At 36.1% G+C, this 57,671-nt stretch carries 53 protein-coding genes and 1 tRNA gene (2 of these 54 running past the window's edge); 45 read left to right on the plus strand and 9 right to left on the minus strand.

The window, feature by feature from the left end; genetic code table 11:
* The 7 genes from DW721_RS10980 to DW721_RS11010 all read left to right on the plus strand — a co-directional run.
* Positions 1-992, plus strand: the 3' portion of a protein-coding gene (locus DW721_RS10980; RefSeq protein ID WP_118745782.1) for a baseplate J/gp47 family protein. Its footprint begins 172 nt before the window's first position; the window shows 992 of its 1,164 coding nt (coding positions 173-1,164); the start codon falls outside the window, past its left edge; it ends in the stop codon at positions 990-992.
* 3 nt (positions 993-995) lie between these two features.
* Positions 996-1,556, plus strand: a complete 561-nt coding sequence (locus tag DW721_RS10985) for a phage tail protein (protein ID WP_118745783.1) — start codon at positions 996-998, stop codon at positions 1,554-1,556.
* Positions 1,556-2,902 carry a hypothetical protein gene (locus tag DW721_RS10990; protein ID WP_118745784.1) on the plus strand — a complete coding sequence of 449 codons (1,347 nt, stop codon included), beginning with the start codon at positions 1,556-1,558 and terminating at the stop codon, positions 2,900-2,902. Before DW721_RS10985 ends, DW721_RS10990 begins: the two co-directional genes overlap by 1 nt.
* Positions 2,903-2,930: 28 nt before the next feature.
* Entirely contained in the window at positions 2,931-3,293 is a 363-nt protein-coding gene (locus DW721_RS10995) for a hypothetical protein (RefSeq protein WP_118745785.1), read from the plus strand.
* Between the two features lie 171 nt (positions 3,294-3,464).
* On the plus strand, positions 3,465-3,710 hold the full coding sequence (locus DW721_RS11000) for a hypothetical protein (RefSeq protein WP_118745786.1): 246 nt from the start codon (positions 3,465-3,467) through the stop codon (positions 3,708-3,710).
* Between the two features lie 14 nt (positions 3,711-3,724).
* Positions 3,725-3,955 (plus strand): holin, encoded by a 231-nt coding sequence (locus tag DW721_RS11005; protein ID WP_118745787.1) that lies wholly within the window; start codon positions 3,725-3,727, stop codon positions 3,953-3,955.
* Positions 3,956-4,000: 45 nt separating this feature from the next.
* Positions 4,001-4,570 carry an N-acetylmuramoyl-L-alanine amidase gene (locus tag DW721_RS11010; RefSeq protein ID WP_118745788.1) on the plus strand — a complete coding sequence of 190 codons (570 nt, stop codon included), beginning with the start codon at positions 4,001-4,003 and terminating at the stop codon, positions 4,568-4,570.
* Between the two features lie 424 nt (positions 4,571-4,994).
* Here DW721_RS11010 and DW721_RS11015 read toward each other — a convergent pair whose 3' ends face one another.
* From DW721_RS11015 to DW721_RS16415, 3 genes are all read right to left on the minus strand, one after another.
* A complete protein-coding gene (locus DW721_RS11015) occupies positions 4,995-5,093 on the minus strand; it encodes a manganese catalase family protein (protein ID WP_118667761.1) in 99 nt (32 codons plus the stop codon).
* Between the two features lie 97 nt (positions 5,094-5,190).
* A complete protein-coding gene (locus tag DW721_RS11020) occupies positions 5,191-5,436 on the minus strand; it encodes a spore coat protein CotJB (protein WP_118498816.1) in 246 nt (81 codons plus the stop codon).
* Positions 5,433-5,966, minus strand: a complete 534-nt coding sequence (locus DW721_RS16415) for a spore coat associated protein CotJA (protein WP_243035998.1) — start codon at positions 5,964-5,966, stop codon at positions 5,433-5,435. The genes DW721_RS11020 and DW721_RS16415 overlap by 4 nt, the downstream gene beginning before the upstream one ends.
* Positions 5,967-6,716: 750 nt before the next feature.
* On the opposite strand from DW721_RS16415, the gene DW721_RS11040 reads away from it, so the two are divergent.
* The gene (locus DW721_RS11040) at positions 6,717-8,519 is read left to right on the plus strand and encodes a DUF885 domain-containing protein (protein WP_182436303.1); all 1,803 of its coding nucleotides are present in this window, start codon (positions 6,717-6,719) and stop codon (positions 8,517-8,519) included.
* Positions 8,520-8,739: 220 nt separating this feature from the next.
* Here DW721_RS11040 and clpX read toward each other — a convergent pair whose 3' ends face one another.
* Positions 8,740-10,194 (minus strand): ATP-dependent Clp protease ATP-binding subunit ClpX, encoded by a 1,455-nt coding sequence (clpX, locus tag DW721_RS11045; protein ID WP_055945286.1) that lies wholly within the window; start codon positions 10,192-10,194, stop codon positions 8,740-8,742.
* Positions 10,195-10,250: 56 nt separating this feature from the next.
* On the opposite strand from clpX, the gene DW721_RS11050 reads away from it, so the two are divergent.
* The 8 genes from DW721_RS11050 to DW721_RS11085 all read left to right on the plus strand — a co-directional run bounded on the left by DW721_RS11050 (position 10,251) and on the right by DW721_RS11085 (position 19,437).
* Positions 10,251-10,322 (plus strand) — tRNA-Arg (locus DW721_RS11050).
* A gap of 261 nt (positions 10,323-10,583) precedes the next feature.
* Positions 10,584-12,248, plus strand: coding sequence for a D-alanyl-D-alanine carboxypeptidase family protein (locus DW721_RS11055; protein WP_022014522.1), 1,665 nt, complete (start codon positions 10,584-10,586; stop codon positions 12,246-12,248).
* 170 nt (positions 12,249-12,418) lie between these two features.
* Positions 12,419-12,757, plus strand: coding sequence for a hypothetical protein (locus tag DW721_RS11060; RefSeq protein WP_022014523.1), 339 nt, complete (start codon positions 12,419-12,421; stop codon positions 12,755-12,757).
* Between the two features lie 22 nt (positions 12,758-12,779).
* On the plus strand, positions 12,780-13,745 hold the full coding sequence (locus tag DW721_RS11065) for a MoxR family ATPase (RefSeq protein ID WP_022014524.1): 966 nt from the start codon (positions 12,780-12,782) through the stop codon (positions 13,743-13,745).
* Positions 13,746-13,752: 7 nt separating this feature from the next.
* The gene (locus DW721_RS11070; protein ID WP_118745793.1) at positions 13,753-14,736 is read left to right on the plus strand and encodes a DUF58 domain-containing protein; all 984 of its coding nucleotides are present in this window, start codon (positions 13,753-13,755) and stop codon (positions 14,734-14,736) included.
* 4 nt (positions 14,737-14,740) lie between these two features.
* Positions 14,741-17,227, plus strand: a complete 2,487-nt coding sequence (locus DW721_RS11075) for a transglutaminase-like domain-containing protein (protein WP_118745794.1) — start codon at positions 14,741-14,743, stop codon at positions 17,225-17,227.
* Between the two features lie 55 nt (positions 17,228-17,282).
* Positions 17,283-17,981 carry an L-ribulose-5-phosphate 4-epimerase gene (locus DW721_RS11080; protein ID WP_022014527.1) on the plus strand — a complete coding sequence of 233 codons (699 nt, stop codon included), beginning with the start codon at positions 17,283-17,285 and terminating at the stop codon, positions 17,979-17,981.
* Positions 17,950-19,437, plus strand: coding sequence for a S8 family peptidase (locus tag DW721_RS11085; protein WP_182436304.1), 1,488 nt, complete (start codon positions 17,950-17,952; stop codon positions 19,435-19,437). The genes DW721_RS11080 and DW721_RS11085 overlap by 32 nt, the downstream gene beginning before the upstream one ends.
* A gap of 96 nt (positions 19,438-19,533) precedes the next feature.
* On the opposite strand, the gene DW721_RS11090 is transcribed toward DW721_RS11085, so the two are convergent.
* Positions 19,534-19,755: a DUF2508 family protein gene (locus DW721_RS11090; protein WP_022014529.1), complete on the minus strand. Its 222-nt coding sequence runs from the start codon at positions 19,753-19,755 to the stop codon at positions 19,534-19,536.
* 403 nt (positions 19,756-20,158) lie between these two features.
* Between DW721_RS11090 and DW721_RS11095 the strand changes: the two genes are divergently transcribed.
* The 11 genes from DW721_RS11095 to DW721_RS11145 all read left to right on the plus strand — a co-directional run bounded on the left by DW721_RS11095 (position 20,159) and on the right by DW721_RS11145 (position 30,833).
* Complete coding sequence (locus DW721_RS11095) at positions 20,159-20,668, plus strand: A24 family peptidase (RefSeq protein WP_182436305.1); 510 nt, start codon at positions 20,159-20,161, stop codon at positions 20,666-20,668.
* A 58-nt stretch (positions 20,669-20,726) separates the two neighbouring features.
* Positions 20,727-21,719 (plus strand): hypothetical protein, encoded by a 993-nt coding sequence (locus tag DW721_RS11100; protein ID WP_118745797.1) that lies wholly within the window; start codon positions 20,727-20,729, stop codon positions 21,717-21,719.
* Positions 21,720-21,886: 167 nt separating this feature from the next.
* On the plus strand, positions 21,887-23,113 hold the full coding sequence (locus DW721_RS11105) for a CpaF family protein (protein WP_118745798.1): 1,227 nt from the start codon (positions 21,887-21,889) through the stop codon (positions 23,111-23,113).
* Positions 23,050-23,841 carry a type II secretion system F family protein gene (locus DW721_RS11110; RefSeq protein ID WP_118745799.1) on the plus strand — a complete coding sequence of 264 codons (792 nt, stop codon included), beginning with the start codon at positions 23,050-23,052 and terminating at the stop codon, positions 23,839-23,841. The genes DW721_RS11105 and DW721_RS11110 overlap by 64 nt, the downstream gene beginning before the upstream one ends.
* A 112-nt stretch (positions 23,842-23,953) precedes the next feature.
* A complete protein-coding gene (locus tag DW721_RS11115) occupies positions 23,954-25,456 on the plus strand; it encodes an immunoglobulin-like domain-containing protein (protein WP_118745800.1) in 1,503 nt (500 codons plus the stop codon).
* Positions 25,457-25,657: 201 nt separating this feature from the next.
* Complete coding sequence (locus DW721_RS11120) at positions 25,658-25,858, plus strand: Flp1 family type IVb pilin (protein ID WP_022014535.1); 201 nt, start codon at positions 25,658-25,660, stop codon at positions 25,856-25,858.
* Entirely contained in the window at positions 25,833-27,725 is a 1,893-nt protein-coding gene (locus DW721_RS11125; RefSeq protein ID WP_147355403.1) for a DUF5702 domain-containing protein, read from the plus strand. The genes DW721_RS11120 and DW721_RS11125 overlap by 26 nt, the downstream gene beginning before the upstream one ends.
* Entirely contained in the window at positions 27,718-28,458 is a 741-nt protein-coding gene (locus tag DW721_RS11130; protein ID WP_118745802.1) for a hypothetical protein, read from the plus strand. Before DW721_RS11125 ends, DW721_RS11130 begins: the two co-directional genes overlap by 8 nt.
* Before the next feature lie 4 nt (positions 28,459-28,462).
* Positions 28,463-28,879, plus strand: coding sequence for a prepilin peptidase (locus DW721_RS11135; protein ID WP_022014539.1), 417 nt, complete (start codon positions 28,463-28,465; stop codon positions 28,877-28,879).
* 14 nt (positions 28,880-28,893) lie between these two features.
* Positions 28,894-29,541, plus strand: coding sequence for a hypothetical protein (locus DW721_RS11140; RefSeq protein WP_118745803.1), 648 nt, complete (start codon positions 28,894-28,896; stop codon positions 29,539-29,541).
* A gap of 38 nt (positions 29,542-29,579) precedes the next feature.
* A complete protein-coding gene (locus tag DW721_RS11145) occupies positions 29,580-30,833 on the plus strand; it encodes a DUF6382 domain-containing protein (protein ID WP_118745804.1) in 1,254 nt (417 codons plus the stop codon).
* A 92-nt stretch (positions 30,834-30,925) separates the two neighbouring features.
* On the opposite strand, the gene DW721_RS11150 is transcribed toward DW721_RS11145, so the two are convergent.
* Positions 30,926-31,363, minus strand: coding sequence for a protease complex subunit PrcB family protein (locus tag DW721_RS11150; RefSeq protein WP_022014542.1), 438 nt, complete (start codon positions 31,361-31,363; stop codon positions 30,926-30,928).
* Positions 31,364-31,594: 231 nt separating this feature from the next.
* Between DW721_RS11150 and DW721_RS11155 the strand changes: the two genes are divergently transcribed.
* The 3 genes from DW721_RS11155 to DW721_RS11165 all read left to right on the plus strand — a co-directional run bounded on the left by DW721_RS11155 (position 31,595) and on the right by DW721_RS11165 (position 36,399).
* Entirely contained in the window at positions 31,595-34,057 is a 2,463-nt protein-coding gene (locus DW721_RS11155) for a glycogen/starch/alpha-glucan phosphorylase (protein WP_118498805.1), read from the plus strand.
* A gap of 457 nt (positions 34,058-34,514) precedes the next feature.
* Positions 34,515-35,537: a signal peptide peptidase SppA gene (gene sppA / locus DW721_RS11160; RefSeq protein WP_118745805.1), complete on the plus strand. Its 1,023-nt coding sequence runs from the start codon at positions 34,515-34,517 to the stop codon at positions 35,535-35,537.
* Positions 35,527-36,399 (plus strand): RDD family protein, encoded by an 873-nt coding sequence (locus DW721_RS11165; protein WP_243035999.1) that lies wholly within the window; start codon positions 35,527-35,529, stop codon positions 36,397-36,399. The genes sppA and DW721_RS11165 overlap by 11 nt, the downstream gene beginning before the upstream one ends.
* Positions 36,400-36,484: 85 nt before the next feature.
* Here the strand turns inward: DW721_RS11165 and DW721_RS11170 are convergent, their stop codons facing one another.
* Complete coding sequence (locus tag DW721_RS11170; RefSeq protein ID WP_243036000.1) at positions 36,485-39,118, minus strand: ATP-binding protein; 2,634 nt, start codon at positions 39,116-39,118, stop codon at positions 36,485-36,487.
* 390 nt (positions 39,119-39,508) lie between these two features.
* On the opposite strand from DW721_RS11170, the gene DW721_RS11175 reads away from it, so the two are divergent.
* The 9 genes from DW721_RS11175 to DW721_RS11215 all read left to right on the plus strand — a co-directional run bounded on the left by DW721_RS11175 (position 39,509) and on the right by DW721_RS11215 (position 51,119).
* Positions 39,509-39,955 (plus strand): MarR family transcriptional regulator, encoded by a 447-nt coding sequence (locus tag DW721_RS11175; protein ID WP_055945257.1) that lies wholly within the window; start codon positions 39,509-39,511, stop codon positions 39,953-39,955.
* Between the two features lie 249 nt (positions 39,956-40,204).
* Positions 40,205-42,526, plus strand: a complete 2,322-nt coding sequence (locus tag DW721_RS11180; protein WP_118745806.1) for an ABC transporter ATP-binding protein — start codon at positions 40,205-40,207, stop codon at positions 42,524-42,526.
* Positions 42,519-44,372 carry an ABC transporter ATP-binding protein gene (locus DW721_RS11185; protein WP_118745807.1) on the plus strand — a complete coding sequence of 618 codons (1,854 nt, stop codon included), beginning with the start codon at positions 42,519-42,521 and terminating at the stop codon, positions 44,370-44,372. Before DW721_RS11180 ends, DW721_RS11185 begins: the two co-directional genes overlap by 8 nt.
* 411 nt (positions 44,373-44,783) lie before the next feature.
* Positions 44,784-45,710, plus strand: a complete 927-nt coding sequence (locus tag DW721_RS11190) for a M23 family metallopeptidase (RefSeq protein ID WP_118745808.1) — start codon at positions 44,784-44,786, stop codon at positions 45,708-45,710.
* 420 nt (positions 45,711-46,130) lie between these two features.
* On the plus strand, positions 46,131-46,811 hold the full coding sequence (locus DW721_RS11195; protein WP_118745809.1) for a TIGR00266 family protein: 681 nt from the start codon (positions 46,131-46,133) through the stop codon (positions 46,809-46,811).
* A gap of 503 nt (positions 46,812-47,314) precedes the next feature.
* Positions 47,315-48,616, plus strand: coding sequence for a Na+/H+ antiporter NhaC family protein (locus DW721_RS11200; protein WP_118745810.1), 1,302 nt, complete (start codon positions 47,315-47,317; stop codon positions 48,614-48,616).
* Positions 48,617-48,626: 10 nt separating this feature from the next.
* The gene (locus tag DW721_RS11205) at positions 48,627-49,151 is read left to right on the plus strand and encodes a YcxB family protein (RefSeq protein WP_118745811.1); all 525 of its coding nucleotides are present in this window, start codon (positions 48,627-48,629) and stop codon (positions 49,149-49,151) included.
* A gap of 179 nt (positions 49,152-49,330) precedes the next feature.
* The gene (locus DW721_RS11210) at positions 49,331-49,780 is read left to right on the plus strand and encodes a MarR family transcriptional regulator (RefSeq protein WP_055945241.1); all 450 of its coding nucleotides are present in this window, start codon (positions 49,331-49,333) and stop codon (positions 49,778-49,780) included.
* A complete protein-coding gene (locus tag DW721_RS11215; protein WP_347560378.1) occupies positions 49,764-51,119 on the plus strand; it encodes an MATE family efflux transporter in 1,356 nt (451 codons plus the stop codon). Before DW721_RS11210 ends, DW721_RS11215 begins: the two co-directional genes overlap by 17 nt.
* A gap of 5 nt (positions 51,120-51,124) precedes the next feature.
* Here DW721_RS11215 and DW721_RS11220 read toward each other — a convergent pair whose 3' ends face one another.
* Positions 51,125-51,574, minus strand: coding sequence for a MerR family transcriptional regulator (locus DW721_RS11220; RefSeq protein WP_055945235.1), 450 nt, complete (start codon positions 51,572-51,574; stop codon positions 51,125-51,127).
* Between the two features lie 423 nt (positions 51,575-51,997).
* Here DW721_RS11220 and DW721_RS11225 point away from each other — a divergent pair, with 423 nt between their 5' ends.
* On the plus strand, positions 51,998-53,359 hold the full coding sequence (locus DW721_RS11225) for an MATE family efflux transporter (protein WP_118745812.1): 1,362 nt from the start codon (positions 51,998-52,000) through the stop codon (positions 53,357-53,359).
* A gap of 152 nt (positions 53,360-53,511) precedes the next feature.
* Here DW721_RS11225 and DW721_RS11230 read toward each other — a convergent pair whose 3' ends face one another.
* Positions 53,512-54,873 carry an MATE family efflux transporter gene (locus tag DW721_RS11230; RefSeq protein ID WP_118745813.1) on the minus strand — a complete coding sequence of 454 codons (1,362 nt, stop codon included), beginning with the start codon at positions 54,871-54,873 and terminating at the stop codon, positions 53,512-53,514.
* Between the two features lie 319 nt (positions 54,874-55,192).
* Here DW721_RS11230 and DW721_RS11235 point away from each other — a divergent pair, with 319 nt between their 5' ends.
* The 5 genes from DW721_RS11235 to DW721_RS11250 form a co-directional block, all read left to right on the plus strand.
* The gene (locus DW721_RS11235) at positions 55,193-56,158 is read left to right on the plus strand and encodes a Gfo/Idh/MocA family oxidoreductase (protein ID WP_118745814.1); all 966 of its coding nucleotides are present in this window, start codon (positions 55,193-55,195) and stop codon (positions 56,156-56,158) included.
* An 18-nt stretch (positions 56,159-56,176) separates the two neighbouring features.
* The gene (locus DW721_RS11240; RefSeq protein WP_118745815.1) at positions 56,177-56,416 is read left to right on the plus strand and encodes a hypothetical protein; all 240 of its coding nucleotides are present in this window, start codon (positions 56,177-56,179) and stop codon (positions 56,414-56,416) included.
* The gene (locus DW721_RS11245; RefSeq protein WP_118745816.1) at positions 56,385-56,921 is read left to right on the plus strand and encodes a TIGR00730 family Rossman fold protein; all 537 of its coding nucleotides are present in this window, start codon (positions 56,385-56,387) and stop codon (positions 56,919-56,921) included. Before DW721_RS11240 ends, DW721_RS11245 begins: the two co-directional genes overlap by 32 nt.
* A 77-nt stretch (positions 56,922-56,998) precedes the next feature.
* Entirely contained in the window at positions 56,999-57,265 is a 267-nt protein-coding gene (locus tag DW721_RS15915; protein ID WP_147355404.1) for a hypothetical protein, read from the plus strand.
* A gap of 112 nt (positions 57,266-57,377) precedes the next feature.
* A protein-coding gene (locus DW721_RS11250; protein WP_118745817.1) for an AAA family ATPase crosses the window boundary here: on the plus strand, positions 57,378-57,671 show its 5' end (the start). 996 nt of this gene lie beyond the right edge of the window; only the first 294 of its 1,290 coding nucleotides appear in the window; the start codon lies at positions 57,378-57,380; the stop codon falls past the right edge of the window.

Consider the following 57,671-nt stretch of genomic DNA (forward strand, 5'->3'; position numbering starts at 1 on the left):
AGATGCAAATTGTAGCTGGAGAAATTTATCAGATATATGAGTATATTTCTTATTTATTTAGTCAGAATTTTATACAGTACATGGATAGGGAAGTGTTGGAAAACTGGGGGGCTACGCTTGGATATGCTGAGACAAACATAAAAGCGGCAACTTGTATATTACAGTTTAGTGTTAATGATGTGCTTGATTTTGATGTTGAAATACCTGCCGGGACAAGGGCCACTGCCGGTGATGATGTTTATTTTGCTACTGATGAAAGCTGCATATTACAAGCGGGAGAGTCCTTTGTAGAAGTGTCTGCGACTTGCACAGAAGAAGGAACGGTCGGAAATGATTATGTGACAGGTCAGATAAATGTACTTGCAGATTTGGTCTTAAATATATCTGGTGTTGTAAATTGTACGAAATCATCGGGCGGTCAGGATGAATATGACGATGAAACGCTGCGTGAAAATATTTTTATGTTTCCATCTACTTATTCAACTGCGGGTCCTAATGCTGCATATGAGTTTTTTGTAAAGGCTTATAGTACAGATATAGTTTCTGTTAATGTGGTTCAAAATAATGAAACAGCAGAGGTTGATATTTATATTATGCTTGCCGATGGAAAAATACCGGATGAGAAATATTGTAAAGCCGTTGCTGATTATATTGCAGGACTTGAGAATACCCCGGCGGATGACAAGATATATGTTAAAGCTCCTGAAGTTATAAGATATAAAATTTTAGGAAAATATTATATATCTGAATCAAATAGGGAAAATGAAACAATCATTAAAGAGTCTGTTATAGAAGCAGCACAGTATTTTGTATCAGAATGTCATGAAAATATAGGAGTAGACATTGTCCCGGATAAACTCATTGAGGTAGCAAGAGTCGCAGGAGCAAAAAGGCTTGAAATAACAAGTCCGGTGTTTACGCAGGTAACGGAAACACAGATTGCCATATGCGATAGTGTAGAGCTTGTTTATGGCGGATTGGAGGATGATTAAAACATGGGAAAACTTGGTGAAACAGGGACTACATTTTTGTCAATGCCTCCTGCTTTTCAAAATATTGAAGATAAGTGTTTCGGTTACGCAGTAGACAGGCAGTTGGCGAAAGTTATGGAAAAAGCAAAAAGCGTAGCAGTCTGGGCGGACATGGATAGCGTGGATGCAAAATATTACGGATATATGGCGGCAATGCTTCGTTCACCATATTTTTTAAGCAGCTTGTCGGAATCCGACAAACTCAAAACAATAAAAACAACATTAAAGTCACATTCATATGCAGGAACGGTAAAGGGAATAAAAGAATTATTGCAAACGGTCTTTCCGGGGGCAGAGTTTGTACCGTGGTATGAATATGAGGAAACAGGAAAACCGTTTCATTTTAAGATAGTAACAGATACATCACCGACGGAGGAGCTTGTGAAAAGATTTGCAGATATTCTTAAGTATGTAAAGCCACAGCGTTCGATAATAGATGGAATGGAAACAAGAACACATATATTTGATTTACAAAGCTTTATATCTACAGGTGAGTGGCATAGTGAGAGATTGGAGGAAATATAGTGACAAATTTTACAAAAACAAGACTGACCGATAAGGGACTTGCACTGCTTGCAAAAACAGGAGTTTCAGTAACAGTCACGAAAGTAAAAACCGGAAATGGTGAATATCAGACAGATGCAGATATAGGTGCTATGACTGAATTAAAATCTGAAAAGCAGGAATTTCAGATAACCAGCACACAGAAGAAAACAGACACAACATATGCAATCAAATTTGTTATGTCTAATAAAGAATTAGCAGAAGATTATCTTTTCACGGAAATTGGTATATATGCGTCAGATCCTGACGAGGGAGAGATATTATATGCTGTTTGTTATGCAGAAAATAAAGACGCAGATATGATAAGAAAATATAGTGGACTGTATGAGTTCAAAGCAATTATTGTATTAAATATTCAGGTGAACGCTGGTGGAGTGGTTAATGTTGTAGAACAAGGACTGTATGCACTTGCGGAAGATTTGGAGGAGTTAAGAGAGGAGGTGGGTGACAAGGTAGATAAAGAGGAAGGAAAGGGACTGTCACATAACGATTTTACGGATGCGGATAAAAAGAAGTTGGATGGGATAGATGAGGGAGCGAATAAAACAGTGATAGACAGTGAACTAAATTCATATAGTTCAAATCCTGTGCAAAATCAAGTAGTTTATGAAGAAATGTTAAAAAGAATGGCACAAAAATGGGTTGGAAGTCATCTTTATACATTGTATGGAATAGTAGCACCGTCAACAGTTAATGGGGCTAATACGGGTTCTCATTATCTTGATGTGAAAACAGGTAACACTTATATTATGACAAGATATACAGATAGAGGTGCACAGGCATGGACTAATACAGGGACTTTACAAAGTGTTGAAGAAATATTGAATTCTAAATTCGATAAATCAAATATAGCAAACAACCTTGTTACGACTGAAGAGGGATATGTGGCAGATGCCAGACAGTTAAATGAAAGTATAAAGGGAAGTTTTGCTGAGAAAATAATTAATAAATTATCTTACATTAGTTCTAGAATTAAAAGTAGTACGATTTATGAAAAATTGACAAAGACTATTTCAAGTACGGAAGAGGTTGCATATGCGTTTAATAATCCGGGAATATACTACTTTAATTGTCATTGTATTGCATATGGTACATCATCAGCTTGTTTATTGTTAGTAAGCGGTTCTGGAAGTGTAGAAGAAGCAGGCATTATTATTTTAGGTAAAATTGAAAAGACGATAACATTTGCTGTTGAGTCTTCTTTTTTAGCAAATGGGACGCAAGTAGTTTATGTGCCTAGATTAAAATTAAACATACCATCAGGAGCCAGGGGAGAATATACGAAATCATTATATCAAATTATATAGAATAATTTTTAGGAGGAATAAAAACATTATGAAAATCAAATTAAAAGATAACACAGAACTTACCGTTACCGAAAGCAGCACAGCAACAAAAATCACAGCAGATTTTTCTTCTGCTGAAGATATTGAAAACTTCCGCAAGAAACTGACTGACGAAAATCTGTCAGCATTTAGGTACATAAAAGACGATACTGGCGAAATCATAGGCGAGTACAAAAATTATACTTTTGAAACAGTGTCATATCTGTATTCGGAGGAAAAGAGTGTTTTTGAAGCGTCATTTAACATCCGTCAGCTCAGCAATATAGAGGTGAGACTTGCGGCAGTCGAAGCAGGGCAGACTACTCAGAATGATGCCATTGCCGAGATGTCAGAGGTTATTTATAGTGAATAGAAAGGGGGTGGACGAGATGGCGAAATTTTGGTCTGAGAGAATTGCATACGATTTAAATCGCATCGACGAAGTTCCGGCAAAGTTAAAGGAAAAAGTAAAAAAATATATCGAACAACATACGGAAGCTTAGGCTTCTTTTTTTAATGCCTAAAGGCAGGAAAGGAGACACAAATGGCAGCATACGCAATAGAAATAATAATAGCAGTTATTTCAATGCTCGGCACAGCGAGTGGAGCATATTTTGCAAATAAAAAATCAACGGTTCTTGTAGCATATCGCTTGGAGCAGTTGGAGAAAAAGCAGGATATACATAACCAGGTAATCGACCGGGTTTATGAGCTTGAAAAATCAGTAGCTTTAAATTCGGAAGATATAAAAGTAGCAAATCACAGAATAGAAGATTTAGAAAAGAAATAAGGAGGTTTTTATTTATGTTTAAAAATTGTGTGTTGAAGGTAAGTGTTGATACTCAGAAATGGGTGAAATCTGCGACAGTCAGAGCGATTAAAACAATGGCTCAGACTGCAGTTTCTGTAATCGCAGTTGGAAGCACGGTGGCAAATGTTGATTGGAAACTGGCAGCATCTTCGGCAGTAGTAGCCGGAGTTGTAAGTGTTCTGACATCAGTTGCAGGACTTCCGGAAGTAAAGTGTGAAGAATAGAATAAATAAGAATGTAAAGTACATGGAAAGTGAGGAAAAAATAATATGGCAAAAATAAAAGCAGTAACAGTACACGGAGGACACAACCCACAGGGTAAAATAGCTTGTGGGGCATCTGACTATATTGACGAGAGCAGAGAGGATAGAATTATTACCAAAAAGGTAATAAGACTTTTGAAAAAGAATCGTATCAAGGCATATAATTGTACCGTGAATAACGGAAAAAGCCAGACGGATGTGCTCAGGAAAATTTGTGCCAAGTGCAATTCAAAGACGAGAGATATTGACATCTCAATTCATTTTAATTCAGCAGTTCATCAGAAAGTAACTGATGGAAAAACAACAGGAACAGAGGTATGGGTGAGAGATACCTCCGGTATTAAAGGAGATTTGTCAAAGAGAATATGCAACCAGCTTTCAAAAGTAGGTTTTAAGAACCGTGGTGTAAAGACAACATCGGGATTATGGGTTTTAAATAAGACTGCAAAACCTGCCTTGCTCATTGAGGTGTGTTTTGTATCGGATCCAGACGATGCAAAACTTTACAAGAAGAACAGAGATGCCGTAGCAAAAGCTATAGTGCAGGCGATTCTTAATTATAATAAGGTGCATTGAGTTTGAATGTAGAAAATTGTCAATTTATATGATAGAATAGATTCGTTGCCATCTCCTATACCGGCAAGGGAAGGAGGTGTTTACTACGGAGTATATAGCAGCTCTTTTTGTCACTGTTATGGGTAGTGTGATTTCTCATTACATTATCAAATGGTTAGATAGTGATAAATGATTGGCAATTAACCTGTGGTATTAAGCCTTCCACGCTAAATAGGAATAAAAATCCCCGATGTTGGCAGCATCGGGGATTTTGTTTTGTGTTCACTACGGAACAATAGCTTCTCTTTGTCTGACGACATTATATCATATGTAAAAGCAGATTTCAATATACATAAATATAATAAAATATGATATAATACGATAAAAGATAATATAATACGATAAAAGATAATATAATACATTTTAATATATTATAGGTTCTCGACTACAGACCACCGTATTGACTCATTATTACCATTGCAGCTTTTGGGTCGCACCTTGTTATATTGACAGGGTATTGCAATCGCTTTTCATAATTAAACATAAACTCCTCATTTCTGCGTCAAACGCAATGATATTTGTTTTTTGTGAAATTTACAGAAACTTTAAAAAATCCATAATAAACAACAATAGTTTGTTTTTTATTCCCATGGCCACGGGTCTTTTACCCATTCCCAGTAACATGAGTCCGGGACATCATATTTAGAAAGTGGACCATATTTCTGTGTATATTCATTTACTGCTTCTTCTCTTTCTTTTTTTAATTTGTTGTAATAACACAGAGCATCTTTGTCACATGGGTGTGTGTCTAAAAAAAGAACTGTATCGTCCATTGCGAAGCTTACCTGGGTGATATATGCCAAGAGGTTATGCTTTTCTCTATTCATCTCGCACCTCCTTTTTGACTGCAAAATCCATTTGGAATACAACCGTAAAACGGATAGTCAAGTTCTTTAAAAATAGTTCCCTGTGAAAGACCTTCGCAGAGGGCATAGACATTTCTCCACTTTTGCCAAGGAACATAGCCTATTCCAATAGGAATATTGTGCATATCAATATGTGATATTGAATCAGCACAATTTTCAGGTGGTCTGTAATGTGGTCGCTCACAACCGGAATCGCATGTTCGTGGTTGATTTTGATGGTGGTTGTTGCAACCTGAAGCCATGTTGTTTTGATTTGAAGAACAACTGTTACAACCGGAAGCCATATTGTTTTGATTTGAAGAACAACTGTTGCAACCGGAAGCCATATTGTTTTGATTTGAAGAACAACTGTTGCAACCGGAAGCCATATTGCTCTGGTTTTGAGAATGACTATTGCATCCCGGAACCGTATTATTTGGTTTTTGAGAGCGGCAGCTGCAGTTACCACAATGCTGACAGCCTGCCTGTAATCTGAAATTCATGTTATTCATAGGAAATTCCTTTCGTTATCGGAATCATATATTTTAAGAATTAGAATATATTTATATATCTAATCTATATATTTTTATGAAGAAATAAGAAAAATGTTACTGAGATAGCATATTACTGACGGGATAGTTAGGTAGATATTAAGAAAACTTATATTATAAGGATTGAAGTTCAGAATAATCCCATAACATAATATCTAAGAGATAATCAGAATTGTTATAGTTGATAAGAAATGGAATATAATCAGGGACAGTTTCATCATGTATATCAATATTGGACATAATATACTGAATTGGATTTATGGTTTTGTCAATTTTAAAGACAGCAAAAAAGGATACCAGCATTTTCTGGTATTTGTTGGTTTGCAGTAATGTATTTTGGTTTTCAGAGTATGTATTCATGAAAATTGAAACCTCATTTCTTTGTGTGGTATAGCAATGTTGTAAGCCGTAGTACCGGTTTAGGGTCAGATACATTTTAAATCCAATAGGGTTATATAAATTGTTATTGGTTACACAGGCTATTTAAAATTAGTTCTATATTTATTTTAACATACTTTTGTAAAATTGTAACATAAATAATTAAAATATTTTATATTTTTGTGCAGAAACATGTCGAAAAATTCACAATAAATCAGGGGAGTAGTGCGAAAAATCCATATATACAAGATTTTTCGCACACAAGATTTGTGTCTGTGCACACTTGACACAAACTTAATATGCAAAAAAATGTGTGCAGAAATGAGGAGTAAAGTGAAAAATAGGATAATAAAAGTAATTATTTCATTATGTTTTATTTTGTTGGCGATAGGAGCAGTCAGGGGAGATTATTTTTCTGTTATTGATGTTTTACAAAAAAGTGTCGGCTATGATAATTCAAGGTCTGTTGAAAAGATGCAGGAGGATTTTGATGCTTTTTTAAATCAGATTTTTATTAACAGCGTTTCGCAGGATACCCTGACAATGAATTATACTTTAAAAAATAAAAAGATATATGGTCTTGATAATATGGAGGTTAGTTTTGGAAATATGGATTTTGATGAACAGAAGGGGACTTATTCGGTTTACGAAAATATGATGGAGACTCTTAGAAGTTTTGATTATGATAAATTGAAAGAGGAACAGAAAATCTGTTATGATCTTGCAGAGTACATGATGAAACTAAATCTGGAATCGTCAAAATATCCGGACTTTGAGGAGTATTTAAGTGAGACTTCGGGTGTCCAGGCACAGCTTCCTGTTTTGCTTGTTGAATATAATTTTTATACGGAAAATGATATTAAAGATTACATAAAGCTGTTAAATCTTATTCCGGAGTATTTTAATAATGTCATTAAATATGAAAAATATAAGACAAGTAAGGGAACTTTTATGAGTGATACTTGTGTGAATCTGGTGATAAAACAGTGTAATGCGTTTGTTAAAAATCCGGATAAAAATTATCTTATTACGACTTTTGAAAAGAGAATATCAGGATTTGCCAATATAAATGATACTGATAAACAAAATTATATTGCTAAAAATAGAGATGCTGTACTTAATAAAGTTATCCCGGCATACAAAAATCTTGTATTTGGATTGGAGTCACTTAAGGGTAATGGAAAGAATAATGGAGGTCTTTGCGGTTTTAAAAATGGTAAAAAGTATTATGAATATCTTGTAAGGCGAAAGACGGGGTCTGACAGAAGCATTAAAGAAATGGAAATACTAATAGATAAGGAATTGAAGCAGGCACAGAAGAAAATTTCGGAGATAATTGCAAAAGATTCAAAGATTTATGATAGTGCCGTAAATGTAAAGTATAAATATACTGAGCCAAGTGAAGTTATAAAACATTTAAAGAGTGCAATGAAAGAGGATTTTCCGTCACTTTCCGATGACATAAAGTGTCAGGTAAAGTATGTTGACCGTTCTCTTGAAGAAAGTCTAAGTCCCGCTTTTTATCTGACACCTGCGATAGATAATTATAATAATAATGTGGTTTATCTTAACGGAAATAAAAAATACGACCTTAGCAAAGCGTTTACAACAATAGCACATGAAAGTTATCCGGGACATTTGTACCAGAACTGCTTTTTCTATTCAAAATCACCGGTTCCTTTCAGAAGTGTTGTTAATATAGGCGGTTATGTTGAAGGATGGGGGACTTATGCAGAGCTTTACAGTTACAAATATGCCGGGTTGGATGAGAAAACGGCAGAGATACTTCGGGAAAACACTATCGCAACGCTTTGTATTTATGCACAGGCTGATATAGGAATAAATTATAACGGCTGGAGTCTTACAAAATTGGCAAAATATCTCACGGCATATGGATTTGATATAGAACAGAGTAAAACAGTGTATAACAGTATGGTTTCAGAGCCGGCAAATTATCTTAAATATACTATGGGTTATTTAGAGATAGAGCAGATGTATAAAAAGGCAGAGAAGAAGCTTGGAAAGAAGTTCACACCGAAGAAATTTCATGAATATATATTGTCGATAGGGGAAGCTCCTTTCTCATTATTAAATGAAAGGCTTGATACTTGGATAAAGGAGCAGAGCCGGGGCTGAAAGAAAAGTATTATCTATATTAGTGCAGATAGGAAAACAGACAGCAATGTTGATGTTTGCAGATGTGAAAAATCTAAAATTGTATTATAATGTGAAAGCAGTTGAGAGATAAATAAAAACAGCACAGCAGTTTTTTTAAATACTGCTGTGCTTGTGGATTAAAAAAGTACAATATTTATATAATTCTGCGTTTATTTATCACGGTCAGGCAAATAGCACTTTATTCAATCAAATCTCTCTGGGTGAGGATTTTTGCTTCGCCACTTTCACGCATTTCAATAACCGGAGAACCTTTGTGGTTTATATAATCATCAGTGATAGTTACCCGTCCTATCATGTCATCCTTAGGAATTTCGTACATTATATCAAGCATAAAGTCTTCAATAATGGCACGAAGAGCTCTTGCCCCGGTGTTTTTCTTTAAGGCTTTTTTTGCTATGCAGTGAACGGCTTCATCGTCAAATTTAAGGTCAACTTCATCAAGTGCGAGAAGCTTTTTGTACTGCTTTAAGATTGCATTTTTGGGCTGTGTGAGTATCTGTGCGAGCATATCCTCAGTCATTGCCTGAAGTGTAAATACTATAGGAAGTCTGCCTAGAAATTCAGGAATCATACCAAATTCTCTGAGATCCTCAGTAGTAACTTTTGAGAGAATATTTTCGTCGTTATCATATTTATCTTTAAGTTCAGCTTCAAATCCAATGGACGACTGTTTTGTAAGTCTGTTTTTAATAACTTTTTCAAGTTCAGGAAAAGCACCGCCACAGATAAATAAAATATTTCTCGTATTAACCGTTGTAAGCGGAACCATCGCATTTTTGCTTGTAGCACCGACCGGAACTTCGACATCACTGCCTTCAAGAAGTTTTAACATTCCCTGCTGAACGGATTCTCCACTTACATCTCTGCTGTTTGTGTTTCTTTTTTTAGCAATCTTGTCAATTTCATCTATAAAGATAATTCCATGTTCGGCTTTTTCAACATCGTTGTCGGCTGCGGCGAGAAGCTTTGATAAAACGCTCTCTACATCATCGCCTATATATCCGGCTTCTGTAAGTGAAGTCGCATCAGTTATGGCAAGAGGAACCTGAAGTATTTTAGCGAGTGTTTTAACAAGATATGTTTTACCGCAGCCTGTTGGACCTACCATAAGCATATTTGACTTTTCGATTTCGATTCCGTCATCTTCTTCAATATCATCTGAGAGTACACGCTTATAATGGTTATAAACTGCGACAGACATTACTTTTTTTGCAAATTCCTGACCGACTACATATTCATCGAGTTTTGATTTAATTATATGAGGTGCAGGAAGATGTTTTATGTCAAAGACACCTGTCTGTATATTATCTTTTTTCTTTTCTTTTGCAGCTTTTTTCTTTTTAATCTTCTGATTTTTAGGGATATTGTCACCGCCCGGCATATTTGGCATACCAAATCCGAACATATCCATATAAGGCATATTTGGAAATGTGCCGTTCAGGTTCATATTGTTCATTGAATCAAAAGTTTTCTGCATACAGTCATTACAGATACATATATTATTTGGAATATGTATCATTTTGCCTGCTTTGCTTTCAGGACGGCGGCATATATAACAGATTTCTTCATAACTATCGTTGTTATTATTGTTATCTGATGCGTTTATATTATCACTATTATTATTATCTGACATAAATTATCTCCTTTTCTTGACTACTATGCTGTAGTGTGTTAAAATATGAATTGTGTGCTCCCATAGTTAAATGGATATAACAGCCCCCTCCTAAGGGGCAGTTGTAGGTTCGATTCCTACTGGGAGTGCTTTTTGTTTATCTGGATGTGTTTATGCGGTGGCAAAATTGTTTACAATTTAGCAAACCGTAACATCATGATAGCTTATATATTTAAAATATGCAATGCAACTTAGTAAAAGATTAGCGTTTTTTTATAAATAGATTAAGATTTTTATAAATTGAATTAAACGATAGATTTAGTGTTATGAGCAAGCAGCACAGCAAATTGCGAATATCCGCTTTACTATCAGATAAGAGGTATGTTATTTACACAGGAAGTGGGGAGATTATGAACAGAAAAAGAGTTTTATCGTCGTTTTTGACTGTAATTATCATGTTTTCCGCAATGTTGTCGGGAGTCAGTGCACAGGCAAAGGGTGGTTCATGGCCGAAAGGACCGTCAACGGACAGTCTTGTCAGTGGTTCGGCAATAGTTATGGAAGTTTCCACGGGTACGGTATTATATGGAAAGAATATTCACAAAAAACGCTATCCGGCAAGTATCACCAAAATTCTTACGGCACTTTTAGCTGCTGAGAACAGTTCACCGAGTGATGTTGTAACATTTTCAAAGACGGCAGCATACGGTATAAGTCCGGGAGATTCGACGGTAAGTTCTGAGCCGGGTGAGAAAATGACGATGGAACAGTGCCTTTATGCCATCATGCTTGAGTCCGCAAATGAGGTTTGTCTTGCGGCAGGAGAACATGTTTCAGGAAGTGTAAAGAACTTTGTTAAGCTGATGAACAGGCGTGTTAAGCAGCTTGGTCTTAAAGATACACATTTCAATAATCCAAACGGTCTGCCTGATCCTAATCATTATACTACGGCATATGATATGGCGATGATAGGAAGAGCAGCTTTACAGAATTCTGTATTTAGAAAGGTCAGCAATACACCGAGATATACTTGTGCAAAGACAAATAAGCATAAGATGAAGAGAATATGGCTCAATCATCATGAGGCTATCAATCCGGACGAGTATCCTCAGTACGGATACAAATATTGTATCGGTGGAAAGACAGGATTTACACACGCAGCAGGAAATACGCTTGTTACATTTGCGGAAAAAGACGGTATGCAGCTTGTCTGCGTTGTCATGAAGTCGACAAGCCAGAAAGCAGGAGAGCCTAATCAGTACACGGATACGATTAAACTTTTAAATTATTGTTTTGGAAAGTACAAAAAGCATAATGTCGGTGGTTCCGATTCAAAGATAAGTGAAGATTTGTTTGACAATTACGGAAGTTTCTTTAACAGTTCAAATTCTCCGGTGAGATTTGAGGGTGAGTCAAGTGTTGTACTTCCAAAGAATGTTAAACTTTCAAAGGCTAAGCAGAAAATAATTTACAATAAAAATGTTAAAATTAAGACTGGAAAGAATATTATAGGAAAAGTAACCTACACTTATGCGGGAAAAACGGTTGGTTCAAGCAATATTATTTATGACAGTACAAAGAAAACATATCTTGATGAAGCATCAAGAAAAGTTGTAAACAAAGAAATAAAATCAATCGAAAAGACAAATTCAAATCCATCATTGTTTCATAAGATATTTACCGGAATAAGAGATGGCATTTCAGGTGGAATTTATGGAGTGATTGATTTTATCGTAAACAACATTGTTCTTTCGATAGTCATACTTTTAGCGATAATAGTTATTGTGATGTTTATAATTTTTGCCATTACAGGTAAGTCCATTGTAATGTCAAGGAGCAGAAAAAGGCATGGTGGCTACCAGAGTAAAATGGGTAGAAGAAATCATGCTAAAAGAGTAAGGCAGAACAGAAAAGATTCTTCTAATAAGAATGTGAGAAGAAATCATAGTAAGCATTATACAAAGAAAACATCTGCTTCAACAAGTGATAAGCCGTCTACAAGAAAAAACACAAATTATTCAAGACGCCGTAAGAAAACGCGTGAGAGTTTTGGAAAGAATTTCTTTGACTTTTAAATATCAGATCGGAGTGGATTGTCACTCCGGTCTTTTTTTCATATTTATATAGTGAGGGTGATTGCGAAACTGATTATAAGTTGTGTTAATTGCACAATTTAATAAAGTATTATGAGAGTTTCGCAATTTGATGTTATTAAAATATGGAAAAAGAAGCGGAGATTATTTGTATGAACAGGTTGTGTATGGAGGCGGCGGTTTCGCAGGAGTATCAGGATTATCTTGTAGAGTATTATGGAGATGAAAAATACCTGACCGATAAATATGGTGAGGGATGTTATCAGATAATCTCTGAGCGGTTTGCGATTGCATATGTAAAGGGAGATGAAGTTAGAAGTGGCATAAACGGCGGAGCATTTTTTGTGCCCGCTTGCTATGGTCTTATGTCATCAGAGCCGGCTCTTGCGTCCGCGGGGATAACAAAAGTCAGAAATCAGCCGAATCTGTCTATGTACGGACAGGGAGTTATGGTTGGGTTTATAGATACGGGGTATGCCGTGCGAAAATAGAAGAAAGGGATATAATAGGAGTATGAAAGAAAAATATTATTCAGATTGTATTAAGGTTTTAGATGAAGTGGGAAAGGTTGTTATAGGAAAAGACGACTGCATAAGAAGTGTTATGGCGGCAGTTTTGGCTGAGGGACATATACTTATTGATGATGTTCCGGGTGTCGGAAAAACATCGCTCGCAACGGCATTTGCGAAAGCAATGGGTCTTGAAAACAAAAGAACACAGTTTACATCTGATGTAATGCCGGCAGATATTACCGGATTTAATATGTATGACAACAAGAGTCAGGAATTTATTTATCAGCCAGGACCTGTAATGTGCAATTTTTTTCTCGCGGATGAAATCAACAGAACCTCACCGAAAACGCAGTCGGCACTTCTTGAAGTGATGGAGGAAAAGAGTGTGACCGTTGACGGTGTGACGAGAAAAGTTCCTGAACCGTTTATAGTCATAGCTACGCAAAATCCGGAGGGAAGTATAGGAACACAGCTTTTGCCGGAATCACAGCTTGACAGATTTATGATATGTATTTCCATGGGTTATCCTTCGCTTGAGGATGAGATAAAGATTGCAAAAAATTGTGAAAAAGATTATGAAAATGTGCGTATGTCAGAAAGTGTTGCGTCTGTTATTGACGGGGAAGAACTCTTAAATATAAGAAAATATGTGAAAGATATTTTTATAGCTGATGAAGTTTATGATTATATATGCAGACTTATCAGGGCTACCAGGGGAAGCGATTATATAAGACTTGGCGTAAGTCCGAGAGGAACAATCGCACTTACGAAGCTTTCAAAAGCATTTGCATTTCTTGATGACAGAGATTATGTGACACCAAAAGATGTCAAGGAGGCATTTGAAAAGATTGCTCCGCACAGGATTGTCATGTCGGGAAGAGCATCAGGAGAAAGGATTTCTTCGCAGATGGCTATCAAAAAAATAAGTAACGGCATAAAAGCACCAGGAATTAAAAAGAAGAAATGAGGAGAAAATGGCAGGTAGGATTTTTACATTTATTTTGAGTGTATTGTTTACTTTATATATGTCAGTTTTATATAACAGCAATGGTTTTTTGTTTGTGTTTTATGCTGAAATTTTAATAGGAAGTATGTTGTTTATCATGAATATGATATTGTTTTTCAAGCTTAAGATAAAGCTTGAAACAAAGCCTGTCATAAACAAATGCGGGCGGATAAATTTTGAACTTGTTCTTGAAAACAGGAGTATTTTGCCAAGTGGAAAAATACTGCTCACATTGAACTGCCTTGACCCATATAATATGAAGCAGAAAAAAGTTGTTGTTAAGCAGTGGTGTTCGGCAAAAAGGACAGAGAGATGTTCGTACAGTTTTAGGGATGATGAAATCTTATCCGGAAATTATATAGTTTCTGTTAAAAAGGCGGGAATATACGACTATCTGGGATTTTTCAAGTTAAACAAACATATGAAAAATAAAAGTGAAGCAGTTTGTATAGTGCCTGTGACAGATGGAAAATATATTGAAACCGCAGAAAAAGATAGTGATGACAACTGTGTTATGATTAGCGAGAATAAGAAAAATAACGGAGATTTCAGCCATGTCAGAGAGTATAGAAATGGCGACAGGCTTAGAAATATACATTGGAAGCTTTCATCAAAAAGTAATACACTCTATGTAAAGGAATTTTTGGATGATAGTAAAAATTATTATTGTTATTATATTGAGACAAGACCGTTAAAAAGAGAAGAGATTGCAAGAGAATTTGATAAATGGAACAAGGTAGGATTTGGGACTATCGAAAATGGTGAAAATATAGTCTATGTCTGGTATGATGCAAGACAGAAGCAGGTGAAAAAAGCATATGTATCAAATGAGGAAGAATTATACCGGGCATTATGTGAGATAAATGTTTATGATGAAATGAATTTGCGGTCAACAGGAAATAATCCTGTTATTGATAAAGATACGCTTATAGAAATGGAGAAAACAGGTTAGAGTTATGGAATTGTATGGAATCAGGCAAAAGAAAAGACAGACAATGCCTTTAGCGGGGATTTTTATGGCGATAACTGCCGTTGGAGTTTACCGCAGTTTTTGTGATGAGTTTAGTTATCCGGCAAATTATAGAGAGGTGTATCTGGCAATCTTCATCTTCTCGTTGATATTTACATTGACGGGGATGTTAAAATCAATTCCCCAAAATATATTATTTGCCGGATATACGATTGCCTTTTTTGGTTTTATGCTATTAAGGCGTGATTATTTGAAAGGGAGTTTAAATATACTTCTTAATTATGTGAACATAAAAAAACAGGAGTATTTACAGTCTGATGAAATGACAGATGTAACTTCCGTTTTGCACGGTTCACGGCTTGGGAATAGTGGAAAAGCAGCCATTATCGTGATAATAGGGATGATGGTTCTTGCCATGGCAATATGTATTTTTAGTCTGAAAAGCAGGGTGTGGAGTTATATTCCGGCGGCGGTAGTGGTTATCATGGGAATGATGTACGGAAAAACACCATCTGTGGAGACTTTTGCGATGCTTGTTGCAGGTGGTGCGGGTATAGCATTTTCTATTACAAACCGTAAAATGAAAAATAAGGCGGTGGGATATGCGGTCATTTCAGTTATAATGGCAGCCTGTATGGCAGTTTCAGTCTGTGTTACAGATCAGACCGAAGAAAAGATTATGTCGAAAAACAATCAGATTTTAAGAAAACAACAGCAATATGAAAAGATTGCAAAAAAGATTGCTGATAATATCGTTGAACAGATACAGGATATGAGTTATCGTGGAAGATTATCAAATGTTTCACCTGTTTACACGGGGAAAAATATGTTTGAAATAGTGCTCGACAAAAAGCCCGGGTCAAAAATTTATTTTAAAGAATTTAGTGCGGACACATACAATAACGGCAAATGGACGAGTGAAGCAGAGGAATCAGGATTTTATTCTTATCGTTTGAAAAGTATTTTTTCTTATGGATACAAGTCTGTTAAGGATATGGCGGACAAAAGTAGTGAAACAAAACTTATAAATATGCGTGTCCAATATGACAATAAGGCAAATCAGAGAGATAAAAAACTGGCTCTGCCTTATTACAGTGATGTAAAAAATATAAATACAAATAAAAAATCTGATGATAAAAATGTAACAACTGTTGATAATGGGATAAAATTAGATGATTTGGAGAGAAGCATAACAAGAAAAGCTGATGATTACAATATAAAGTATTATGATGTGGCGTATTCAGAATATAATTATCTTTTAAACAGTGATAAAAGTTATGTGACAGATACAAAATATAGCGAATATGTCAGAGAAAATTACCTTGGAGTGCCTGATGATGACAAGTTAAAAAAATTTGCAGATGAAATAGAATTGTCTGAACAGTTAAGCCTTAAATGTCAGGAAATAGAGTCTGCATTGCAAGCTGATACGACATATACAAAAAATCCGGGCAGACTTCCTCTGACGAAAGATTATCTTGACTATTTTCTTTTTGAAAATAAAAAGGGCTACTGTGAGCATTATGCAACGGCATCGACGATTCTTTTAAGATTGAAAAATATTCCGGCAAGATATGCCGCAGGTTATATGGTTTTTCCAAGTCAGTTTAAAAAGGTAGTGAGAAAGAGTGCTTTTGGGAAAAATAAAGTGTACTATGTGGCACAGGTACATGATGAGGATGCACACGCATGGTCTGAGATATATAAAGAGGGGGTGGGCTGGCTGCCGGTAGATATGACAAAAACATCTGCAATCTCAAAGGAATATGCCGATGAAGAACCGCCACAAGTTTCTTTTGATACTGTACCGAAAAGCACTAAAGCGGCAGATAAAGCTCAACACAGGGCAAAAAATACGGCAAAGCCAAAGAAAAATAAAGTTAAAAATGATAACGGGAATGTAAAAAAGAAAAAAGACAACAGGAAAAAGTCCGATAACAAGACAGTAAAGAACAAAACAAAAGTTAAGGACAAGATGGAAAGCAATATTAAGAAAAGCCAGTCGGAAAAGACTGCAGCAAAAAACAGAACAGGCTTGCCGTTGTATGTAAGATTACTGCTTGTTTTTGCGGTGGCATTTGTACTTTTTGTGATATATATTTTTTATGGCAGACAAAAAATGTTTTATCTTTTATATAAAAAGAAGATTTCAAGAGCAGAAAACAATTCAGCAAAGCTTTTTGTGGCAAGAAGATTTTTGACCCTGTATATGGGATGTGAAGGCAGGAAAATGGAAAGGCTTTCCGATGATGAATATATCAAAAAACTGTCCGAGGTGTGTGATATAGGAAATCTTAGGGAGATACTTGAAAAGGCTGCTTTTTCGGCGGAGGATATATCAGAGAGCGAACTGTTGTGTTGTCTTTATATAATGAATGAAATTGCATCAAAGATTAGAGCCGAAAGGTCTTTACATTGTCTTTATTTTGAGTTAAACTTGTTACAGAACTTTATTATAGAAAAAACTAAATAAATTTACTTTTTTTTATAACACTTATTAAAAATTTTCACTGAGAAGGAGGAAAAATATGTTAGAGGAATTAAAGAAAAGAGTTTATGAGGCAAATATGCTTTTACCAAAGTACGGTCTTGTAACATTTACCTGGGGAAATGTAAGTGAGATTGACAGAGAGAGTGGAATTTTTGCTATCAAGCCAAGTGGTGTTGAATATGACAAGCTTACACCTGAAGATATGGTGCTTGTTGACCTCAACGGAAACAAAGTTGAAGGAAAATATAATCCGTCATCAGATACGGCAACTCATGTAGAGCTTTACAAAGCATTCAAGGACATCGGAGGAGTCGTACATACTCACTCATCATATGCTACAAGCTGGGCACAGGCAGGAAGATCAATTCCATGCTATGGAACAACACACGCTGATTATATTTATGGTGAAGTTCCATGTGTACGCTGTCTTACAAAGGACGAGATTGAGGATGCATATGAAGAGAATACGGGAAAACTTATCGTTAGCGAGTTCAATGCAAGAAATCTTGATCCTGTAGCTGTTCCTGCTGTTCTTTGCAAAAACCATGGACCATTTGCATGGGGCAAAGATGCTCACGAGGCAGTTCACAATGCAGTAGTTCTTGAGGAAGTCGGAAAGATGGCATATCGTGCTGAGACTATCAATCCTAGAATCCAGCCTGCACCACAGGAGCTTCAGGACAAGCATTACTATCGTAAACACGGTGCTAACGCATATTACGGTCAGGGCAAATAATAATATTTTTATTCGCACACCAGCGGGGATAGACTACGGTCACCCCGCTTTTTTAAATGCTGACGGAACAAGCAGGATATATTCAATATGGGATCAGACAATACCCATTGAAAATATGAAAAGCGGCAGAATTCCCGACGGATTTTTGTTCGGGGCAGAATATTTAAGAAGTAATATTAATGAAGCACTTATGTCTGATAATCCTAAAAACATAGTTCCGAGTGTAGACACAAACGGACATGGAACATTTCTTGCAGGGGTTGCCTGTGGCAATAAGATTGATGAGAGAAATTTTTCGGGGGTTGCCCCGCTTGCCGATATATGCGTCGTTAAGTGCCGTGAAGCAAAAGACGGTCTTAAAAGATATTTCCGCATAGGCGGTGATAAAGTAGTCTTCGGTGAGCAGGATATAATGCTTGGCATAAAATATTTGTGGCAGACTGCAGTAAAAGCCGAAAAACCGCTTATCATATGCTTTGGAATAGGAACAAATATAGGAGGGCATGAGAGAGGAGGATGTCTTGGAGAATATCTCGAAAGTAGAGGAAATTACAGCGGTGTGTGTGCGGTGGCTGCGTGTGGAAATGAAGCTAATGCCGGACATCATTATAGGAGCGGACTGCTCAGGTCGGGGCAGGATGTTGAGGTCGAACTGCGGACGGGAAGTGATGATGGATTTACGATAGAGTTGTGGGGAGATGCACCAAATCTTTATGCGATAGGTATCATATCTCCAAGCGGTGAATATAGCGGAAAGACAACGGCAAAACTCGGTGAGCAGCACAGGATAAGGTTTGTACTTGAAAAAACAGTGGTTGACATAGATTATCTGATAACGGCATATGAGAGTGGTGACGAGTGTGTAAGGCTAAGATTCAGCTCAGTTGAACCGGGGTTATGGAAAATAAGGGTTTTCAATGACAATCGGGGTGATGGTTTCTTTGATATGTGGCTGCCGATAAAAAATTTTATAACTGATGAAACTTATTTTCTTGAAAGTGACCCTGATGTGACGATATGCAATCCGGCAAACAATATAGCTATATTGTCAAATGCCTACTATAATTCATATACGACTAGTGCCGTTGCAGACTCAAGCCGTGGCTACACAAGGTCTGGATATATAAAACCCGATATATGCAGTCCGGGAATAGACATATTTGGACCGATGGCAAGTGTCATTACAGACAGGACACAAAAAGGTGATGTGTCATTGGCAAGATATGGTTATATGAGCGGTTCAAGTGCCGCTACGGCAATAACAGCCGGGGCAGCAGCACTTTTGATGGAATGGGGGATAATAAGAAAAAATGACATAACGATGGACACCGTGTCCGTCAAGAAATATCTTATCCGTGGTACGATAAACACGGGGGTGGAAGTCCCAAACAGGATATGTGGTTACGGCGGCATTGATCTTTATGGTGTGTTTCAGACAATGCGGGGAAGAATATGATTTTAATATATTTTATCATATGACAGGTGTATCCTATTTCAGTTTGACTATGTTGTAATTTTTTGGATAAATTTATGGATTTACTGCACTGATGGTTTATGTGTTGCCAGTGTCAGAGTTTTTTATGTCACGAAGCAGCACTTTGTATCTGAGGTTTGCAGCATTTATTTCATATATAAAAAGGTCTATAAGGTCCGGGTCATCTACACTTTCGAGTCCTTTGTAAGCATTTTCAAAGCTTTTTTGTGTCTCTTTTAGTGCATTTTTAAGGAACTCTTCTCTTTTGGGAGGGTTTCTTTTTTTGTTTGAAAAAATCATAAAAATTCCTTTCTCATTATTTGACTCTAATATCATTTATAAATAAGTATAGACAAGGGTTGGAAAAAATATGCAATTTTATAAAAAAGTTAAAAAAATTTTTTGTCATTTTCCCTTAAAAAACGACAAATTAAAATTTAAGTCTTTAGAAAAGAGAAGATGACGTGATTACAAAATACAGTGAAGTATCATATCAAAAAAATTAAAAAAAGTTTAACGAAATTTTTGCCTTAGGAGTGAGGCAGATGTTGTGCAGAATAAATAACAAACTAAGAAAATTTTTAGTCAGATATTAACAAAAATAAAGATGAAATTTTGGCGATTTTAGATAAAAACAGGGGGTGTTGACATACATTTTGTGTGATGTTAAAGTTAGCCCACGCAAATGGAGGAGGTGAAAGACATGAGAGAAATATTTGTGTGCAGTATGCTTTTAATGGCAGGAATTGATGATATGAAAAGAAACAGAATAAGTAATTGTATAGTGATTCCGGCAATAATTTTGTCGGTTATATACAAAGTGTATTTTGATGGATTTTTGTATGCAATGCGTGGGATAAAAGATATGACTTTAATATGTCTGATATTTCTACCGGTGTTTAAGCTGCGGGGAATAGGGGCAGGAGATATAAAATTATTTTGTATGATTACAGGATTCTACGGATTTATTTTTGGTATAAAAGTAGCTGCACTCACTATTATGTTTGCAGGAGTCGCGGCGGTATATCGTGTTTTAAAGTATCCGTATTTGCTAAACAGATTTTTTGAATTAAAAAATTATCTGTTATATGGTGTTTGTGGTACCGGGCATTATTTTGCAGCGGATAAGTCAGAAAGAGCAGTGATTATCCGCATGGCACCATTGACGGCAGCAGCATATTTTTTAGTGTTGTTGTATTTGTTAAAAAATTGAGTTTGTAAGTTGTTTTTCAGGCAGACAAAGACAAACTTATTGTAAGAGGAGGGATAGTTTGGAGAAAGTAGTAATAGGTCTATATGATAAGACGGTGTATTCAGAGAGGTTTGCAGAATACTTTTGCAATAATAAAAATAATTGTATAGATTTCAGGATATTTACAGTGTTTGACAAAATTTCAGAATTTGTAAAAAAGGGAAAGCTGGATGTATTGCTTTTGGGTCAGGAGTATGTTGATGAGATTAAAAATACAAAAGAAATTGGTAAGATAATTGTTTTGTCAGAAGGAAATTATGTCATGGAGGGTGAAAAATATCCGGTTGTGTTTAAGTATCAGTCGGTAGAAAATATTATTAATGAGGTGCTTGAAAATATAGCTGATGATGAGAAAATCCGATTGGAAGAAAACAAGAAAAATCCGGTCAAAATCAATACGGAGTTAATAGGAGTGTATTCGTCAGACAGCGTAAATCTGGCATTGAAATATGGTGTTGATCTTGCGATAAAGACGGCAAAAGTAAAAAAGACACTTCTTGTATGTCTTGACCAGTTAAACGGTCTTGATGGTGCATTAAGGCTGGAAAACAATATGTGTGAACAGTTTTTTTCATATGAGGGAGAGAATATGACTTATGAAACTTCATATGTAAGAGGAATGTCAGAAGTCATATATTATCTGAATAAAAAGGGCAGTAAGCTTGCCCTAAAATTACAGTCTATAATATGTCACAGAGGTGGCGTGGATTGTATATATTCGGTGGAAGATTACAGAGATCTTAAATACTTTGATATTGAGGGAGTAGAGGAGTTTATCAGTATTCTTTCAGGTCAGATGGAGTATGAAACGATTATTTTTGTAATAGGTTATCTCAATGAAACATTTATTGAGTTGATGCAAAGGTGTGATAAATTGTATTTTTCTGCTGTGCAGGATGAGATTGACAGGCAGAGATTTAGTTCTTTTGAAAAGACGCTGATGCGTGATGGTCTGGCAGGGAGTCTTGATAATATTATGTTTTATGCATCAGAAAAATCAGTGATTGATTGAGCAAAAAAGAGAGGAACTTCCTGATTAAAAGTTAAAAATATGAGCAATAAAAAATTTTAAATAACTGACAAAAAGTAACAGGCTGAACTGTTACGACAAAAATTCTGATTTAAGGTAAAAACATTGACAGTATAATCAGAGTAAAAACATGGATTGTAAGTGGATATATGGAGAATATAAGCAAAATAAAAACAGAGATTTATAGGGAACTTGTTGAAAAAATGATTGATGGAGGGGAGTGCAGTGATGAAGAATTATATGAATTGATAGAGGAACGGGTATTTGAAAAAAGCCATAGTACATACATATCACAGAATGATAAGGAAATACTTGTCAGAGGAATTTTTAATTCAATACGCGGAATGGATGTACTTCAGGAACTTGTAGATAATCCTGATATTACTGAGATTATGGTGAACGGCTGCGATAATATTTTTATTGAAAAGAATGGCAGGATAAGCAGGTATCCGGAAAAGTTTGTAGATGTTAATAAACTTGAAGATGTTATCCAGCAGATAGTATCAAAGGTAAACAGGGTTGTGAATGAGACAAGTCCTATTGTAGATTTCAGGCTTGTTGACGGTTCAAGAGTGAATGTTGTACTGCCGCCTGTAAGCCTTAGCGGACCTGTTGTAACTATAAGAAAATTTCCGGAGAGTCCAATGACAATGGAGAAGCTTATAGAGATTGGCTCACTTACAAAAGATGCAGCGAACTTTTTGGAAAAGCTTGTGAAAGCGGGATACAACATTTTTATAAGTGGAGGAACAGGCAGTGGCAAAACAACATTTTTAAATGCACTGTCAGATTATATTCCAAAAGATGAAAGGATAATCACGATAGAAGATGCGGCAGAGCTTCAGATAAGAAATATACAAAATCTTGTAAGGCTGGAAGTAAGAAATGCAAATGTTGAGGGCAAAAATGCGGTAACAATAAGAGACCTCTTAAAGTCATCGTTGAGGATGCGGCCTGACAGAATAATCTTGGGCGAGATAAGAGATGCTGCGGCGTGTGAACTGCTAAACATAATGAACACCGGTCATGACGGAAGTCTTTGCACCGGTCATGCAAACAGTTCAAAGGATATGCTTTCAAGATTGGAAACATTGGTATTGTCAGGAATGGATATACCGGTGATGGCAATAAGAAATCAAATAGCATCTGCACTTGACATAATAATCCATCTTGGGAGGATTCGTGATAAGACCAGAAAGGTTTTAGAGATAGCAGAGATTGTTGGCATGGATGGGGACAGGATAAAGCTTCAGACTTTATTTGAGTTCGTTGAGGAAGGTGAGGATAAAGACGGGAGGGTGAAAGGAAGTTTATGCAGGAGAGAAAAGGGGCTTATCCACACGGAAAAGCTTCAAAGAGCCGGGATAGAGTTATAAATTTATTCAAATCAGATAAAACAAAGTTGATAAAATACTTTTTTTGTGGATTTGGAAAGATGTTTTTGGTATCAATGTTATTTTACAAGTCAGTTATCATATGTTTATTCATATCTGTTATATATGGGTGGCTTAATATAAAAGTTGAAATAAAAAGAAATAATGAACACTGGAAATGGAATGTAAATCTTGAATTTAAGGAAATGATGTTGAGTGTGTCGGCTGCTCTTTCAGCGGGTTATTCTATTGAAAATTCCATAAGGGAGTCAAGAAAAGACATAGAATTATTGTATGGGAAAAAATCGCTGCTTTTGCCTGAGGTAGACAGAATGATTTTATCCGTAGAAAACAGTATTCCTATAGAAAAGGCAATATCGGAGTTTGCATCAGAGTGTGATGTTGAGGATATAAAGTGCTTTTCGGATATATTTTGTATTGCACAGAAAACAGGTGGAAATATGGTTGAAATAGTTAAATCTACGGCAGATAAGATAAGCAGTAAGATAGAAGTCAATAGGGAGATAAAAACAATGATAGCGGCAAAAAAGATGGAAAGCAGGATAATGAATGTAGTACCGCTTTTGATAATCGTATATTTCTGGATAACCTCACCAGGTTTTTTGGATTGCCTTTATACGGTGGGCGGGCATATTTTTATGACAATATTGTTTTTGATATACATATTCGGCTGTATGCTCAGCAATAAGATAGCAAATATAAAAATTTAACGCTATCAGGGAAATGGCAGAGTGGATTGTGAATATCCGCCTGGCTGCAGATGGCAGGCTGCAGCATTGATTAGGACAAGATTTAAATCTACAAATAAGAAGGAGGGGTATGTTGAGGGATATTATTTTATTTGGTGTTAGTGTCGGAGTATTATGTTTATATTTTGCATTTCTGCTTTATGAATGGTTTTTAAATAAAAAGGAAATGCGGGCTGAAACTGATAAAACATATAATTTTATACTACCGGCGGCAAAAAGGATTTTAAGTATTTTGCAGAATAGACTTCATATGGAGTTAAAGGAAGAATCCTTAAAAAGATACAGAAAATTGTATGTTGGAAAAAGTGATGATGATATAAAACGGGATTATTACATAAAACATATATCGGTATTTTTATATATGCTTGGAATATGTCAGGTATTGTTTTTGGTGACATTGTTATCATGTCAGAATGACCGGGAACTGGTTTGCGGTTATTATATTGAGAAAAATGACATTGGTGGCGAACAAAAAGAGATAAAGGTAGAGACAAAAATAGGTGGGTTAGAAAAAGAATTAGATATAACATTACCAGAGAGAAAATATAGTGACGAGGAAATTAAGATACAGTCAGAAAAGGTAAAAAAATATATTTATGCACATTATCTTGGAAAAAATAAATCCTCTGATAAAGTCTGTAAAAATCTGTATCTTATGAAAAAAGTTAAAGGAAGTATGTTTGTGGTGTCGTGGTTTTCTGATGATGAGAAAATTATATCGGAACAGGGAAAAGTATATGGCAGCAGGATAAGTAAGCCGCAGCAGGTCGGACTTACGGCTGTTATAAAATATGAGGCATTCAAGGAAAAATTAAGGTTTAATGTTATTGTAACTCCAGTAAAAAAAGGAAACGAACAAAGTATATGGGACGAGTTGGATAAACTTCTTTCAGATGCTATGGAAAAAACAAAAAGTCTGAGATATTTTAAACTTCCTGAAAAAGTCGCAGGGAAAAAAATCAAATATGGCATAAATAGATATGAGCCTTTGTGGAAACTTACGGCAATTATGGCAGTTATGTTTATTGTTGTTCCATATTTACTTGAAAGCATGACAAAAAGTAAAGTGTCAGACAGGGAAAAGCAGTTAAAACTTGCATATCCTGAGATGATAGAAAAGTTTGTATTGCTGGTAAATGCAGGATTACCGGTAAAAAATGCGTGGATTCGTATAACGGAAACAGAGGGTGAGAAATCAAAAGCTAATAATTATACTGATAAAAATTATTTGAGTAAGAATTATCGGGATAATTATTATCTTATAGAAGAAATGCTTCTGACAAGAAGGCAGATGGAAAATGGACTTAGTGAAGAAAAGGCATATGAGCTGTTCGGGAGGAGGATAGGACTTTTAAGCTATATGAAGTTTTGCACATTACTTGTGCAAAATATGAAAAAAGGAACCGCAGACCTGATAAGGATTTTGGAGTATGAATCCGCAGATGTATTTAACGAGAGAAAGGAGAATGTCAAAATACTTGGAGAGGAAGCAGGAACAAAGCTTCTTCTTCCCATGATGATAATGATGGTGATAATATTTGCAATAATAATGTACGCTGCTTTTGCAGGTATGTAATGTACTCTCAAAATCTTCTGGACGAAGAATTTTGAGATGAATTTTTGAGATACAATGACATTTTCGCAATACATACAAAGTATGTATGCGTACACGGTGTGTGCGACAAGAAAATGGAAACAGTATATTTGAAATCTAGTCGAAATGACTCGTTTTAAGGAGATGACGAGAGTACATTGTAGAGAAAGAGAGGAAAAAATTATGATAAGAAAGAACGATTTAAGAGATTTGATTTATGAGGAAGATGGAATAGGTGTGGTTGAGATTATTCTTATTCTTGTAGTGCTTATAATGCTGGTGGTTATATTTAGAAAACAGATAACAGGTATTGTAAGCAGTGCATTTTCAAATATAAATGAGGATTCGGAAACGATAAATGAAGATATTGAACTTGATGAATAAGAAAAAATTAACAGCACAGGGAAGCATAACCGTTTTTATGACCTTTATTTTTATGATTATATTAAGTCTCATACTTGCTATATTTGAAAATACAAGAATCATATCTTCAACAGGCTATATGAAAAATGCATCGTTGAGTGCAGAAAAGACCTTATTTGGTGATTATAATCTGGAACTTTATAAGGAGTATGGCTTGTTTGGATATGGTGGTTATAATGGGATTGATTACGATGATATGTGTCAGGAATTTAGGGAAATTGTTAAAAAAAATCTTTGCGTAAAGCCGGAAAATGCGTTGTTGACATATACGGACATATATAAAATAAAAAGTATAGCTGTAAAGACTGAAAAAAGTCAGGGATTTAAAGATGGTGATAATTGGGACAGGCAGATAAAGGCGTGTCTTGTGAATGATACTGTCGATGAAATTGCAGACAAGATAAAAAATAAACATTCTGAGGATGGTACATATGATGAAAAGGAAGTTTATAAAAAACTTGATGATGCAGACAGTTATGAAACGGGAAAATATAAGGAAAAATATGCTGATAAGAATGAAAAGGGGAGTGATGAAAAGCAAGGAAAAACAGAGATTGAAAATTCGGATAAAGATGGAAATAAATCTGAGAAAAACGATAAAACAGAAGCCCAAAAGGATAAAGCCGATAAAAAAAGAAATGACATGGAAGATGCGGATATTGGAAACCCATTAGAAATGTTTAAGGAACTGGTACAGAATGGTTATCTTTCGCTGGTGTGTGATATTTCTGAAGTTTCAAATGAGAGCATAGAAAAAGCACTTGTAGAAGATGGTTATGTCAGTGAAGAAAAAAAAGTTAAAGAAAATGTTTTATCAGAAAGAAGTAAAAAGAATAAAGCTGGAAAAAACGTTTTATTGGAAGGCAGTGAAACAAATAAAGTCAGAAAAAATGTTTTATTGAAAGGCGGTGGAGAGAATAAAGCTGGAAAAAATGTTTTATCGGAAGATGGAGAGAAGAAAATTTCAAAATCAAAAAAACATGAGAAAACAGAGGGTTATGAGAGTGCCGGTTCATTTTTAAAAAATATATTCTCAAACACTGATATGCAGGATACTGACTTTAAGGCTATAGGAAGCTGTGGAACAAATAAATTGTCAGAGATGATTTATGCGGAAAAGAAACTTACATCTTATGCAAAGAGTTCTGCAAGTGCAGTTGATTATGGTATGGAATATCTGATATGCGGAAAAGAAAACGAAAGGGATAATCTGACTGGAGTTATAAATAGGATAATTTCTATGCGTATGCTTATAAATTTTGCAATCATTTCAAAAGATGAAGTGATAAAAGCAAAAGCACTTGCCACAGCGACTGCAATAGCAGGAATAACAGGAATAGAGCCGGTCATAAAAGGGGTTCAGTATGCAATAATTGCAATCTTAGCATTTGAGGAGTCATGTATAGATACAGCAGCACTTCTTGACGGTAAAAAAATTCCACTGTTAAAAAATACAACTGATATAAAAATAAAATATGAAGAAATATGTACCGTATCAGGTGGTTTTTTTAGAGAGAAAGCACGGCAGTATCAAGAAAGTGATGGAAAGATAACAGCAAATTTTATAGATTACAGGGAATATCTTTTTGCATTTCTTGCGGTGGTTCCGGAAGAAAAAATAAAAAGCAGACTATTTGATATTATCCAACATGATTTGAGAACAAGATATAATGAGAGTTTTCGCATCCATGATTGTATAGTAGCAGCGGATTACAATATTACATATAGTATGAAATTTGCATTTCCGTTTTTATGGAATATGTATGGAAAGGATTTGAAGTATAAAAAATTTAGAAGGCAGGTGAGCGTTAGTCACAGATATGGATAAAAATATAAAAGCATCAATTACGGTTGAAGCATCATTTTGTGTTCCTATATTTTTTCTGGTGTTGTTTTCATTGTTGTATGAATTTAATATTCTATTTGGAATAAATGAAAATTATGCAAAATTGTATGATGCGGCAGACAGATATGCGATATACAGTCATGATACCAATGACAATAATTTGGACAAAGCTGAATATTCATATGAAAAAATCAGAATGCTTACAGATAATATAGCTTCGTTTTTAAATGGTAAAAATATAATAAGCTGGATAGATAAAGGCAGATATAAGGTCTGTTATATGAAATACAAAAAGAAAGTTCCATTTGGAATGGCAGGGTTTGGACAGAATTTTTACCACCAGATGGTTGTGAGTGAGTATGCTGGAAAAAGTATGCTGACTGATGAAACGGCAGGGGATGAAGATGTTTATATAACGGAGACAGGCAAAGTCTATCATACACATTCTGACTGCACATATTTAAAACCGAGTGTAAAGAGAGTTTTTGCAGATAAAATTGACGGAATGAGAAATCTTTCAGGAGGGAAATACAAAAGATGTGAGCATTGTTTAAAGCATTCTAAAACTGTAGGGACTTATATTTACATAACAGATTATGGAGACCGGTATCATATGTCAGGACATTGTTCAGGAATAAAAAGAAATATAAAAAAGGTAAAAAAATCAAAAGTAGGAGGAATGTCAGAGTGCAATAAATGTATGGAAAGGGGATAGATATATGGCAGTAACGATATTACTTGGATTATGTCTTGCTATATGTATGATAACGGATATTATAAAAAGAACGGTTGATATAAGAGTGCTGATATTATTTTTTTGTATGCTTATGATTTGTGGATTTATTGAAAAAAACATCAGTATTCATAATATTACAGCAGGTTTGTTTGCGGCTGCTTTATTTGCGGCATTATCTTTTGTTTCAAAAGGAGCAATCGGCATGGGAGATGCCTTGCTGTATTCATGTATTGTGTGTTTTGTGGGCATGGAAAAAGCTTTTTACATTATTTTTATGTCGGTGATGTTTGCGTTTTTTGCTGCATTATATCTTGTGATAGTTAAAAGAAAAGAAAAAAAATATGAAATACCGCTGGTACCGTTTATTTTTATGGCATATGTAAGCAGCTTTATGGTTTGACAGGGGGAGGGTTATTGGAAAAGATTGATTATAATAATAAAAATATGAGAAGTTATAAAAAATGTAAAGATGCAAATCAGAAAGAAGATATATCTGTTGAAAAATGTAAGGATGTAAATCAGAAAGAAGATACATCTGTTGAATATGAGGAGGTAGGCAAAAAAAGAAAAATGGTTAAAAAATATGATATATCAGGTAATTACACGGTTGAAGCTGCTTTTATTGTTCCAATGATACTGGGTATTGTCTTTGCAATCATGTATATGCTCTTTTTTCTGCATGATAAAGTGGTTTTGCAGGAAAATCTAAGGACAGTAGTGTTGAGTGCTGCACAGAATGAAAATGTATCTGGCAGGAATGTAGTTACTGAAAATTTAGCAGAAAAGATTGAGAAAGGTGCTGAGAGTTCGTTAGGAAAAAAGGTAAATACCGTAACAGGCTATAAAGAACAGGTATCAAAAAATTTAATAGTCCTAAAAGTCAAAAATGCGGATTGCAATGTTGGTATTAAGTATGTGACAGCTAAGGCAAATGCTGTTGCGAATATGAATATTCCCGTTATAGTTTACTTTATGAAAAAGAAAAACAAAATCTGCTTAAAAACAAGATGCTTGAAATTGAAACCGGAAAGTATGCTTTGGAGAAAAAATACTAAGCAGTAAAAAGCTGCAAATGGCTTTTGGAGGTGAAAATAAAAATTATGGTTAAATATGAAAAAAAAGATGGTGCATTTGGTTCATATATTGTGTATGAGATTGATGATGTGGATAGTGAAACAGCAGAAAATGAAACGATAGAACTGAAAATGCTTAAAAATAACAAGATACCGGGAGTGCTTACATATGACATTAGATATATGGATGATAAATTTTGTCTGTATTATGATATAAAAGATATGATTTCCATGAAAGATGCGATAAATATAAAAAGTGTTGGGTATAATGAGCTGTGTCGTATATATACTGCGGTTATACAGATTGCAAAAAGTTGTAAAAAATATCTTATATCATTTGATTCAATTATGTTTAAAATGGAGCTTATATATACTAAAAGAAAGTTCAGGGAGTTTGCTTTCTGTATTTTTCCGGACCATGATATTTCATATAGAAAACAGTTGAAAGATATGACGGAAGAACTTATGAGGGCAGTGGAGCATGAGGACAGGGAGGGGGCGGAATTTATTTATGAATTATATGAAATTGTTTCAACAGATAGTTTTTTTATCGGTGACATTGAGGAGTTTGTAGATGAAAAAAAGAAAATTCATGATTTAAAGAATAGTGAGATATGTGAAGACAAAATATCTGTGGAAGATAAAGGCAGAAGAATACAGTCGGAGCAGACGAAAAAGGAACTTTCCGGTGAGTGCCGGAGAGAAAGAAATAACTGTAATGATAAAATTTATCAATCTGATATAATCGGTGTGGAGGAAAAAGTCTGTAAAGTTAATAAAACAGGTTCGTACAGAAAAGATTATAGCGATGGCAAAGTCCGTAAGGCAGGAAAAAGCTCTAAATATAGTAAGATTTTTAAAAATAGAAAGTCTTATCAAGACGGTGAAATCTGCATGACGGGCAAAGATTATCAAGTTGGCGAAGTCTGTCGGGATAGAAGTAAAAAATTCACGCTGGTGAGAGGAAATATAAAAGATGTGCTGGTGAGGGAGTTCGTTCCAAGAGCCATAGATATAAAGAAGTCTGTTTCGTTTGGCTGTGGAATGGAGGAGTGTGTGCATATAGGCAGGAGTGTAAAAAATGAAGTTGTATTTCCACAGAATTATATCAGCAGGATACACGCAGTACTTGAGGCAGATGAAAATTTTTTGTATGTTACCGATAAAGGTTCTTTAAACGGGACTTTTATAAATGGCAAAAAAATTGCCGCAAATGTAAAAACAAAGTGTAGTGTCAGGGATGAGATTACATTTGCGGATATATGTTTTATTGTTGTTTGAGTACACCAGGGTGCTGGAGCTAAAAGACATTTTGAAATCAACTGATGCCGTGTATTGTTCCATTGCTGTCTGATTTTGTCACTTGCATAATACTACTTAAAAACAATAGATTTGTTGATATATTCTGTTTTAACTACAATATACGGATAACTCTTGGCTTTAGAAGTTGATTTTTGCTTAGGACCATATAATTCCGTGTCAAATACGATATAGTTATCTGAAAGATAAAGTTCATTGACGGTTATGCTGAAATCAGGTGAAAGCTGTTTGCCGTAGCCTTTTACTATATAGAGTTCTCCCTCACATGAAAAACTGAGTTCAAAGGCATTTTCTTTGCGTTCCCTTATCATTTTTCTGAGTTCCTGTGGGATTTCGCTACCAGTTACGACAGTGTAATCTATATCCCTAGTTTTTGGATAATCATCCTGTTTGCTGCATCCGCTAAACAAAAAAGTTGATGATAATGCGGCTGATAGGAGAAAAATATAAACTTGAATTCGGTGAAATGAGGTTTTGTTTCGATTGAACATAGGGCTGCCTCACTTTATTATATTAGTAAAATATTATGAATAAAAAATGCTTTTTATGTATATTTTTAAGGAAATAAGGTACAAAGAACCGAAAAAATTATCAAAAATCAGCGTCAGAAAGATATTATATGTTGTAATTGCTTTCGTTGATTTTTAGAGGACTGTGGTTTATAATAGTAAATATCAGACATAGTTGGCTGTGGAAGTAAAAGCAGGAGGATAGTAAATAGTATGAAAGAATTGAACAAGGTAGAGTTTAAAAAGGAAGTCGAGGATTATTTAAAAGTTTTATTTAGAAAATCTATCAATGAAGCTGATGATCAGCAGAAGTTTCAGGCTGTAGCATATGCAGTTAAGGATTTTATCGTAGATCAGTGGATGGCTACACACAGAACTTATGAGGAACAGGATGTTAAGACAGTTTATTATTTGTCAATGGAGTTCCTTACAGGTAGAGCTTTAGGAAACATTATCATTAACTTAAAAGGAAATCAGGCAATAAAAGATGCTATCGAAGAACTTGGTATGGATCTTGATGTGATCGAGGATCAGGAGCCGGATGCTGCACTTGGAAATGGTGGTCTTGGAAGACTTGCAGCTTGTTTCCTTGATTCGTTGTCAACACTTGGATATCCGGCATATGGATGTGGTATCCGTTATAAGTATGGAATGTTTAAGCAGGTTATTGAAAATGGTTATCAGCTTGAAAAGCCGGATGACTGGCTCAAATATGGAAATCCATTTGAAATTAAAAGACCTGAGTATGCAGTCGAGGTTAAGTTTGGCGGTTATGTTGCTATCCGCAAGGATGAGTGCGGCAGGGATAAGTTTGTTCAGGAGAATTATCAGTCAGTAAGAGCCGTTCCTTATGATCTTCCAATCGTTGGCTACAATAATAATGTTGTAAATACATTGAGAATTTGGGATGCAGAGCCTATTGATACATTCAATCTTGACTCATTTGATAAGGGGGATTATCAGAAAGCAGTTGAGCAGGAAAATCTTGCAAGAACTATCTGCGAGGTACTTTATCCAAATGATAACCATATGGCAGGTAAAGAGCTTAGATTAAAGCAGCAGTATTTCTTTGTATCTGCAAGTATTCAGCGTGCAGTTATGAAATATATGGAAAAGCATGATGATATTCGTAAAATTCATGAAAAAGTCGTATTCCAGTTAAATGATACACATCCTACAGTTACTGTTGCAGAGCTTATGCGTATCCTTATGGATGAGTATAATCTTTCATGGGATGAAGCATGGGATGTTACCACAAAGTCATGTGCATACACAAACCATACAATCATGTCAGAAGCACTTGAAAAATGGCCTTTAGAGCTGTTCTCAAGACTTCTTCCAAGAATTTATCAGATTATTGAAGAAATAAACAGAAGATTTGTACTTCAGATTCAGGCTGCATATCCTGATGATAACAGCAAGGTTGAGAAAATGGCTATCATTTATGACGGTCAGGTTAAGATGGCACATCTTGCAATAGCAGCAGGTTTTTCTGTTAATGGTGTTGCTAAACTACATACTGAGATTCTTAAACATCAGGAACTTAAAGATTTCTATGAGATGATGCCTGAGAAGTTCAACAATAAGACAAATGGTATCACGCAGAGAAGATTTTTACTTCATGGAAATCCGTTGCTTGCACAGTGGATTACAGATAAGATTGGTGATGACTGGATTACAAATCTTAAACATATCAATGAACTTTCTGTTTATGCTGATGATGAACTCAGCCAGAAAGAGTTTATGAATATCAAGTATAAGAATAAAGTAAGACTCGCAAAATATATCAAAGAGCATAATGGAATCGAAGTAGATCCTCGTTCTATCTTTGATGTGCAGGTAAAGCGTTTACATGAGTATAAGCGTCAGCTTTTAAATATTCTTCATGTAATGTACCTTTACAATAAATTAAAACAGAATCCGGGAATGGACTTCTATCCTAGAACATTTATATTCGGTGCAAAGGCATCGGCAGGATATATGAGAGCAAAATCAATCATTAAGCTTATCAACAGCGTTGGTGATGTTATCAATAATGATGCTTCAATCAATGGAAAGATTAAGGTTGTATTTATTGAGAACTACAGAGTATCAAATGCCGAGATTATCTTTGCGGCAGCAGATGTTTCAGAGCAGATTTCAACAGCAAGTAAAGAAGCATCAGGAACAGGAAACATGAAGTTTATGTTAAACGGTGCACTCACACTTGGTACGATGGATGGCGCAAATGTTGAGATAGTTGACGAAGTTGGCGAGGAAAATGCATTTATCTTCGGTCTTTCATCAGATGAGGTAATCGCATATGAGCACAACGGACAGTACAATCCAAGAGATATATACAATTCGGATGCAGACATCCGTGCCGTTCTTACACAGCTTGTAGACGGGACATACTCACAGGGCAATTTTGAAGAGTTTAGAGATATTTACAATTCACTTCTTGACGGACAGGGCGGCAGACCTGACATGTACTTTATCCTTAAAGATTTTAGATCATATGCAGAAGCCCAGGAAAGAGTTGAAGCAGCTTACAAGGATGAGAAGAAGTGGGCTCGTTCAGCTATGTTAAATACAGCAAAGAGCGGTAAATTCTCATCAGATAGAACTATTGAGGAGTATGCAAAAGAAATCTGGCATCTTGACAAAGTTAAAGTTGAGGTTACGGACGCAGACTAATTGTGAGTCTATATGAGTGCCGGCTGGTTCATTATAATGTGTAATAGCAAATTATTATAGAATGAGCAAGCTCTGATATTACCGATTATATTTTTGTAGCTGAACTGTTACACTCTAAATTGCATATATTAATGGGTTTAATAAAGACTTCAAAATGTGCAAAAGAGAATGTTACAAATCATCCCCCGTTTTACTGCGATAGCAGTAACGGGGGATTTTTTAAATGTATAGGAAAAAGCACATAACATAGTGTGATGCCGTTTTTTAAATTTTATCATTAGCTGCCGGTTAAACAAAATAACCGGATTTTACAGGACTACAGTGTAAGTGATTTTATGTTTTTTGACCGAATAGCTTCATTGTGGTAAAATTATCCATGTTGCATACAATAAATGCATGAAAGTGCACAAAATGCATGAAAGTGCATATTGCAGATTAGTAGGGAAAGGAAAATTTTATGAAAACAAAACAAATTATCAGCATCGTGATTACCGGAGTTGTGATAATAGCGGTTGGAATCACAGGTGTTGCATCAAATGTGATAGGTTCAAAACTTATTAAGCAAAACAAAACAGAAACAAGCAGTATAGTGAAAGATATGTTTTCGTCAGTTTCGGGAGATTCAAATATAGAGCTTCCGAATAAAGATTTTGTCGGTGTCATAAATATTGAGGGGGAAATCGGAGCTTCTTCATCTAACAGTCTTACATCAGACAGCACATACAATCATGACTTTTATTTAAAATATATTGAAAAGATGGAAAAGTCAGATAAAAATAAGGGAATACTTCTTTATGTTGACAGTCCGGGAGGAGCTGTTTATGAGAGTGATGAGATGTATCTTAAACTTATGGAATATAAAGAAAAGACAAAAAGACCGATATGGGCATATTTTGCATCACAGGCTTGCTCAGGCGGATATTATATCTCAATGGCGGCAGATAAGATTTATGCAAACAGGAATTGCTGGACGGGTTCTATCGGCGTTATAGTTTCACTTACAAATTGCAAGAAACTTTATGACAAACTTGGTATAAAAGAGATTGATATAACAAGCGGAAAAAATAAAGCTATGGGTTCACAGGGGCTTGAGCTTACAAAAGAACAGAGAGGTATCTTACAGTCACTTGTAGATGAAGCTTATGACCAGTTTGTGGGAATTGTTGCTGATGGCAGAAAGATGGATAAGTCGGCAGTAAAGAAAATAGCAGATGGTCGTATCTATTCAGCAAAGCAGGCAAAGGAAATAAATCTCGTGGATGAGGTTGGCTCTCTCAAAGACGAAAAGAAAGCATTTGCAAAAGAAGTAGGATTTTCGGAGGACATAACTTATTATACACCTGAAAAGGATTCATTATCAGGAATGTTTAGCAGTATATTTGGTGCAGTAAAAGACATTGTTCCTAAGTCAGATATTGATCTTGCAGAGGACATTGTTCAAAACAATGGAAATGGGGTGCTTAAATATTATGCAAAATAGACCGGATAATCGTATATATGCAGGCTTTTTTGTTCGTCTTGCAGCATATATAGTTGATACTGTAATTGTCTGGGCGGCTATGCTTATCGTCAGGATTCCCGTATGGGTCACAACGATTTCAAGTCCCGATAACTTTTTAGTAAAGGATTTTATCTTTCAATATTCTATCAAAGATATATTGTTTTACATTATGCAGGCGGCATACTTTGTCCTGCTCACATATTTTACGGGTTCAACGCTTGGAAAGAAACTTTTTCAGATAAGAGTGGTGAGTGCCGAAGATAGAAAAATGACATTTTTTGAAGTGACATTCAGAGAGACAGTAGGAAGATTTTTGTCTGCACTTATACTCTCGATAGGATATATCATGATTGCTATTGACAAGAAAAAAAGAGGACTTCACGATATTTTAAGTGATACAAATGTTGTATATTATCATGAGAAAAAGGTTTACACTCATGCGGATATACATTACAGAAACATGGTTGATGCAAATGTGCAGGCTGTGGCACAGCCACAGAATCCAAATTCATACGGAGAGGTAAATGCACAGTCACAAAGTCCAAATCCATACGAAAAAGTAAATGCACAGTCACAAAGTCCAAATCCATATGGAGAAGTGAATGTACAGCCGCAGAGTTCAAATCCATATGGAGAGGTAAATGTGCAGCCACAGAACCAAAATCCATATGAAAAAGTAAATACGCAGCCACAAAATCAGGATAATAAATCTGTATATTCAAATGATACGGATGATTTTGACAATACGAATAATGCTGAAGTATCATCGGAAAAAACGGTTCATCCACAGAATATGCCGAGTGGATATTTTGAGGAAGCTGACGATAAAGATGGAAAATAAAATCAGGTAAAAGTTTTATTTTAATAGGTCCCCACCCACCACTTATTGGTCTATGCAATAGAAGTGGTGAGTGGGGTCTTTTTTTCTAATTTCTAAATTCTGACAGTACTTTTAAAAGTTTGAAAATATCAACAGGCTTTGATAAATACTTGTTCATGCCGGCATTAAGACATTTTTCAATATCTTCTTTAAAGGCATTTGCAGTCATTGCTATGATAGGAATAGTATGAGCTTCGGAACTATTCATGTTTCTTATGGCGGTTGTTGCGTAAAGTCCGTTCATTACGGGCATTTGCATATCCATAAGTATCGCATCATAGGTATGCTTTTTAGAATTTTTAAGCATTTCAACACATATAGAACCGTCGGAGGCGTGTTCACAGGTTATGCCATGCATTTTCAAAAGTTCAGATATGACTTCGTAATTTAATTCATTGTCTTCCGCTATAAGCAGGTTCATTCCGGAGCAGATTTTTGAATAATATTCTATTGTCAAAGTTTCAGTGGCATTTTTTGAACGCTCCTTAAGATATGGAAGTTCCAATGTTACGGTGAAAGTAGTTCCTTTGCCGAGTTCGCTCTGAACATCTATGCTGCCGTTCATTATATCAGTGAGATATTTAACAATCGACAGACCAAGCCCATATCCGGGAACTTTATTTATTCTTGAATCAGTTTCACGCGTGAATTTTGAATACATATTTTCAATATATTCTTTTGACATACCGATGCCGGTGTCACTTACTTTAGCGATAAGCCGTATGTTTTTGCTGCCTGGTATTTCTTGTTGATACATTTCAAAAACAATACTTCCTCCGTCAGGAGTGTATTTTATGGCATTAGATAGTATATTTGTGTATATCTGCTTGATACGGAGTGGGTCGGCAAATAATTCACTATATAAAATATCATGTTTAAAACATTTGATGTCAAGGTCTTTACCAAGTTTTATCTGTTCCAATGATGGAGGAAATTCATCAAAAATTTCACAGATATTTATTTCCTTTGGTGTAATTTTCATCTGTCCGTTTTCTATTTTTGAAATATCGAGAACTTCATTGACAAGCTCTAATAAAAAGTTGCCTGAAAGTTTAATTTTTTCAAGACTGTATTTTACTTTGTCAGGTTCGGTTAAATGCGTTGCGGCTATATCTGTAAATCCCATAATTGCATTCATCGGTGTTCTTATGTCGTGTGCTATCTGTGATATAAATTCTGTTTTTGCAACATTTGCTTTGTTTGCTTCTTCAGCTATTGAAATCCAGCTTTGTTCACGGCGTTTGCTCGCACTTATTATCTGTGTGACATATAAAACATCCGTTACGGTATTTGCTTCGTTTCGTTTTCTTACTATAAATCTTGCAGTGTGCCAGTTATTGTCAGTAGTCAGGTACTCTGTTGCTATGGTTTCCTCATTTTCAAGGCGTTTTGCAAGTGTCGATATATCAAAGAACTGCAGCAGTCTGTCTTTGTATTCGGGAACAATAAATTCATTGCACAATTTGTTCATTTCATAGGATGCACAGCCTGTTTTTCCTGCAAGTCTATGGGAGCCGCTTTTTCCGGATATTTCTTTAAATGTATCTTTTTCCAAGTCTATAAGAAAAATTGTATAATATATCTGGCTTAGTGCAGATATAACTTCATTTTTAAGATTGGCTTCTGCAAGTGCCTGTTCAAGTTCAAACTGTTTTTTCTGCTCAATCGCCACAATGTCATCAATATGTCTGAAACCGAGTAAGAGTTTGTAGTCTGAAACAGTTAGTGAAATTCGTACAATGACAGTTTCAAAATACTGTTGCCTTAAAAGATTTGGTACGCTTCGATATCTGAATACCAATCGTTCTTTATTTTTTAGCTCATCTTTAAGATTTTGTATATCCATTGTTTTCTTAAAGAAATCAATACTTTCAGATGCTATATATTTTTCAGCGTAAATTTTAATTGTTTCAGTATAGTCGAGCGGTTTTGGATTTTCAACCGGAATGAAATTAGCGGCATTTGCAATTCTGTCAAGCTTGAGCAGTTCCAGAGTGTTTTTTTCAAGATCGACATAATACACGGAGGTATAGTCACGGCACAAAACATCAAGAAACTGTTTTTCTTTTTCAAGCTCAGATTTATTTTCATTTATAATGTCCTGACGCTGCATAAGGAGAAAATCCTTATCTATATTTTGCCATATACTGCCAAGATGCATACCTATCGTACGCATAAGCATCAGGTGGAAAGGCGAAATTGGAAAGGAAGGTGCATCAAGTCTGATATATCCGAGAAGGTTTCCGGCATATGATATAGGAAATGCAATAACAGAATTTATACCGGCATTAAGAAGTTTATTATTCTCATCAGTCATGGCAGTAGGACTGTCCTTAATATCTGTTTCGATGATTATCTGACGCGTGGACAAACGGCTGTGCCAGTCAGGGATTGTTTCTGCCGAAAATATGTCAGGCAGAGTATCAGATAAATGATAGCCGTTTTTCAAATACTTAAATTTAAGTTCATATATATTTTTGTTAAATAATTCAAAAATAAAAGCTGCACTGCTGTTTGTAACAGTGCAAAGCTGTTTGAAAATTGACTCTAAGAATGTTGCTCTGCTTTTGTCTGGTGTAAGATTTTCTAAGTTAATCAATTCATTGATTATCGAATTGTAAGTACTTTGAAAATTATTATTTTCGTTGTTATTATAAATATTTTCCATGTATGTGCTCATATATATTCTCCTTCATCCCCTCAATATATGTTTATTGTGTCATTGATATTCAATATATAAATTACAGATTGTCGTGTATTTAAATGTAAGTCAGTGATATAGTATGCCGGTGTTGTTTAAAAGTATTAAGTTAATTGTAGCATTAAAACAGATAAAGTAAAAGTGCTGAGTTCGGTGTTGTTGTGGTGCATGGATATTTTGTGGTTGACATTTGCAATTAACGGTGTTATTATTTCACATACGCAATATATAACAATGTTAAGTTTTGAAAAGGTTATATATTATGCAGTACATTATATTAAATATGATAAGTTTTTAAATGATGTTTTTTGCTGCCAACTGATTACATTACAGGTGTAAACATTATTATTTTTTTGATGAGGTGAGATGATGAATGATAAATTTGAGGAACTTTTTAAGGCTATGCATCAGTTTCATAAACTGAGGATTGGTGAGATGATGCCAAATGTCAGCGGTGCTGATTTTTGGGCGATGAACAATATTGTAAATAAGAGCGAAGATGGAAAGATAACCATTTCTGAACTTGCTAAAAAGACAAATGTACTTCCATCTGCAATATCGAGAACTATCAGAGGTCTTGAGGACAAAGGATATGTCGAAAGGACAATAAATAAAAATGACAGGAGAAATACTTATGTTGAGATGACTGACAGGGGAATAGAAGTTATGCAGGAAGTAAAAGAAACTATGCATAATTTCGGAGAAGCAGTTTTATCAAAACTTGATGAGGATGAACTTTCACAACTCGTAGCATATCTGAATAACATATATGATATTGCGAAAAAGGAGATTGAAATTAGAAAGATTAAGAAATAGATATGATGCGAAACTGATTGCAGGCTGTGAAGATTGTGTGGATATAGCAAAGAATACCGCCGGCACGCTTGCGCTATGTTGTCACTCGTAGCAGTACATAAGTCAGTAAAAGACACTGACTAAGTTCTGACGGTGACAAAAATGTCGGCTAACATTCTTTGTTATATCTCCACAATCAATTTAAAATTATGACAGTTTCATAAATGTCTATAAGAATTAGAAGATAGAAAGTAAAGAAAGGATAGAACAATGGGTAAAATTTTTAAAAATATGCTTCCTTACCGGAAAGCGGTTATTATTATCATTGCTTTGCTGTTTGTGCAGGCGTGGTGTGATCTGTCGCTTCCGTCTTACACATCGGATATTATCGATGTGGGTATTCAGAACAGCGGTGTTGAACATATTGTGCCTGAGAAACTTACAAAGAGTGAGTTTAAAGCGGCACAGTTTATCATGACGGATGATGAAGCTGATTTGTGGAAAGGTCTGTATAAAGCGGATGGAGAGTTTTATAAACTTAAGGATAAGTCATCTAAGGAGCTTGATGAAGCGGATGAAAAACTTACTTTGCCGCTTATCATGAATTATCAGATGAGCACTTTAGAGGTAAGCAGCTTCAAAAAGACGATTGCAAATCAGATGGGAAAGAAAGAGTCTGAACTTGAAAATGTAAGTGTCGAGCAGCTTGGCGAGTCACTCGGTGTGAAACTTAAGAGTTTCAAACAGGAAAAAGAGGATGATGACGGAAACAAAGTTAAGGTTGACTGTGTTGACGCAAGACCGTTTTTTGCCGGAATGATGCAGAGTGGCAAGATGGATAAAAAGAGCATTTTGTCTATGAGGGATAAGATGAGTGATACTATAGATGCAATGGGAAGTTCTCTTGTTAAATCAATGGGTGTTGCCTATGCGGTTTCCTGTGATAAGGCGGCAGGCATTGATGTTGACCATATCCAGAAATCATATCTTTTGTTTGCGGGACTAAAAATGCTTGGAATGGCACTTCTTATGGGTGTGGTGACAGTGCTCGTCGGTTTCTTTGCTTCGAGAGTCGGAGCAGGAATCGGTATGACACTCAGGGAAAAAGTATTTAAAAATGTTGTCGGATTTTCAAATGCCGAGATGGATAAGTTCTCAACTGCATCACTTATCACGAGAAGTACAAATGACATCCAGCAGATACAGATGGTATCGGTAATGCTCTTAAGAATGGTTGCATATGCACCTATTCTTGGAATCGGCGGTGTGTTAAAAGTTGTGCAGACGGGAGCAGGCATGGGATGGATAATCGTGCTTGCGATAGCTGTTATACTCGGATATGTCATGGTACTTATGTCTGCCGCTATGCCTAAGTTCAAACTTATGCAGAAGCTGGTCGATAATATCAACCTTGTTTCGAGAGAAATTCTTACCGGACTTTCAGTTATCCGTGCATTTGGCAGGGAGAAAAAAGAAGAAGAAAGATTTGACGAGGCAAATAAAGACCTAACAAAGACAATGCTTTTTACAAACAGGGTTATGACATTTATGATGCCGGGCATGATGATGATAATGAATATTCTTACAGTCGGCATTGTGTGGTTTGGTGCTAAAAAGATTGACGGTGGAAATATGCAGGTCGGTGCTATGACTGCATTTATAACATATGCGATGATGATAGTCATGTCATTCCTTATGCTTACGATGATGTCTATAATGCTCCCTCGTGCGGCTGTCGCAGCAGAGCGTATTGACGAGGTTGTCCGCACAGAATCTTCTATTAAAGATGCTGACGAGCCGGAAAAACTTACAAGCCATGACGGTGTAATATCATTTGAGCATGTAAACTTTAAATATCCGGGAGCAGAGGAAGATGTACTTCACGATATTGATTTTGTGGCAAGACCGGGGGAGACAACTGCTATCATAGGCAGTACGGGATGCGGCAAATCAACATTGGTAAATCTTATTCCGAGATTATACGATGTTTCGGATGGAAAGATATTGCTTGACGGAAAAGATATAAGAAATATTTCAATGTCAGATCTCAGGGAAGAAATCGGTTTTGTACCTCAGAAAGGAGTTCTTTTCTCAGGAACTATAGCTTCAAATCTCCGCTTTGGAAATGATGATGCAACTGATGAGGAGATAAAGAAAGCCGCCAGGATAGCACAGGCGACAGAGTTTATCGAGGCGAAAGATGATAAATACGAAAGCTCAATATCACAGGGTGGAAGTAATGTATCAGGAGGTCAGAAACAGCGTCTTGCGATAGCGAGAGCGATAGCCAAAAATCCAAAGATATTTATATTTGATGACAGTTTTTCGGCACTTGATTTAAAGACGGATGCAGCACTTAGAAAAGCGTTATCTGAAAATGTAAAGGACAGCACGGTTATCATTGTTGCACAGAGAATAAGCACAATATTACACGCAGAGCAGATACTTGTTCTCGATGACGGAAAAGTAGTCGGAAAGGGAACGCATGAACAGCTTCTTAAAAACTGTGATGTGTATCGTGAGATTGCAAAATCCCAGTTGTCTGCTAAAGAACTTGGCATGGATGAAAGTGAGGTGTCAGACAATGAGTAATGAGGAACAGTTTAAAAAGCCACAGCCACGCAGGAGAGGGCCTATGGGCAGAGGTATGCAGCCGGGCGAAAAGCCTAAGAATCTCAAAAAATCATTAAAAACACTTGTAAAATATATCGCAAAATATAAGGCAGGCATATTTGTCGTAATGTTTTGTGCGGCATGCTCAACCGTCTTTACCGTAGCAGGACCGAAGATATTAGGTGAAGCGACAACTGCATTATCTGAGGGTCTTATGGCAAAGATAAGCGGAACAGGAAGCATTGATTTTGATAAGATAGGACGCATACTTCTTATTGTGCTCGGTCTTTATCTTTGCAGTGCATTGTTTAGCTTTATTCAAGGCTGGATAATGACCGGCATCACGCAGAAAGTATGTTATAAACTTCGACAGGAAATATCAGAAAAGATAAACAGGATGCCGATGAAATATTTTGAGAGCCGCACTTACGGCGAGGTGTTATCACGAATTACAAATGATGTAGATACACTCGGACAGGGTCTTAACCAGAGCATAACAACGATAATCACATCCGTTGCAACACTTATCGGTGTCCTTGTAATGATGCTCAGTATCTCGCCGCTTATGACACTTATCGCACTTGTCATACTTCCTATATCACTTGCACTTATAAGTCTCGTGACAAAGAAATCACAAAAATTTTTCCGTGCACAGCAGGAATATCTCGGTCACATAAACGGTCAGGTCGAGGAAGTTTACGGCGGTCATCTTGTAATAAAAGCATTTAACCGTGAAAAAGATACTATAGAGGAATTTGAAAAAACAAACAAAATTTTATATGACTCAGCATGGAAATCGCAGTTTCTTTCAGGAATGATGCAGCCTATAATGATGTTTGTCGGAAACTTAGGCTATGCGTCAGTTGCACTTGCAGGTGGGATGCTCGCAATAAAAAATGTCATTACGATAGGTGATATACAGGCGTTTATCCAGTATGTAAAGAACTTCACACAGCCGATACAGCAGATAGCACAGGTAATAAACATGGTTCAGTCAATGTCTGCGGCATCGGAGAGAGTTTTTGAATTTCTTGACGAGGAGGAAGAACAGCAGATAGTAGAAAATCCTGCCGACATTTCAAAAGTAACAGGAGAGGTATCATTTGAAAATGTTCATTTCGGTTACAATCCTGAGCAGATAATCATTAACGATTTCAGTGCAAAGGTAAAACCGGGACAAAAGATAGCGATAGTAGGCCCTACCGGTGCAGGAAAGACAACTATGGTAAAACTTCTTATGCGTTTTTATGATGTAAACAACGGTGCGATAAAATTAAACGGCAGCAATATAAAAGATTTTAACAGGCGTGAACTCCGCGACGCATTTGGAATGGTGCTTCAGGACACCTGGCTTTTTAAAGGAACGATAATGGAAAATATCCGTTACGGAAGACTTGATGCGACAGACGAGGAAGTAATCGCAGCGGCAAAAGCGGCGAGAGCACATCACTTTATTCAGACACTTCCGGGCGGTTACCAGATGGAACTTAACGAAGATGCAAGCAATGTGTCACAGGGACAGAAGCAGCTTCTTACGATAGCGAGAGCAATTCTTGCGGACAATAAGATACTTATCCTTGATGAAGCAACCTCTTCGGTTGATACAAGAACCGAGATAGAGATACAGAAAGCTATGGATAATCTTATGAAAGGACGCACGAGTTTTGTCATTGCACACAGGCTTTCAACAATTCGTGATGCCGACCTTATACTTGTTATGAAAGACGGAGATATAATAGAGCAGGGAAATCACGATGAGCTTCTTGCAGCAAACGGATTTTATGCAAATCTTTATAATTCACAGTTTGAGGATGTTGTGGCGTAGAGAAAGTTATACAATGGCATTTTGGCTGCAACATGATATTTTTTACAGTTTGAGGATGTTGTGAAATAGAGAAGTAATCATACAGTCATATGGCAATTATATTTTAAACAATAATTTTGAATAAAAAAAAGAAATCTGTTAAGAATATTAACAGATACTATCAGACAACTTGATGGCATTGAGTTATTGTTCATTCGTATGCCTGACATTAGCTGTCAGGCATACGCCAATGAATGGGCTTTATAGGATTTCAGCCCCATGCATCGAAGATGCATTTTGAATGGACTGAAATCATTACTGGTCGCACTGCAAGGGTGAGCAGTAATGGCATTGAGGTGTCTGTTTTGTTTAAAAGTAATTGTTGCCGGTCGCACCGTAGGTGTGAACAATAACTAATGGAGGGATTGCCGTATGTATGATAAGAAAGAAAACAACTTTAAGAAAAAAGGGCTTTGCGTGTCATTATGTGCTGCACTTGTATGTGGTCTTGGAATAGGCGGGGTATATTACAAGATGAATAAAGCACCGCAGAGTGACGGGACAAAACTTTTTTCAGACTCATCGACAGGTACAAAATCAGCAGATACAAATGATAAAAAGGAAACATCGTCAGATAAAAAAGACAATGCAGCAGACAAAAATACGGAAAATAAAACAGTAGCGGCAGGTTCGGGTGCTGTAAAAAACATCAAAAAGAAAAATATTAAAAGTGCAAAAGAAAAATTAAACGATGCAAAGGCAGAAATTAAATCTGACAAAAACAATAATGATGTTTATGTAAAAAAAACAGCAGCTAAAACGGATGATAAAAAGAAAAGTACAGATACAAAACAGCATGATGGCAACATAAAAAAGAATAGAAACACAGATAAGAATAAAACGGTAAGCACAATGTCAAAGGATAATTCTCTTAAATTTGATGCAGAAAAGGGAATGATATGGCCTGTTGGAAGCGGCGAAAAGGACATAATCCTTAAATTTAGCAACAGCAATACGGTATATTTTAAGACACTTGCACAGTACAAAGTAAATCCTGCCGTCGTTATAGCGGCAAAAGCTGATGAAAAGGTAAAAGCTGCGGCAGCAGGTATTGTAAAAAGTATAAAGACAAGTGACGAAACAGGAACAACGGTAACCGTTGATATAGGAAACGGATATGAAGCTATATATGGTCAGCTTAAAAACTTAAATGTAAAGAACGGTCAGAAGATTGCCAAAGGTGATATAGTAGGTCATATAGCAAAACCTACGAAATATTATACAGAAGAAGGAACAAATCTTTATTTTGAAGTTAAAGAAAACGGAAAGAGCGTAGATCCTCTGTTGCTTTTGAAATAGATATTTTTTAGAAGACAAGCGGATATTCGTAACCTGCTCTGTTACTTCCTTGATAGAGTTAAATATAATTGATAACTGTTGTTACTGTACTTAGTGTACTGCCTGTTGATATTTTGCCAAATAACTTGTATAAATTTCCATCTGCTTCGTTGTCATCAATCGCCGTAGCCCACTACGACTCATTCTTCCGTCTTGCAGACTGAAAATTTATCCTGAGTTATTTAGCTAAAAGTCAGCAGGTCAGTACACTGGATAGATGTGTCAGTGACAGCAGTTTTTCTTTTCATAAATACCAATATATGTTAATATAATGATGCAAGGGTCAAAAATAAATGTCAATGTATGTTTTAGAACCTTACACTAAGTGATAAAGAAGTTGGTTGAAAAGATTGCACTTAAAGTGCGGAAAGAGAGGGAGTTATGCAATACAGATTAGTAGGAAATACAATGCCGGCAGTTGAGGTGCTTTTTGATTCACCGGGAGAGTCTATGTACACACAGTCAGGTGGCATGGCATGGATGACCGAGGGGATTCGGATGGACACAAATACGAAAGGCGGTCTTTTAAAGGGTGTTGGTCGTATGTTTGCGGGTGAATCAATGTTTATGGCAACATACTCGGCAACTAAAGCAGGGGCAGAAATTGCATTTGCATCAACTGTTGCAGGTGAAGTTCTTCCTATAAATATTGGCGAGACAGGTGGGTTTATCTGCCAGAAAGGGGCATTTCTTTGTGCTGAGCCTTCAGTAGAACTATCAGTTGCATTTACAAAGAGATTTTCATCAGGTTTCTTTGGCGGAGAGGGTTTTATACTCCAGGATATTACAGGAACAGGTATGGTATTTCTTGAAATTGACGGTGATAAAGTTATAAAAGAACTTGCACCGGGTGAGGTTTTAAAAGTTGACACCGGTAATGTGGTCGGATTTGAAAAGACTGTAAGCTATGAAATAGAGACAGTAAAAGGTCTTAAGAACATATTCCTTGGCGGAGAGGGACTTTTCCTGACAAGACTTGTAGGACCGGGAAAGGTTATACTCCAGACGCAGAACTTTAATGATTTTGCGGGAAGGGTTGCAAGCAGAATTCCGTCTAAGTAGTTTTTGCGGCGGCATTTATTTTGAAAATGTTAATTTTGGGCGGCATCGGACTGTGATTTTTCACAAGCTGTTTGGCAAAATGTAAATGATGTTTTATGCTATGAAAAAAACTGTGGATTGTTATCTTTTAAGAATTTTTAATGGATAACCAGTCCACAGTTTTTAGTTTATGGGATTTGGCTATTATACAATAGTTGTTTTAATCAACTGTAGCCGGAATTTTACCCTCTATGATGGCTTTTACATCACCAATGCTCTTGTCTGTAAAAGTAGCTATCTGTTCAGGACTGTATAATTTTACTAAAAATACTTTGTTATCGACTGGCTTCGGTATTTGTAAGGTTCTGGGATGTTATGGAATATCCGGCTCTTTTTATAGGTTTGCATCCTTGACAGAATAACCTAAAAATAGTTAAATATAAAAACAGAAATATTTGAACAATAAGTATCGGAGCATTAGTTTCGTGTGCAGTTTACAATGTATTTAGAAATGAGGATAGAGCATGAAAAGGAAAGCAAATCCGGTGGCACTTTTGCCGATTTTTGTATTTTTGGCATTATATCTGGGGCTTGGAATTGTATTTGAATATATAATGAAAATTCCAATGGGATTTTATAATATTCCAATAATTGTGGCTTTTTTAGTAGCTATTTTAACTGCCTGTCTGCAAAACAGAGAGGTATCTTTTGATGAAAAACTTGAAATCATGGCACAGGGAATGGCAGACAAAAATATAATAACAATGCTGCTTATATTTCTGACAGCCGGAGTGTTTGTTGGTGTTGTAGGTCGGGATAGTGCAGAAAGTGTCGCATATTTTATGCTGCAGTTAATTCCGGCACGGTTTGCAGTTATTGTTCTTTTTATCGTTGCGTGTTTTGTGTCTGTTGCAATGGGAACTTCTGTTGGAACAATAACACTTATAACGCCAATTGCTGTTGCGGTGGCGGATGCTTCTGGTTTTTCAGTGCCGCTTTGCGTGGCTGCGGTAATGGGTGGTTCTATGTTTGGAGATAATCTGTCATTTATTTCAGATACGACTATTGCTGCGTGCAATGGACAGGGTTGTGCAATGAAAGATAAATTCAGGCAGAATTTCCGGATTGCATTTCCAGCGGCTGTTGTGACTGTTATTATCATCGGGGTTTTATCGATGAATACCAATATAAACGGAAGCGTGCATCATAATTACAATCTGGTACAGATAATACCGTATGTACTTGTATTGATGGGAGGGATAATCGGCTGGAATGTGTTTCTTGTACTGCTGACGGGTATTGTATCAGGAGCGGTTATAATGTTAGTTACGGGACAGACTTCTGCTGTGGAACTTGTCACAAATATGGGAAATGGTGTATCGGGTATGTTTGAAACCTGTATCGTAGCAGTCCTTGTAGCTGCATTGTGTGCATTAATTCGTGTATATGGCGGTTTTGATGCACTTTTACATGGAATACATCATGTATTCAAAGGAAAACGGGGCGGACAGCTTGGTATGGGGATTTTAGTTGGTGCTATGGATATAGCGACTGCTAATAATACGGTGGCTATAGTAATGGCAAATCCGATAGCAAAAGAAATGGCACAGACATATGAGATTACACCGAAAAAAACAGCATCGCTGCTGGACACATTTTCCTGCATAACACAGGGGATTTTGCCTTATGGAGCACAGATGCTTGTTGCAATATCAGCGGTTACGGAATTAGGGGAAAGTATATCGGCATTTGATATTATCCCATATATGTTTTATCCGTTTTTTCTGCTGGTAAGTTCTTTAATTTGGATTGGTGTAAAAAGATAGGAGGATTTTTATGAAATACAATATTGATTTAAATGACAACGATTACATTGAGTTTAATTATTCGTATCTGAAACATTCAAAGATTGGGAAGTATTCTCTTTTAGCTACAAGAATTTCTTTTCCTATTGCAATGTTTGTTTTTGTTTTGGCACTACTGATTATCAAGATAGAAATAGGTCTTGTCATATCGGTTGCTGCAGTTGCAGTTTTATCAACTGTTTTGTGGTGGTTTATCGTGCCTGTTTTGATGCGTAGGAATATTAAAAAGAATATTATGAAAATGAAAAGTGACGGAAAGCTGCCTTATCATGAGAAAGCTTCGGTTGAGTTTTTAGATGACAGGATTGTTGAAACTTGCGAGCAGGGTGAAACTGTAGTTAAATACAGTGATATAGTTAATGTTTATGAGGAGAAAGGTTATATCTACATATTTTACGGTGCAATGCAGGCATTTATATTGCCTGAGAGATGTTTTGGGGACAATGAAATCAGGGAGATTAAAAATAAATTGTCACAATCAGGTGTTATGGCATAAAGTTAAAGTGAATATAAAAATTGTATATAAATATATGAATTTAGGAAATGCAAATATGAACTGATAAATTCATTTAAAACTTGACAAATAGAATGAAAGTCTATATAGTTATCTAAGGTAATTAACAAAGGTAATTATATGGGCTTGTTTATTTAAAAATCGTGGAAAGAGGTTTTATTATGACTATCGAAAAGATAAAAGCAATATTTGATGCGTGCTATTTGGCAAAGCGGTCAAGGGATTTACTTCCTCCCCTTCCAAAGGGTGTTACACCTTCATATATTCACTATCTGGATGTGATTGAGTCATTTGGACAACAGGGTGTAAGCGTAAAAGTATCGGATATAAGTGACGCACTTGATATTCCAAGACCGGGGGTGACACGCACTGTAAAAGAGATGCAGGCAAAAGGCTATCTTCGCAAACAGACATCCGAGAGTGACGGTCGTGTTACTTATATTACTGTTACAGAGGATGGAAAAAAATTATCCAAGATATATAATACACAGTATTTTAACAGATTACTTCCGCTTCTTGAAGATATTTCAGATGAAGATGCGGAATGTACAATAAGGACTATTGAAAAACTTTACAAAGTTATGTCAGAGAGGAGTGTTACAATTGAGTAGTAATAATAAAACAGATTTTACGCAGGGAAGTATATTAAAAAAATTGTTCTGGTTTATGCTTCCGATTTTAGGGGCACTTATTTTGCAAGCGGCTTACGGTGCAGTGGACTTGCTTGTTGTAGGAAAATTTGGCTCGACAGCAGGACTTTCAGCGGTTTCAACAGGAAGTCAGGTACTTAATCTGGTGACATTTGTTGTCACACAGTTTGCTATGGGTATTACGGTTCTTATAGCAAGATATATTGGAGAGAAGAAAACGGGGCAGATAGGAAAGGTACTTGGAGGGGGTGTTGTTGTCTTTACGATAATATCAATAGGATTGTTTATTTTTATGGTATGTTTTGCAAGACTTATTTCAGTTTTGATGCAGGCACCAACGGAAGCAGTTAGTCTTACAACGGTTTATGTCCGTATCTGTGGAAGCGGAATATTTTTTATTGTTGCCTACAATGTACTTGCGGCAATTTTCAGGGGACTTGGGGACAGCAGGTCCCCATTGATATTTGTATTTGTTGCCTGCATTGTAAATATTGTTGGTGATATGCTTCTGGTAGCTGGACTTCATATGGATGCGGCAGGTGCGGCACTTGCCACCGTTCTTGCTCAGGCTGTCAGCGTTGTGTGTGCGATTGTGATGCTATTCAGGAAAAAACTTCCATTTTCAATAGCGAAATCAGATTTTAGATTAAACAAACAGTGCCGTAAATTCCTTGAAATCGGTCTGCCGCTTGCCTTGCAGGAGTTCCTGACACAGCTTTCATTTCTAGCACTTTGTGCTTTTGTAAACAGGCTTGGTCTTGAGGCATCATCGGGATATGGAGTTGCCTGCAAGATAGTAAACTTTGCGATGCTGATACCAAGTTCGCTTATGCAGTCGATGGCATCTTTTGTATCGCAGAATGTCGGTGCAGGAAACAAAAAAAGAGCAAGACAGGCAATGTTTACAGGAATTGGAATCGGTGCTGCATTTGGATGTGTTGTGTTTTGTATAGTAATGTTTAAGGGCGATGTACTTGCCGGATGCTTTTCAAATGATGCCGCAGTTATACAAAAGGGATTTGAATATTTGAAAGGATTTGCACCGGAAACGATATTGACCGCCGTGTTGTTTAGTATGATAGGTTATTTTAACGGAAATAATAAGACATTATGGGTAATGATACAGGGACTTACACAGACACTTCTTGTGCGTCTGCCGATGGCTTATATCATGAGTATCCAGCCTAACGCAAGCCTTACAAATATCGGAATTGCAGCACCTACATCAACGGTTGTCGGAATTGTTTTGAATATTATATTTTTTTTTCATATGAGTAAGAAAGAGACTGCAGGTGAATAACTATCTCAATCAGAGGAGTGTGTGTGCGAATTGTCATATGCTATGCGAATATCTTCCGGAAGACCGTTTGGGGTTAATGCTTTTGCGGTGTCCTCATTGCCATCTTTCGTTGCCTGAGAGTAATACCAGCATTTGTACTTAAGCATATCCAGAGTTTTGTGTAGTTGTTTGATTTCTACTTCCACGCGTTCTTTTTGTTTTTGTATAAGATCAAAGCGATCGGAATAAGTGGCAGGACCTTCTGCACACCAATCCATAAAGAGCTTGATATCCTTGATTTCAAGACCGGATTTCTTTAGGCACTCGATTACCCGTAATGCCTCAATTTCGTTTTCGCTAAATTTACGAATACCGGATTCTCGTATGAGTTGCGGAAAAAGTCCTTGATTATCGTAATAGCGAAGTGTTGAAATTGGCAAATCAAACATTTTTGCTACTTGTCCAATTGTGTACATGGCATACCTCCAAAATATTTTTTTGAATATATCGACTTAAAGTAAGGTTTAATGATTAGTGTTAGTATAGCATATGAAATGATGTGATTCAAAACAGGCAAAATTGTTTTTTTTAATTTCTTGCTTATTATAATGCATAAAGACAAAAAAGCAAGAAATTTTTGTTTGACATTTTTCAAAAATAAAAATATAATAACTTCTAAACGAGTACACTAGCGTAAATCCAGTTTTGTTACTCGCTTTTTTGTGCACCAGTTGTCGCACATTATGAAAATATATAATGCATTTAAAAGTGTGTAGCTTATCAGCGTAAGTCCAGCTTATGTGATATCTACGCATTTTTTTTATGCAGAAAAAGGAGGCTAAATCCTCTCCTCACCAGAAGGTTCGGATTTTGCTTCGCAAAACAAGGAGGATTATAAAATGGCAGAAAGTAACAAGATGAAGGAGATGCCGGTAAATAAGCTCATGGTTCAGATGGGAATACCAATGATTTTATCTATGGCATTGCAGGCGGTTTACAACATTGTAGACAGTGCCTTTGTTGGAAATATGAGATCAGGAAGTGAGGCAGCACTTAATGCACTTACACTTGTATTTCCGGTTCAGATGCTCATGGTAGCAGTTGGAATTGGAACAGGTGTTGGAACCAATGCACTTCTTGCAAGAACACTTGGACAGGGAAATAGCAAAAAAGCAGCAAAAGTTGCTGGAAACAGTTTGTTTCTTGGAGTGATTATTTATGCGGTGTGCCTGTTGTTTGGAATTTTTGGAGTAAGAGCATATATTTCATCACAGACAATTGCCCCTGAAGTTATTTCAATGGGAACAGACTACTTAAAAATATGCTGCGTAATTTCATTTGGGATTATTTTCTTTTCGTTATTTGAAAAACTTTTACAGGCAACAGGGCGTTCACTATATTCTACAATAGGGCAGGTTGTGGGTGCAGTGTTGAATATTATTCTTGATCCAATTATGATTTATGGTATTGGACCAGTTCCGGAAATGGGGGTGAATGGAGCTGCATATGCAACAGTAATTGGACAGGTGGCATCTGCGGTACTTTTGTTTATATTCCATATAAAGCTTAACAAAGAATTTGAGCACGGAGCAAAGTATATGAAGCCGGATGGAAGGATTATAAAGGAAATATATTCTATTGGACTCCCTGCAATTATTGCACAGGCACTTATGTCTATTATGGTGTATATGATGAATCTGATTTTGAAATTCAATCCTTCCGCACAGACTGCATATGGATTGTTCTACAAAGTACAACAGTTTGTATTGTTCCTCGCCTTTGGACTTAGAGATGCAATTACACCGATTATTGCTTTTGCATACGGAATGCGTAGCAAAAAGAGGATTCATGATGGAATCAAATACGGATTGATATATACGATTGTCCTTATGATTGTTGGTGTAGCAATTACAGAAATTTTCCCGGGAGATTTTGCAACTTTGTTCAATGCAGGACAGTCAAGGGAATATTTTATTGGAGCAATGAGGGTAATTTCAGTAAGCTTTCTGTTTGCTGGAATAAATGTTGCTTATCAGGGAATTTATCAGGCATTGGATGGGGGCATTGAATCATTGGTAATCTCGCTTTTGAGACAGCTTATCATTATCCTGCCACTGGCTGGGATTTTTTCTCTGTTTGTCAGAAATGGTCAGATGGGAGTTTCTATAATCTGGTTGGCATTCCCAATAACTGAGGTGATTTCATGCCTGGCAGGATATATATTTTTAAAGAGAATCAGAAAGAATAAAGTAGATTTTTGAATTAAGGAGGAAAAAATGACAAAATGGTATTAAAAAGCTTGCAAAGAGCTTAAAGACTTACAAGAAATTCATGTATCAGAAAGGATTGAATAAAAAAGCTAAGATAACAAAATAAAATACAGAAAGTGTAAGAGTTCTTAACAGGTGAAAGTTCACTCTTTCATCCTGTTAAGTTCAGGCAGTACCGTAAACAGCATAGTTATAAAACACATACTTCCACCTATTACATTAGATACAGGTTCTGCCATAAATACACCGTCCGTTCCCATGTGGAGAGCGTATGGAAGTATATATGTGAGCGGCACAACAATAAACACTTTGCGTAAAAGTGAAAAGAAAATTGCCTGTTTTCTTTTGTTAAGTGATTTGAAAACGGTCTGACCGATATATTGCAAATCCATAAAAATAAATGCAGCAAAATAAAGTTTCAATGCAGGCACAACATCTTTTATAAGTGTTGCATCGGAACTAAATATCATAATTAAATATTTAGGGGCAAGTATGATAATACTCCACATTATGCCGGTATAGATAAGTGCCATGATAGCCATTACTATGCCGGCTTTTTTTACACGCTCCGGGCGTCTTGCACCATAATTATAACTGATGATAGGTGAAGAACCCTCTGTTATGGCATAGATAGGAGTTTCGACCATCTGTCGTACACTTGAAACAATAGTCATAACGGAGATATACACATCACCGCCGGTAACATAAAGTACATTATTACAGCAGATTGAAACAAGACTGTTTGTGAGCTGCATTATAAATCCTGCCGTGCCAAGAGTTATGATATTTTTGGCAATGGAAAGGCAGGAAGAAAATTCGTTTTTATGCAGCAGCCTGACCTTTATCTCAGCTTTTTTGCGAAGAAAATAGAAAACAAAAACAGCAGAGAGTATCTGTGATATTACGGTGGCAATGGCAGCACCGTTTACTCCAAGCCCGAACACAAAGATAAACAGCGGGTCGAGTATAATATTTGCAACTGCACCGATTGTTACGGAGAACATCCCTGTTGTAGAATATCCCTGTGCATTTATAAACGGATTCATGCCGGTAGATACCATGGCGGGGAGAGTTCCAAGCAAATAGATTACAATATATGGTCTTGCATAAGTCAATGCGTTTGGGGATGCTCCAAAAAGAACGAGCAGCGGTTTTGAAAATACAATGCCGATTAGCATCAGGAATATTGCACTTGCACATACCATTGTAAAAGATGTATTTAAAATAGTATTTGCCTTATTATCGTCACCCATGCCGCGATTAATGGAAAAAATCGGAGCACCGCCGCTTCCGAAAAGATTGCTGCACGCTGTGATTATCATTATCAAAGGAAAACAGAGTCCGACGGCTCCGAGAGCGGCAGTTCCGATTTCAGGAATACGCCCGATATAAATACGGTCAACTATATTGTAGAGAAGACTTAAAAGCTGTGCTACAAGCATTGGGAGAGCGGCATTTAAGATATTTCCTGTTACAGTGCCGGTTTCAAAATTTATGCGTTTCATGATTATACCTCGATTTCATTTGTATTTTTGCTTGTTTAAATATTCATTATTTTGAGTTTCTGTGGAAGAAACAGTATTTGCCTTCAACTTATAGTTTTTATCTTGATTTTCAGTTAGAGAACAAATCTTGCTTTCGCTCAGTTATATGTTGAAAATAATTATAGCATGATTTAAACTATATTTAAAATATATCTTATAAACTCAGATATTTGTAAAACTGTCTATATCCGTAATTAAATTGCAAAAAATATAATACAACTTATAAGTAGTTTTGCAAATAATTAAATATATTTTTTAAGCATCTAAGGGGGCATTGTTTATGAAAGATATTAAATGGGCAGTTTTAGGTACGGGAGTAATCGCAAATGAGATGGCACAAGCTTTGATAAAAAAGGGAAAGAGCATATATTCAGTTGCGAACAGGACACATCAGAAAGCCGTTGAATTTGCAAAAAAATACAATATTAACAAAGTGTATGAGGATATGAATGATGTTTTTGAAGATCCAGAGGTGGATGTTGTATATATTACAACTCCGCACAATACTCATTATGAATTTATGATAAAGGCAATAAATAATGGAAAACATATACTTGTGGAAAAATCCATAACATTAAATACAAGTGAGTTAAGCCGGGTAATCAATTTGGCAGAACAAAAGGGAGTTGTAGTTGCAGAAGCAATGACTATATATCATATGCCGATTTATAAAAAATTAAAAGAAATGCTCAAATCGGGAGTTCTTGGAAAAGTAAACCTTATCACAATGAATTTTGGGAGTTTTAAGGAATATGATATGAACAACCGTTTCTTTAATCCAAATCTTGCAGGAGGAGCAATGCTTGATATAGGGGTGTATGCCCTTTCATTTATACGCTGGTTTATGGATTCAAGACCGGATAAATGTGCGTCACAGACAAAAAGTGCACCGACTGGAGTTGATGAACAGGTTGGATTACTCCTTATGAATGATGAAGGTCAGATGGCGTCGGTCATGCTCTCGCTTCATTCAAAGCAGCCGAAAAGAGGAATGATTTCGTGCGAGAAAGGATATATCGAGATTATGGAATATCCGAGAGCATGGGAAGCAGCGATACATTATGTCGAGTCAGGTGAAACACAAAAGATAACTGCAGGTGAAAATGCAGATGCCCTTGTATATGAACTCGAAGATATGGAGAGGGCAATAAATGGTGAACATGAATGTATGCATCTTGATTATACATGGGATGTTATGGATATGATGACGGGTGTCAGAAATTTTAAATATCCTGAGGAGATGTGATAGCAGACAAATTATGATATGGAGTATATCCATTTCGCAAAGGATGAACCGTCCCTTTTCTGCTTTTTATTTATGTGTGCAAATGCATTTAAGGAGATAAAAAGATATTCACAGAATATTGAGTTGTACGAAAAGTCAGGTTTTGTGAGATTTAAGAAAACAAAAACAGAGAATAAAGGTTTTGTGTATTTAGAAAAAATAGAAAATAGAACGGAGAACATTAAAGATGAACATTACAGTGTATCTTGGGGCTTTTGAGGGAAATGACCCGGCATTAGCAGATGAAGTAAAGAAACTTGGAACATGGATTGGCGAGAGTGGACATTCACTTATATACGGTGGTTCTAAGTCGGGACTTATGGGGGTGATAGCTGAGAGCGTATTAGAAGCAGGTGGAGATGTGACGGGTGTAGAACCACAGTTTTTTGTTGATGCCGAATTGCAATACGATGAGATAACTAAGCTTATAGTCACAGAAAATATGGAAGAAAGAAAAACAAAGATGATTGAACTTGGGGACGCATTTATTGCATTTCCGGGTGGAACAGGCACTTTGGAAGAAATTGCAGAGGTTATGTCAAAAGTATCTTTAAAGCAGCTTGATGCACCATGTATATTGTATAATCTGAACGGTTATTATAATGGACTTAAAGAACTTCTTGAACATATGATTAAAATGGGATTGTCCTCAGAGGAACGGCAGGAGGGCATATATTTCGTCGAAAACCTTGAGCAGATTAAGGAGATATTGGGTAGGAAATAGAGAAAGTCATGCATATAAAAAAATAAAGTAATTATTTTTAACAAATGTGGCAGGACTTCCGTGTACGACATTGTAAGTTGCCGTTATATTCAGACGGTCTACATCCGTATCTGCCCAGTCTGCAATGTTCTGCTGCAAACCGATGCGGCGGTGAAGACTCGACAAGTGATAAAATGTCCTCTGATGTGTTAAATTCGTTCAGCCAGGCGTGCACAATATTTACTGTACAGAATTATGGTGCAGGGCAATTAAAAAGATGTAAGAAAGTGCTTATTTTATGTATTATCGAGGATGCGATAGTGACGGCTGGTGCGATATTTTTAATCTTACTGTCCGTCACATAGGTTTAAGATGGGGAGGAAATAGTGAATTACAACTTGTATTTCGGATGGATTTTTGGGATAATATAGGATATAATAACTGAATAAAAAATGTTGCTAAAAATGAGGTAGGATAATGAAATTAAGTATTAGAAACTTTGCAAAAATTTTAAAAGCTGATATTGAGATTGACGGAATCACAATTATTGCGGGAAATAATAATATTGGTAAAAGTACGATAGGCAAAACTTTAGACGCTGTTTTCAATGCAACATATAATATAGATGAAAAGATGAATAATGCAAGAATTGATTCGTTGTCACATATGTTACGCAATGAAATTGAGCAAAACAGATATAAACATGATTTAAGATTCAGACATTATACCATGCGTACTTATAGTGAATTTGCTAAGGTCCTTTTAGAATGT

The organism is Clostridium sp. AM27-31LB, assembly GCF_003480745.1.
In the GTDB taxonomy this organism is placed as follows: Bacteria; Bacillota; Clostridia; order Lachnospirales; family Lachnospiraceae; genus Butyribacter; species Butyribacter intestini.

What these genes read in the sequence shown, in the direction of transcription:
- DW721_RS11200 (WP_118745810.1), top strand. Translation starts at nt 47,315, where the DNA reads ATGAAAAGGAAAGCAAATCCGGTGGCACTTTTGCCGATTTTTGTATTT.
- DW721_RS11015 (WP_118667761.1), bottom strand. Translation starts at nt 5,093, where the DNA reads ATGTTTAATTATGAAAAGCGATTGCAATACCCTGTCAATATAACAAGG.
- DW721_RS11110 (WP_118745799.1), top strand. Translation starts at nt 23,050, where the DNA reads ATGCAGGAGAGAAAAGGGGCTTATCCACACGGAAAAGCTTCAAAGAGC.
- DW721_RS11230 (WP_118745813.1), bottom strand. Translation starts at nt 54,873, where the DNA reads ATGAAACGCATAAATTTTGAAACCGGCACTGTAACAGGAAATATCTTA.
- DW721_RS11020 (WP_118498816.1), bottom strand. Translation starts at nt 5,436, where the DNA reads ATGAATAGAGAAAAGCATAACCTCTTGGCATATATCACCCAGGTAAGC.
- DW721_RS11080 (WP_022014527.1), top strand. Translation starts at nt 17,283, where the DNA reads ATGTTAGAGGAATTAAAGAAAAGAGTTTATGAGGCAAATATGCTTTTA.
- DW721_RS11195 (WP_118745809.1), top strand. Translation starts at nt 46,131, where the DNA reads ATGCAATACAGATTAGTAGGAAATACAATGCCGGCAGTTGAGGTGCTT.
- DW721_RS11095 (WP_182436305.1), top strand. Translation starts at nt 20,159, where the DNA reads ATGAGAGAAATATTTGTGTGCAGTATGCTTTTAATGGCAGGAATTGAT.
- DW721_RS11220 (WP_055945235.1), bottom strand. Translation starts at nt 51,574, where the DNA reads ATGTACACAATTGGACAAGTAGCAAAAATGTTTGATTTGCCAATTTCA.
- DW721_RS11235 (WP_118745814.1), top strand. Translation starts at nt 55,193, where the DNA reads ATGAAAGATATTAAATGGGCAGTTTTAGGTACGGGAGTAATCGCAAAT.
- DW721_RS11175 (WP_055945257.1), top strand. Translation starts at nt 39,509, where the DNA reads ATGAATGATAAATTTGAGGAACTTTTTAAGGCTATGCATCAGTTTCAT.
- DW721_RS11075 (WP_118745794.1), top strand. Translation starts at nt 14,741, where the DNA reads ATGGAATTGTATGGAATCAGGCAAAAGAAAAGACAGACAATGCCTTTA.
- DW721_RS11065 (WP_022014524.1), top strand. Translation starts at nt 12,780, where the DNA reads ATGAAAGAAAAATATTATTCAGATTGTATTAAGGTTTTAGATGAAGTG.
- DW721_RS11155 (WP_118498805.1), top strand. Translation starts at nt 31,595, where the DNA reads ATGAAAGAATTGAACAAGGTAGAGTTTAAAAAGGAAGTCGAGGATTAT.
- DW721_RS11005 (WP_118745787.1), top strand. Translation starts at nt 3,725, where the DNA reads ATGTTTAAAAATTGTGTGTTGAAGGTAAGTGTTGATACTCAGAAATGG.
- DW721_RS11120 (WP_022014535.1), top strand. Translation starts at nt 25,658, where the DNA reads ATGATAAGAAAGAACGATTTAAGAGATTTGATTTATGAGGAAGATGGA.
- DW721_RS11000 (WP_118745786.1), top strand. Translation starts at nt 3,465, where the DNA reads ATGGCAGCATACGCAATAGAAATAATAATAGCAGTTATTTCAATGCTC.
- DW721_RS11180 (WP_118745806.1), top strand. Translation starts at nt 40,205, where the DNA reads ATGGGTAAAATTTTTAAAAATATGCTTCCTTACCGGAAAGCGGTTATT.
- DW721_RS11225 (WP_118745812.1), top strand. Translation starts at nt 51,998, where the DNA reads ATGGCAGAAAGTAACAAGATGAAGGAGATGCCGGTAAATAAGCTCATG.
- DW721_RS11125 (WP_147355403.1), top strand. Translation starts at nt 25,833, where the DNA reads ATGAAGATATTGAACTTGATGAATAAGAAAAAATTAACAGCACAGGGA.
- DW721_RS11245 (WP_118745816.1), top strand. Translation starts at nt 56,385, where the DNA reads ATGAACATTACAGTGTATCTTGGGGCTTTTGAGGGAAATGACCCGGCA.
- DW721_RS11060 (WP_022014523.1), top strand. Translation starts at nt 12,419, where the DNA reads ATGAACAGGTTGTGTATGGAGGCGGCGGTTTCGCAGGAGTATCAGGAT.
- sppA (WP_118745805.1), top strand. Translation starts at nt 34,515, where the DNA reads ATGAAAACAAAACAAATTATCAGCATCGTGATTACCGGAGTTGTGATA.
- clpX (WP_055945286.1), bottom strand. Translation starts at nt 10,194, where the DNA reads ATGTCAGATAATAATAATAGTGATAATATAAACGCATCAGATAACAAT.
- DW721_RS16415 (WP_243035998.1), bottom strand. Translation starts at nt 5,966, where the DNA reads ATGAATAACATGAATTTCAGATTACAGGCAGGCTGTCAGCATTGTGGT.
- DW721_RS11190 (WP_118745808.1), top strand. Translation starts at nt 44,784, where the DNA reads ATGTATGATAAGAAAGAAAACAACTTTAAGAAAAAAGGGCTTTGCGTG.
- DW721_RS11150 (WP_022014542.1), bottom strand. Translation starts at nt 31,363, where the DNA reads ATGTTCAATCGAAACAAAACCTCATTTCACCGAATTCAAGTTTATATT.
- DW721_RS11135 (WP_022014539.1), top strand. Translation starts at nt 28,463, where the DNA reads ATGGCAGTAACGATATTACTTGGATTATGTCTTGCTATATGTATGATA.
- DW721_RS11130 (WP_118745802.1), top strand. Translation starts at nt 27,718, where the DNA reads ATGGATAAAAATATAAAAGCATCAATTACGGTTGAAGCATCATTTTGT.
- DW721_RS11210 (WP_055945241.1), top strand. Translation starts at nt 49,331, where the DNA reads ATGACTATCGAAAAGATAAAAGCAATATTTGATGCGTGCTATTTGGCA.
- DW721_RS11205 (WP_118745811.1), top strand. Translation starts at nt 48,627, where the DNA reads ATGAAATACAATATTGATTTAAATGACAACGATTACATTGAGTTTAAT.
- DW721_RS11165 (WP_243035999.1), top strand. Translation starts at nt 35,527, where the DNA reads ATGCAAAATAGACCGGATAATCGTATATATGCAGGCTTTTTTGTTCGT.
- DW721_RS11070 (WP_118745793.1), top strand. Translation starts at nt 13,753, where the DNA reads ATGGCAGGTAGGATTTTTACATTTATTTTGAGTGTATTGTTTACTTTA.
- DW721_RS11145 (WP_118745804.1), top strand. Translation starts at nt 29,580, where the DNA reads ATGGTTAAATATGAAAAAAAAGATGGTGCATTTGGTTCATATATTGTG.
- DW721_RS11240 (WP_118745815.1), top strand. Translation starts at nt 56,177, where the DNA reads ATGGAGTATATCCATTTCGCAAAGGATGAACCGTCCCTTTTCTGCTTT.
- DW721_RS11170 (WP_243036000.1), bottom strand. Translation starts at nt 39,118, where the DNA reads ATGAGCACATACATGGAAAATATTTATAATAACAACGAAAATAATAAT.
- DW721_RS11105 (WP_118745798.1), top strand. Translation starts at nt 21,887, where the DNA reads ATGGAGAATATAAGCAAAATAAAAACAGAGATTTATAGGGAACTTGTT.
- DW721_RS11055 (WP_022014522.1), top strand. Translation starts at nt 10,584, where the DNA reads ATGAACAGAAAAAGAGTTTTATCGTCGTTTTTGACTGTAATTATCATG.
- DW721_RS10985 (WP_118745783.1), top strand. Translation starts at nt 996, where the DNA reads ATGGGAAAACTTGGTGAAACAGGGACTACATTTTTGTCAATGCCTCCT.
- DW721_RS10995 (WP_118745785.1), top strand. Translation starts at nt 2,931, where the DNA reads ATGAAAATCAAATTAAAAGATAACACAGAACTTACCGTTACCGAAAGC.
- DW721_RS11010 (WP_118745788.1), top strand. Translation starts at nt 4,001, where the DNA reads ATGGCAAAAATAAAAGCAGTAACAGTACACGGAGGACACAACCCACAG.
- DW721_RS11185 (WP_118745807.1), top strand. Translation starts at nt 42,519, where the DNA reads ATGAGTAATGAGGAACAGTTTAAAAAGCCACAGCCACGCAGGAGAGGG.
- DW721_RS11090 (WP_022014529.1), bottom strand. Translation starts at nt 19,755, where the DNA reads ATGATTTTTTCAAACAAAAAAAGAAACCCTCCCAAAAGAGAAGAGTTC.